Origin of the sequence: Streptomyces sp. NPDC051315, assembly GCF_044455165.1 — a bacterium.
Taxonomy (GTDB): domain Bacteria; phylum Actinomycetota; class Actinomycetes; order Streptomycetales; family Streptomycetaceae; genus Streptomyces.
The window spans coordinates 407966-451679 of record NZ_JBITEN010000002.1 but is presented as its reverse complement, the minus strand read 5'-3'; the positions used below and the strand labels follow the sequence as shown (position 1 = coordinate 451679).

7 protein-coding genes and 1 pseudogene are annotated in these 43714 nt (G+C 73.9%); 5 read left to right on the top strand and 3 right to left on the bottom strand.

Features of this window, described 5'->3' with window-relative positions; translation table 11 throughout:
- Nucleotides 1–145 precede the first annotated feature (145 nt).
- From rfbB to ACIBBD_RS05005, 3 genes are read right to left on the bottom strand one after another with little or no spacing between them, the layout of a single operon-like run.
- Nucleotides 146–1126, bottom strand: a complete 981-nt coding sequence (gene rfbB / locus ACIBBD_RS05015; protein ID WP_399418135.1) for a dTDP-glucose 4,6-dehydratase — start codon at nucleotides 1124–1126, stop codon at nucleotides 146–148.
- Nucleotides 1120–2106 carry an aldo/keto reductase gene (locus tag ACIBBD_RS05010; protein WP_399418134.1) on the bottom strand — a complete coding sequence of 329 codons (987 nt, stop codon included), beginning with the start codon at nucleotides 2104–2106 and terminating at the stop codon, nucleotides 1120–1122. The genes rfbB and ACIBBD_RS05010 overlap by 7 nt, the downstream gene beginning before the upstream one ends.
- 29 nt (nucleotides 2107–2135) lie before the next feature.
- Entirely contained in the window at nucleotides 2136–3638 is a 1503-nt protein-coding gene (locus ACIBBD_RS05005) for an NDP-hexose 2,3-dehydratase family protein (RefSeq protein ID WP_399417884.1), read from the bottom strand.
- Nucleotides 3639–3884: 246 nt separating this feature from the next.
- On the opposite strand from ACIBBD_RS05005, the gene ACIBBD_RS05000 reads away from it, so the two are divergent.
- The 5 genes and pseudogenes from ACIBBD_RS05000 to ACIBBD_RS04980 form a co-directional block, all read left to right on the top strand.
- Nucleotides 3885–5060: a DegT/DnrJ/EryC1/StrS family aminotransferase gene (locus ACIBBD_RS05000; protein ID WP_399417883.1), complete on the top strand. Its 1176-nt coding sequence runs from the start codon at nucleotides 3885–3887 to the stop codon at nucleotides 5058–5060.
- Between the two features lie 96 nt (nucleotides 5061–5156).
- Nucleotides 5157–16142 (top strand): SDR family NAD(P)-dependent oxidoreductase, encoded by a 10986-nt coding sequence (locus ACIBBD_RS04995; protein ID WP_399417882.1) that lies wholly within the window; start codon nucleotides 5157–5159, stop codon nucleotides 16140–16142.
- A gap of 6 nt (nucleotides 16143–16148) precedes the next feature.
- On the top strand, nucleotides 16149–20957 hold the full coding sequence (locus ACIBBD_RS04990) for an SDR family NAD(P)-dependent oxidoreductase (protein WP_399417881.1): 4809 nt from the start codon (nucleotides 16149–16151) through the stop codon (nucleotides 20955–20957).
- A gap of 200 nt (nucleotides 20958–21157) precedes the next feature.
- On the top strand, nucleotides 21158–31951 hold the full coding sequence (locus ACIBBD_RS04985; RefSeq protein ID WP_399417880.1) for an SDR family NAD(P)-dependent oxidoreductase: 10794 nt from the start codon (nucleotides 21158–21160) through the stop codon (nucleotides 31949–31951).
- A gap of 55 nt (nucleotides 31952–32006) precedes the next feature.
- Nucleotides 32007–43535, top strand: a pseudogene (locus ACIBBD_RS04980) (type I polyketide synthase); the annotation flags it as partial.
- Nucleotides 43536–43714 lie beyond the last annotated feature (179 nt).

Sequence of the window (43714 nt, the reverse complement as noted above, 5' to 3'; positions counted from 1 at the left end):
CGCGCCCCCCCCCGCCCCCCCCCCCCCCCCCCCCCCCCCCCCCCCCCCCCCCCCCCCCCCCCCCCCCCCCCCCGCGCGCGGCCGCCCCCCCCCCCCCCCCCCCCCCCCCCCCCCCCCCCCCCCGCCCGCCACCCGTCCGGCAGGCTCAGGCCTGCGGCAGGCTGTCGCGCAGCGGCTTCCACCAGGCCGGGTTGTCGACGTACCACCGCACCGTCGCGGCCAGGCCGTCCTCGAAGCGGGTCGCCGGGCGGAAGCCCAACGCCCGCAGCCTGCCGTCGTCCAGGGAGTACCGCCGGTCGTGGCCCTTGCGGTCCGGCACCCGCCGCACCATCTCCCAGCCCGCGTCCAGGGCCCGCAGCAGCAGTCCGGTCAGCTCCAGGTTGGTCAGTTCCGTCGCACCCGAGATGTGGTACACCTCGCCCGGCGCGCCCCGCTCGGCCACGAGCTGGATGCCCCGGCAGTGGTCGTCCACGTGGATCCAGTCCCGCACGTTCAGCCCGTCCCCGTACAGCGGCACCGGACACCGCTCCAGCAGACGGGTCACGAACAGCGGGATCACCTTCTCCGGGAACTGGTAGGGACCGTAGTTGTTGCCGCACCGGGTGACCCGCACATCCAGCCCGTGGGTGCGCGCGTACGACAGCGCCAGCACGTCCCCGCCGGCCTTGGCCGCCGCGTACGGCGAGTTGGGCGACAGCGGCGCCTCCTCCGTCCACGAACCCGTCTCGATCGAGCCGTACACCTCGTCCGTCGACACGTGCACCAGCCGCGCCCCCGCCTCCAGACACGCCGCGGCCAGCCGGTGCGTGCCCACCACGTTGGTCAGCGCGAACACGTCCGCCGCCGTGATCGACCGGTCCACATGGGTCTCGGCGGCGAAGTTGACCACCACGTCGTGACCCGGTACCAGCGACGCCAGCAGCTCGCTGTCGCAGATGTCCCCCTGCACGAAGGCGTAACCGCCCGCCACCGGCTCGAGGTTCGCCAGGTTCCCCGAGTACGCCAGCTTGTCCAGGACCGTCACCTCGGCACCCGCCCACGCCGGGAAGCCCCCGGTGAGCAGGGTCCGCACATAGTGCGAGCCGATGAACCCGGCCCCTCCCGTCACCAGCACCCGCGTCACCACGCCCACGCCTCCGGTCCGGGGCCGCCGTTGCCCAGCGGCGGGAACAGCTCCTCCAGCGCGGCCACCAGACCCTCGTCCAGCCGCAGGTCGAGCGCCCGCCGGGCGCCGTCCAACTGCGCGACGGTGCGGGGGCCGACCACCACCGAGGTCACCCCCGGCCGGTTCAGCACCCAGGCCAGCCCGACCTCCGCCGGATCCAGTCCCGCCTCCGCACACAGCTTCTCGTAGCCCGTCACCGCGTCCCGGTGCTGCTCCAGCGCCACCACGGCCCGGCCCTGCGCCGTCTTCACCGCGGTGCCGTCGGCCAGCTTGCGCAGCGCTCCGCCCAGCAGCCCGCCGTGCAGCGGCGACCAGACCAGCACCCCGACCCCGTACGCCTGCGCGGCCGGCACCAGCTCCAGTTCCACGTACCGGGTCACCAGGTTGTACACGCACTGCTCGGAGACGATGCCCAGGAAGTGCCGCCGGTTCGCCGCCTCCTGCGCCGCCGCCAGATGCCAGCCCGCGAAGTTGGACGACCCCACGTAACGGATCTTGCCCTGCTGGACCAGCACCTCCATGGCCTGCCACACCTCCTCCCAGGAGGCCGCACGGTCCACGTGGTGCATCTGGTACAGGTCGATCCAGTCCGTCCCCAGCCGCCGCAGCGAGTCCTCGCACGCGGCGATGATGTGCCGGGCCGACAGCCCCCGGTCGTTGGGCAGGTCGCTCATCGGGTTGAACACCTTCGTGCCCAGCACCACCCGCTCGCGCCGTCCGCCGCCCAGGGCGAACCACGCGCCGATCAGTTCCTCGGTGAACCCCTTGTGCCGCTGCCAGCCGTACTGGTCGGCGGTGTCGAAGAAGTTGACACCGCGCTCCAGCGCCTCGTCCATCAGCGCGAACGCCTCGTCACGCGTGGTCCGCACGCCCAGGTTGAGCGTGCCCAGGCACAGCCGGCTCACCTCCAGCGCCGTCCGCCCCAGCCGCGTGTACGCCATGGCGTCCCCGCCCCTGTCACCCGTTGCGGTCATCCTGCCGAGACCTCCTCGCCCGCGCCGGTCGTCCTGCTGCCACCGGTCAGACTGTGCAGGCAGGCGATCAGACTGCGGGCCTCGATGTTGACGTAGTGACCGTGCCGGAGCAGCCCGGCGAGCTGGTGCAGGGCCACCCAGCGGAACGTCTCGTCCTCGATGCGGTGGTCGCCGTGCCAGTCGACGATCAGATAGCGGTTGACGGCGTGGTGGAACCGTCCCCCCTCCTCCGACAGCCGGCTGTCGAAACGGACGCGCTCCGCCGGTGCGCCCACCACCTCGTCCAGGAAACGCAGATGCGGCGGCCTCGCCTCCAGCGGGTAGTTCGACGGCACGCACTGCACCGTCGGCGCCAGCTCCACCCTGTCGACCAGGCCCGGCTGCGTACGGGCGTTGACCAGGGCGTGCACCACCCCTCCCAACTCGGCGACCAGGAACGCCACCACGCCCTGCGCGACCGGCTCGATCAGCGGCTGCGTCCACCGCCGCACCTCGCGGCCCGCGGCCCGCACATCCACCCCGATCACCCGGAAGAACCGCCCGTCCTCGTGGGCCACGGACTCCTCGGTGCGCTTCCAGCCCCGCACCTCGTCCAACGGCACCCGCCGCACCGACAGCCCGCTCCCCGCCCGCAGGCCGGCCAGCCAGCTCAGGATCTCCCCGGCGGTGTGCAAGGCACCCGTCCCGTCGGCGCAGGACCGCAGCAGCGCCGCCTGCGGCCCGCCGCCGACCGGCGGCACCGCCGTCGCGTCGGCCCCGCCGAACGGCAGACAGGCGAGCACCGACCGGGAGTCCATGTTGATCACGTCGTCCTCGGCCAGCAGCCGGTGGATCTGCCCCAGCGTGAGCCACCGGAAGTTCTCCCGGACCTCGATGTCGTCCGCCACCTCCACCACGATGTTTCGGTTCCGCTTCCGGGAGAACCACGATCCCTGCTCCGACTGGAGCGAGTCCGCCAGCACACGGTGCCGGTCCGCCCGCTGGAAGAACTCCAGGTACGGCACCGCGCCGCCCCGGTGCACACGCGTGTAGTTGCTGCGGGTCGCCTGCACGGTGGGCGACAGCTGCACCCCGTTGTGGTTGCCCGGCTCGTTCTTGGCCTGCATCAGGAAGTGCAGCACCCCGCCGAACTCCTTGGCGACCAGGCCCAGGACACCGATCTCCGATTGCCGGATGACCGGCTGGTCCCAGCCCGGGACGCCACCCTCCGCGTCCTCGGCCGCCAGCCCCTCCACCGAGAAGAACCGGCCCGAATCGTGCACGAGGTTGCCCGTGCCCGGCTCGCTGCGCCACCCGGACAGCTCGGCCAGCGGAATCCTGCGCACCTCGGCGACGTCCTCGCGCACCCGCCCCGCGTACCAGTCCCAGAACTCCCGGTCGCCCGTGGCCACGCCCTCCACCGCGAGCGCCGACTCGGCTATCCGGGCGGCGGTGCGCACCGCGCTCTCACGGTCGGGCGGTCTCAACGGCGGCGCCACCGCGGGAAATACATGGGCCATGGGAGATCCCCTTCGGTCGTGCCTTTCCCATTCGCCGGGGAGCCTAATAATGGGAAGACGGCACTGGGAATGCTCCAGAACCCCGGGAAATACCGCACCCGTCCACGGTCAGCGTGTTCCGGCGAGAAATAGGGGTGCTCTCCGGCCGCCGTGTGATCGGCCACCGCGACGGCGGCACAGCATAGGGGGTGGCCCGGAAGGGGTAGGGGTTAACACCGTGCGATCCCGCTCTTTACGCTCCCCTCCGTGTCCCGACTTCCCGTATTCCGCGAACCGCTGCATGTCGGCCGCCCCAATATCGGAGACCGTGAACAACTCCGGGAAAAAATCGACGACGCGCTGAACCGCCGGTGGCTGAGCAGCGGCCCGCTGGTGCGCGAACTCGAGAAGAGGGTCGCCGCGCTGGCCGGCACCGCCCACTGCGTGGCGACCTGCAACGCGACCGTCGCCCTCCAGCTCGCGGCCCGCGCCACCGGTGTCCGGCCCGGTGCCGAGGTGATCGTCCCGGCCTTCACCTGGGTGGCCACCCCGCACGCGCTCGACTGGATCGGCCTCACGCCCGTCTTCTGCGACATCGACGAGGAGAGCGCCGGCATCGACCCGGCGCACGCCGAGAAGCTCGTCGGGCCCGCGACCGGCGCCATCCTCGGCGTGCACGCCTTCGGCCGGCCCTGCCCGATCGACGAACTGACCGACCTCGCCGACCGGCACCGGCTGCCCCTGCTGTTCGACGCCGCCCACGGCCTCGGCTCCACCCACCACGGGCGCCCGATCGGCGCCTTCGGCAGCGCCGAGGTCTTCTCCTTCCACGCCACCAAGTTCATCAACAGCTTCGAGGGCGGCGCCCTGGTCACCGACGACCCGGAGGTCGCCCGACGCGCCCGCGCCATGAGCAACTTCGGCATCGGCGACGACCGCGAGGTGGTCTCCGCCGGCACCAACGCCAAGATGAGCGAGGGCAGCGCGGCCATGGGGCTGGTCTCCCTGGAACGCATCGACACCCTGATCGACCACAACACCCGCAACCACCGGCGCTACGAGCACGGCCTCGCCGGTCTGCCCGGCGTCTCGGTGCGGCAGCAGGCGCCGGGGGAGCGCGCCAACCACCAGTACGTGGTCATCGAGGTCGACCAGGCCCGGGCCGGTGTCCACGCGGACCGCGTGCACGCCGTGCTGGAACGCCACAACGTGCTCTCCCGCCGTTACTTCCACCCCAGCTGTCACCAACTCGCCCCCTACAGCGACCGGCCCGAGGTCCACGCCCCCCTGCCGCTGCCGCGGTCCGAGGCACTGGCCGAGCGGGTCCTGGCGCTGCCGACCGGCGAAGTCATCGGCGAGGAGGAGATCGACGGCATCTGCCGCATCGTCCGCTGGGCCGTCGAGACCGGCGGTGCGGACGACGGCCCGAGCACGACGGACTGAGACGACGGGAACGCCGGCTGCCGGAGGCGGCCGTGCCACGACGGGCCGGGTCCGCGACGCCTGGCCCCTCCATGTACCGAGTAGGCAGGTGTGCGGATGTCGAACGAAGAGAAGCTTCTCGATTACCTCAAGCGGACCACGGCCGATCTCCGCGAGGCTCGTCGGCGTCTGCAGGAAACCGAACAGGCGGAGCGCGAGCCCCTCGCCGTCGTCGGCATGAGCTGCCGGCTGCCCGGCGGGGTCACCAGCCCCGACGAGCTGTGGGAACTCGTCGCCGAGGGCCGGGACGGCATCACCCCGTTCCCGCGCGAGCGCGGCTGGGACCTCGACGGCCTGTACGACCCCGATCCCGACAAGCCCGGCAAGAGCTACGTGCGGGACGGAGGATTCCTCGACCGCGCCGCCGAGTTCGACGCGGGCTTCTTCGGCATCAGCCCGCGCGAGGCCCTGGCCATGGACCCGCAACAGCGGCTGCTGCTGGAGACCGCCTGGGAGGCACTCGAAGGAGCCGGCATCGACCCGGCGACCCTGCGGGGCAGCCGCACCGGGGTCTTCGGCGGCGTCATGTACTGCGACTACGGCTCCGGTCAGGCCGCCGTCCCCAAGGACCTGGAGGCGTACCTCGCGGCGGGCAGCGTCGCCAGCATCGTCTCCGGCCGCGTCTCCTACACCCTGGGCCTGGAGGGCCCGGCCGTCTCGGTCGACACCGCCTGCTCCTCCTCCCTGGTCAGCCTGCATCTCGCGGGCCAGGCACTACGACGCGACGAGTGCTCCCTCGCCCTCGTCGGCGGCGTGACCGTGATGACCCAGCCCAACATGTTCGTGGAGTACAGCCGTCAGCGCGCCCTCTCCCCGGACGGCCGCTGCAAGGCGTTCTCGGCGGCCGCCGACGGAACGGGCTGGTCGGAGGGTGTGGGGGTGCTGGTGCTTGAGCGTCTGTCGGACGCCCAGCGCAACGGGCACCGGGTGCTCGCGGTGGTGCGGGGCTCGGCCGTCAACCAGGACGGCGCCTCCAGCGGTTTCACCGCGCCGAACGGTCCGTCGCAGCAGCGGGTGATCCGGCAGGCGCTGGCCTCCGCCGGACTGACGGCGGCGGATGTGGACGCGGTGGAGGCGCACGGTACGGGGACGGTGTTGGGTGACCCGATCGAGGCGCAGGCGTTGCTGGCCACCTATGGCCAGGAGCGGCCGGGTGATGGCGAGGGTGGGGGTGCGGGTGCGGGTGTGCCGTTGTGGCTGGGGTCGCTGAAGTCGAACATCGGGCACGCTCAGGCGGCGGCGGGTGTCGCCGGAATCATCAAGATGGTGATGGCGATGCGGCACGGGGTCCTGCCCCGGACCCTGCACGTCGACGAGCCGTCGCCGCACGTGGACTGGTCGGCGGGAGCGGTGGAGCTGCTGACGGAGGCGCGGCCGTGGGAGCGCAACGGGCGCCCGCGCCGGGCGGGGGTGTCGTCCTTCGGTATCAGTGGCACCAACGCCCACGTGATCCTTGAGGAACCGCCCGTGGGCCCGGTGGCGGAGGAGGAGCGGGAGCAGCCGCCTTCCGTTCCGTTGCCGGTGGTGCCGTGGGTGCTGTCCGGGCGCGGTGAGGCCGCGTTGCGGGCACAGGCGGAGCGGCTGGCCGTGCACGTGGCGGAGCGGGACGAGCTGTCGCCGTTGGATGTGGGGTTCTCGCTGGCCGTGACACGGTCGGTGTTCGAGCACCGGGCGGTGGTGGTGGGTTCCGACAGGGAGGAACTGCTGCGGGGGCTGGCCGCTGTGGCCTCCGGTGAGCGGTCCGGCGGGACGCCGGTGCAGGGGAAGACGGCGTTCGTCTTCTCCGGACAGGGGAGCCAGCGGGCGGGGATGGGGCGGGAGTTGTACGACACCTTCCCGGTTTTCGCCCGTGCGCTGGACGAGGCGGTCGAGGCGCTCGGTCTGCCTCTGAAAGAGGTGATGTGGGACGACGACGGACGGCTGGACCGTACGGGGTTCACGCAGCCGGCCTTGTTCGCCTACGAAGTGGCCCTGTTCCGGTTGCTGGAGTCGTGGGGTGTGCGCCCGGATGTGGTCGCCGGTCACTCGATCGGTGAGCTGGCCGCCGCCCACGTGGCCGGTGTGCTGTCGCTGACGGACGCGGCGACCCTGGTCGCGGCCCGGGCGCGGTTGATGGACGCGCTGCCGTCCGGCGGGGCCATGATCGCCGTACAGGCCACGGAGGAAGAGGTACGGCACCACCTCGCCGGCCGTGAGGAGGTGGCGGTCGCCGCCGTCAACGGCCCGCGCTCGGTGGTGATCTCGGGCGAGGAGAGCGCTGTGGCGGAGGTCGCGGCAGCGTTCGAGCGCACGACCCGTCTGAAGGTCTCCCACGCCTTCCACTCCCCGCTGATGGACCCGATGCTGGCGGAGTTCGGTGAGGTGGCGGCCGGGCTGACCTATCACGAACCCCGGATCCCCGTGGTGTCGAACGTGACCGGCCGCCTCGCCGACCCCGCCGACCTGCGCGACCCCGACTACTGGGTGCGCCACGTCCGCGACACCGTCCGCTTCCACGACGGCATCACCGCGCTGGAAGAACACGGCACACGCACCCTCATCGAGATCGGACCGCAGGCCGTGCTGGCCGGACTCGGCGCCACCGACGCAGCGGAGTTCATCGCCGCCCAACGACGCGACCGCCCCGAGACCGGTCAACTTCTCACCGCCCTCGGCGACCTGCACACCCGAGGTGCCACCGTCGACTGGCATGCGGTCTTCACCGGGCGCGGTGCCCGCACCGTCGACCTGCCCACCTACCCCTTCCAGCGTGAACGTTTCTGGCTGGATGCCGTGGCCTCCGGGGGTGACCCCTCCGGTCTGGGGCAGCGCCCCGCGCAGCACCCGTTGCTGGGTGCCGTGCTGCCGCTCCCCGGCAGCGACGGTGTGGTGCTGACCGGCCGTCTCTCCCTCACCACCCACCCCTGGCTGGCCGACCACGCGGTTCTGGGCACCACACTCCTGCCGGGGACCGCCTTCGTGGAACTCGCGCTGCACGCCGGCGACCAGATCGGCTGCCCGGTCCTGGACGAACTGACCATTCAGGCACCGCTCGTCCTCCCCGAGCACGAGGGCGTGGCCGTACAGGTCGTCGTGGAGGGACCGGACGATTCCGGCAGCCGCCGGCTGCTCATCCACTCCCGGCCGGAGTCCGCGCCGGTGGACCAGCCATGGGCGCGCAACGCCACCGGCGTGCTCGCTCCCGGCGCCCCCACCGAGGCCACGGCCCGAGCCGACCTGCGGGTCTGGCCCCCGGAAGGTGCTGTTCCGCTGCCCGCGGACGGTTTCTACGACCGTCTCACCGCACGCGGCTTCGGCTACGGACCGGTCTTCCAGGGCCTGCGCGCGGCCTGGCGGCGTGACGGAGAACTGTTCGCCGAAGTGGCCCTCCCCGACAGCGCCCTGGACGACGCGGCCGCCTTCGGTCTGCACCCGGCGCTGCTCGACGCCGCCCTGCACGTCAGCATCCTGGAGGAGCAGGAGGGCGAGGAGAGCCCGTCGATCCCGTTCTCGTGGACCGGCGTCCGGCTCCACGCCACCGGGGCCGCCCTGCTGCGGGTGCGGGTCTCCGCGGACGGCGGCTCCGTCACGGTCGCCGACGCCCAGGGGGCTCCCGTGGCTGACGTACGGAACATCACCGCCCGCCCCGTCTCGGCGGACCGGCTCGGTGGTGGCACGGGCGAGGAACGCGAGGGGCTGTACCGGGTGGAGTGGCTGCCGGTGCCCGGACCGGTCACCGGGGTGACGTCCTGGGCGTCGCTGGGACCGGACCCTCTCGGTGCCGGCCCCGACGTTCCCGCCTACCCGGACGTGGCCGCGCTCGTCGCCGCCGTCGCCGAGGGCGCTCCGCTCCCCGAGGCCGTCGTCCACTGCGTCCACCACCTCGGCGACTCGGCCGAGTCCACCCCGTACCCGCCCGACCGGATGCGCTCCTTCACCCGGCGCGTCCTGCCCGTGCTCCAGGAGTGGCAGGCCCATGACGTCCTCGCCGCCACCCGCCTGGTCGTCGTCACCAGAGGCGCGGTCGGCGCGGGCCCCGGCGCGACCGACGTCGCCGACCTGGCGCAGGCCCCCGTCTGGGGTCTGGTGCGGGCCGCCGCCGAGGAGATGCCCGGCCGCTTCGGCCTCGTCGACCTCGACCCCGCCGCGGGCGGGGAGGAACCCGACCCGGCCGTCCTGGCCGAGGCGCTCGGCAGCCACGAAGGCGAACTCGCCCTGCGCGACGGCCGTCCGCTGATGCCCCGCCTCACCGCCACCGAGCCCGGCGCGGATGCTTCGCCGGACGCCCCCTGGGACCCCGCCGGAACGGTGCTGATCACCGGCGGCACCGGCGGCCTGGGATCCCTGGTCGCCCGTCATCTGGTCACCGAGCACGGTGTGCGTCACCTGCTGCTGACCAGCCGCAGCGGCATGGCCGCGGACGGCGCGGCGGAACTCGTGGCGGAGCTGGCCGAGTCGGGCGCCGAGGTTCGTGTCGAGTCGTGTGACGTCGCCGACTCGGACGCCCTGGCCGCCCTGCTCGCCGCCATCCCCGCCGACCGCCCCCTCAGGGGCGTCGTCCACACGGCCGGCATCGCCGAGGGCGGCCTCGTCACCACCCTCACCCCGGCCTCCATGGAACGCGTCATGCGTCCCAAGGCCGACGCCGCCTGGAACCTGCACCTCCTGACCCGGGACCTGGATCTGACGGCGTTCGTCGTGTTCTCCTCGTCCGGCGGCCTCATCCTGGCGGCGGGACAGGGCGACTACGCGGCCGCCAACGTCTTCCTCGACGCCCTCGCCCAGCACCGCCGCGCGAACGGCCTGCCCGCCACCTCCCTCGCGTACGCCACCTGGGACCCGCCGGTCGGACTCACCGCGCAGCTCACCGACGTGGACCTCAACCGCATCCGCTCCCTGGGCGTCCCCGCGATCAAGACCCACCAGGCGTTCGCCCTGTTCGACCAGGCCCTCACCACCGAGCACCACCTGCTGGCCCCGCTCGTCCTCAACACGGCCGTCCTGCACACCCGGCGCCGTGGCGCCTGGATCGGCGGCGGCACCGAACTACCGCCCCTGCTGCGTCCGGCCACGCGTGCCGCGCACCGCCCGGCACGTCCGACGGCGGGTGCCCTCACGACGACGGGACCGGACACGCCCGGCGTCGGAGGTCTCGCCGGGCAGTTGGCGGGACTCCCCGAGGACCGGGCCCGCCGCACCCTGCTCGACCTGGTCCGCAGCCACGCCGCCTGGGTGCTCGGTCACTCCTCACCCGACCCGATCGATCCCGACCGGGCCTTCCTGGAGCTCGGCTACGACTCGCTGACCGCGCTGGAGCTGCGCAACCGGCTGAAGATCGTCAGCGGGGTGCCGCTGCCCACCACCGTCGTCTTCGACTATCCGAGCGCCCGGGCGCTCGCCGATCTGCTGATGGAGGAACTGATCGGCGCCCGTGCGGACACCGCGGCGACCACGGCTGCCACGGCGGCTGCGGCAGCGCAGGGGGCGACGGCCGCCACCGACGATCCGATCGTCATCGTCGGCATGGCCTGCCGTTACCCCGGCGGCGTCACCGGCCCCGAGGGCCTGTGGCGGCTGGTCGCGGAGGGCATCGACGGCATCTCCGAGTTCCCGGCCGACCGCGGCTGGGAGGTCGAACGTCTCTACGACCCCGAACTGTCCCGACCGGACACCAGCTACGTCAGGCACGGCGGCTTCCTGCACGACGCCGCCGGGTTCGACGCGGGCTTCTTCGGCATCAGCCCGCGCGAGGCCCTGGCCATGGACCCGCAGCAGCGGCTGCTGCTGGAGACCGCGTGGGAGGCCCTGGAACACGCGGGCATCCGGCCGACGGGGCTGAAGGGCAGCTCCACCGGTGTCTTCGCCGGCGTGATGTACCACGACTACCTGACCGGCCGCAGCTCCGGCAGCGTCGTGGCCGGCCGCGTCTCCTACACCCTCGGCCTGGAGGGGCCCGCGATGTCGGTGGACACCGCCTGCTCCTCGTCGCTGGTCAGCCTCCACCTGGCGGGCCAGGCGCTGCGCAACGGCGAGTGTTCCCTCGCCCTGGCGGGCGGTGTCGCGGTCATGGCGACCCCCGACAGCTTCGTGGAGTTCAGTCGTCAGCGTGGTCTTTCTCCGGACGGCCGCTGCAAGGCGTTCTCGGCTGCGGCGGACGGTACGGGCTGGTCGGAGGGTGTGGGGGTGCTGGTGCTTGAGCGTCTGTCGGACGCGCGGCGCAACGGGCACCGGGTGCTGGCGGTGGTGCGGGGCTCGGCCGTCAACCAGGACGGCGCCTCCAACGGGCTGACGGCGCCGAACGGTCCGTCGCAGCAGCGGGTGATCCGGCAGGCGCTGGCCTCCGCGGGGCTGGGCGCGGCGGATGTGGACGCGGTGGAGGCGCACGGTACGGGAACGACGCTGGGTGACCCGATCGAGGCGCAGGCGTTGCTGGCCACCTATGGCCAGGAGCGGCCGGGTGACGGCGAGGGTGAGGGTGCGGGTGCGGGCGTGCCGTTGTGGCTGGGGTCGCTGAAGTCGAACATCGGGCACGCTCAGGCGGCGGCGGGTGTCGCCGGAATCATCAAGATGGTGATGGCGATGCGGCACGGGGTCCTGCCCCGGACCCTGCACGTGGACGAACCGTCGCCGCACGTGGACTGGTCGGCGGGAGCGGTGGAGCTGCTGATGGAGGCACGGCCGTGGGAGCGCAACGGGCGCCCGCGCCGGGCCGGTGTCTCGTCCTTCGGCTTCAGCGGCACCAACGCCCACGTCATCCTCGAAGAAGCCCCGGACCCCGGGGAAACCCCCGACGCGGCACAGCCCTCGCACGACGAACAGCCACCGCTCGCTGCGCTGCCGGTGGTGCCGTGGGTGCTGTCCGGGCGCGGTGAGGCCGCGTTGCGGGCGCAGGCGGAGCGGCTGGCCGCGCACGTGGCCGAGCAGGACGAGCTGTCGCCGTTGGATGTGGGGTTCTCGCTGGCCGCGACACGGTCGGTGTTCGAGCACCGGGCCGTGGTGGTGGGCTCCGACAGGGAGGAACTGCTGCGGGGGCTGGCCGCTGTCGCCTCCGGTGAGCGGTCCGGCGGGACGCCGGTGCCGGGGAAGACGGCGTTCGTCTTCTCCGGCCAGGGCAGCCAACGGGAAGGCATGGGGCGGGAGTTCTACGACACCTTCCCGGTCTTCGCCCGCGCGTTGGACGAGGCGGTCGAGGCGCTCGGTCTGCCGTTGCGGGAGGTGATGTGGGAGGACAGCGAGGGCGACAGGCTGGATCGTACGGGGTTCACGCAGCCGGCCCTGTTCGCCTACGAAGTGGCCCTGAACCGGCTGCTGGAGTCGTGGGGAGTGTGCCCCGATGTGGTCGCCGGTCACTCGATCGGTGAGCTGGCCGCCGCCCACGTGACCGGTGTGCTGTCGCTGACGGACGCGGCGACCCTGGTCGCGGCCCGGGCGCGGTTGATGGACGCGCTGCCGTCAGGCGGCGCCATGATCGCCGTACAGGCCACGGAGGAAGAGGTACGGCACCACCTCGCCGGCCGTGACGACGTGGCGGTCGCCGCCGTCAACGGGCCCCGCTCGGTGGTGATCTCCGGAGACGAGGCCGCCGTCACCGAGCTGGCCCGGCACTTCCCGCGCACGACCCGCCTGAAGGTCTCCCACGCCTTCCACTCCCCGCTCATGGACCCCATGCTCGCCGAGTTCGGCAAGGTCGCCGCACAGCTCACCTACCACGAGCCCGTCATCCCGGTCGTGTCGAACGTGACCGGCCGCCTCGCCGACCCCGCCGACCTGCGCGACCCCGACTACTGGGTGCGTCACGTCCGCGACACCGTCCGCTTCGGCGACGGCATCACCGCGCTGGAGGAGCAGGGCGTACGGACCTTCGTGGAGGTCGGTCCGCAGGCGGTGCTCTCCGGGCTGGTCCACGACGCTCTCGCCGACACCCCCGACGCCGAGGTCACCGCGCTCCAGCGCCGCGACCGCCCGGAGACCGGCCAGCTCCTGTCCGCACTCGGTGACTTGCACACCCGGGGCGTCACCGTCGACTGGGAGGCCCTGTTCGAGGGACGCGGTGCCCGGCGGGTCGGCCTGCCCACCTATCCGTTCCAGCACCAGCGTTTCTGGATCAACTCCCTCGATGCGGCGGCGGACGTCTCCGCCGCCGGTCTCGAACCGGCGCAGCACCCGTTGCTGGGCGCCGTGGTGGCGCTGCCCGCCGGTGACGGCGTCACGCTCACCGGCCGGCTCTCCCTGGAGGCCCAGCCCTGGCTGGCCGACCACGCCGTGATGGGCGCCGTACTGCTGCCCGGCACCGCCTTCGTCGAGATGGCCGCCCGCGCGGGGGACGAGGTGGGCTGCCCGGTCGTGGAGGAGCTGACCATCGAGGTGCCGCTGGTCCTCCCGGAGCGCGGTGCGCTGATGGTCCAGGTGACGGTGGCGGAGCCCGACGACTCGGGTCGGCGGCCTGTGGAGGTGCACTCCCGTCCCGAGCACGAGATCGCGGACGCGCTCTGGACCCGGCACGCACGTGGCGTCCTCGCCGACACGGCCGACGCGCCGGCGTCCACCGGGACACCGGGTCCGGAGCCCTGGCCCCCGCAGGACGCGACGCCGCTCCCGCTCACCGGCTTCTACGACGCGCTGGCCGAACACGGGCTCCGCTACGGGCCCGCCTTCCAGGGGCTGCGCGCCGCCTGGCGGCGGGGTGAGGACCTGTTCGCCGAGGTCGTCCTGCCGGACCAGCTCATCGACGGGGGAGCGTACGGCGTGCACCCGGCGCTGCTCGACGCCGCCCTGCACGTCGACCTGACCGGTGTGACCACCGGCCGGAGCACGGCGGACGGCGGGGACGGACCGTCGATCCCCTTCTCGTGGAGCGGGGTCCGTGTCCATGCCGCCGGCGCGTCGGCGCTGCGGGTCCGTCTCACCGGTGACGGCCTGGCCGCCTTCGACTCCACGGGTGCGCCCGTCGTCTCGGTACGGTCCCTGTCGACCCGGTCCCTGCCCGCCGAACCGCACGACCGCGGCACGTCGGCGCGGTCCGGCGACGGCGCTGCCCTCTACCGGGTGGGCTGGGTCCCGGTACCGGAGCCGGAGACGGCCGGTCACGGCTCCGCCCCCACGTGGGTGACGGTGGGCGGGACGGCAGCCGGTGGTGACGGCTTCCCGGACCCGGCCGCCCTGATCGAGGCGGTCGCCGAGGGCCGGGTGCGCACGCCGGACGTCGTCCTGCTTCCCGTCACGGCGGCCGGCCGTCCCCCCGGGACCGGCGCCGGACCAGAGGACGTACCCACAGGTGTCCGCACGGCCGTGCACCACACCCTCACCGGGTTGCGGATCCTGCTCGGCGACGACCGGCTGGCCGGTTCCGTGCTCGCCGTGGTGACGCACCGCGCGGTCGGCACCCACGACGGCGACAGCGCCGGCGGACGCGGCGAGAGGGACGCCGAACGTGATCTGACCGGGCTGGTCCAGGCGGCGGTCTGGGGACTCGTACGCTCCGCGCAGGAGGAGGAACCCGGCCGGGTGGTGCTGCTCGACCAGGAGGCGCCGGACACCCCGCACGCCGTGCTGGCCGCGGCCGCGGTTCGCGGCGAACCGCAACTCGCCCTGCGCGAGGGCGGACTGCGCGTGCCGAGACTGGGACGCGTCGAGGCGGCCGACGACGGGATCACCGATGCCGTGAGCGGCACCGACGGCTGGAATCCCGACGGCACCGTACTCATCACCGGAGGCACGGGCGATCTCGGACGACTCGTCGCCCGTCACCTGGTCACCGGCCACCGGATGCGCAACCTGCTGCTGGTCGGCCGCCGTGGCGCCGACGCCCCCGGCTGCGCCGAACTGGTGGCGGACCTCACCGCTCTCGGCGCCCGGGTCCGGGTCGAGGCCTGCGACACCGGCGACCGCGACGCGCTCGCCGGGCTGCTGGCCACCGTCCCCGCCGACCGGCCCCTGACCGCCGTCGTCCACGCGGCCGGTGTCCTGGACAACGCCCTGATCGGCGCCCTGAGCAGGGAGCAGACCGAAGCCGTCCTGCGGCCCAAGGCGGACACGGCGTGGTACCTGCACGAGCTGACCCGTGACCACGACCTCGGCGGCTTCGTGCTGTTCTCCTCGGCCGCCGGTGTGCTCGGCGCGGCGGGGCAGGGCAACTACGCGGCCGCCAACGCCTTCCTGGACGCCCTGGCCCACCACCGCCGCGGCCTCGGTCTTCCCGGCCGGTCCCTGGCCTGGGGCCCCTGGCACGGCGGTGTGGGCATGACGCGCGGCATGGGCGACGCGGACCGCTCCCGGATGCGCCGCGGCGGAGTCCGTTCCCTGACCGCCGAGGACGGACTGCGGCTCTTCACCGCCGCCCTGGCCGTCGACGAGCCCCTCCTGCTCCCGGTGCGGCTGGACCCGGCCGCGCTGCGGGCCGCCGGACCGGACGTGCAGGCCATCCTGCGCGGGTTGGTGCCCGGCCACGCCCGCCGGCGCACCCGTACCGGCAGCGGTGGTGCCGGCAGCGGTGGTGCCGGTTCGGCGGGCGGGCGCGCGCTGGCCGAGCGCCTCGCGGGGCTGCCCGCCGGCGAACGGGCCCACGTGGTGGGCGAACTGGTGCGCGCGCACGTCGGAGCCGTCCTCGGCCACACCGGAGCGGACGCCATCGACCCCGAGACGACCTTCCAGCACCTCGGCTTCGACTCGCTGGCGGGCATTGAACTCCGCAACCAGCTCAAGGCCGCCACCGGACTCCACCTGTCCGCCGCCGTGGTCTTCGACCACCCCACCCCGGCCGCCCTGGCCCGTCACCTGACCGGGGAACTCGCCGTGGACGAGGCGGCGGCCTCCCGCTCGGTGCTGGCCGACGTCGACCGACTGGAGGCCGCCCTGGCCGACCTGGCCGCACTGTCGCCGGCCGACGGTGACTCCACCCGGATCACCGGCCGCCTGGAGGCCCTCCTCCGCACCTGGCACGACCGTGTCGGCGACCGCGACCGCCTCGGCGACCGTCCGCAGCCGGGCGACCGGCTCGACGACGACCTGGCGGCGGCCACGGACGAGGAACTCTTCCGGGTCCTCGACAGCGAGTTCGGGCTCTGACGCACTGTGGCACCTGACGAAACGGTGGGACCGATGTCCAACGAGATGTCGAACGACGACAAGCTGCGCGACTACCTCCGACGCGCCACGGCGGACCTGCGCGAGACCCGACGCCGCCTGCGCGAGGCCGAGGAACTCCAGCACGAGCCGATCGCCGTCGTCGGCATGGGCTGCCGGATGCCCGGAGGCGTCCGCACCCCCGACGACCTGTGGGAGCTGATCGCCGACGGCCGCGACGCCATGGCCCCGTTCCCCGCCGACCGGGGCTGGAACCTGGACGGGCTCCACGACCCCGACCCGGACGCCCCCGGCACCAGCCGGGCCCACGCCGGGGGATTCCTCGACGACATCGCCCACTTCGACGCCCAACTGTTCGGCATCAACCCGCGCGAGGCCCTGGCCATGGACCCCCAGCAGCGGCTGCTGCTGGAACTCACCTGGGAGTCCCTGGAAGGCGCGGGCATCGACCCGCTCTCCCTGCGCGACACCCGCACCGGCGTCTTCGCGGGCGCCATGTACCACGACTACAGCACCCGCCCGATCAGGGTCCCGGAGGACGTCGAGGGCTACCTGATGATCGGCAACTCGGCCGCGGTGCTGTCGGGCCGGGTCGCCTACGCCTTCGGACTGCGGGGCCCCGCCGTCACCATCGACACCACCTGCTCCTCCTCCCTGGTCACCATCCACCTGGCGTGCGCCGCGCTCCGCCGGGGCGAGTGCACCCTCGCGCTCGCCGGCGGCGCCACGGTCATGTGCACCCCGGACGTCTTCGTGGAGTTCAGCCGGCAGCGCGCGCTCTCCGCCGACGGCCGCTGCAAGGCGTTCTCCGCCGCGGCCGACGGCACCGGCTGGTCCGAGGGTGTCGGCCTGGTCCTGCTGGAACGCCTCTCCGACGCCCGCCGCAACGGCCACGAGGTACTGGCCGTCATCCGCGGCTCCGCGGTCAACCAGGACGGCGCCTCCAACGGCCTGACCGCCCCCAACGGACCGGCCCAGCGCCGCGTTATCGAGGACGCGCTGCACGACGCCCGGGTCGGCCCGGACGAGGTCGACGCCGTGGAGGCCCACGGCACCGGCACCGTCCTCGGCGATCCCATCGAGGCCGACGCCCTCCTCGCCACCTACGGACGCGACCGGCCGCAGGACCGTCCGCCGCTGTGGCTGGGCTCGGTCAAGTCGAACATCGGGCATACGCAGGCGGCGGCCGGCGTCGCGGGCGTGATCAAGATGGTGATGGCGATGCGGCACGGGGTGCTGCCCCGGACGCTGCACGTCGACGAGCCGTCGCCCCATGTGGACTGGTCGGCGGGCGCGGTGGAACTCCTCACCGAGGCCCGACCCTGGGAACGCGCCGGCCACCCGCGTCGCGCCGGCGTGTCGTCGTTCGGCATCAGCGGGACCAACGCCCACGTCATCCTCGAAGAGGCGCCGCCCGCCGCTGCCGAAGGGGACGCGGGGGAGGAGCGGGATTCCGGTGAGGTGCCCGGACGGTCCGGGCCCCGAGCGGTGCCGTGGGTGCTGTCCGGCCGCACCGACGCCGCCCTGCGCGCCCAGGCCGCCCGGCTCGCCGAGCACCTGGACCGCCACCCGCGCCTCCACCCCGCGGACATCGGTTACACGCTCACCACCCGCGCCGCGATGGACCGCCGGGCGGTGGTCGTGGGGTCCGGCCGGGAGGAACTGCTGCGGGAGCTCGCCGCCGTGGCCTCCGGCGAACAGCCGGGCACCTCACCGCTCACCGGCCGTACGGCCGTGCTGTTCTCGGGGCAGGGGAGCCAGCGGGCGGGGATGGGGCGGGAGTTGTACGACACCTTCCCGGTTTTCGCCCGCGCGCTGGACGAGGTGGTCGACGCGCTCGGCCTCCCGTTGCGGGAGGTGATGTGGGGGGACCACGGACGGCTGGACCGCACCGGCTTCACGCAGCCGGCCCTGTTCGCCTACGAAGTGGCCCTGTACCGGCTGCTGGAGTCGTGGGGTGTGCGCCCCGATGTGGTCGCCGGTCACTCGATCGGTGAGCTGGCCGCCGCGCATGTGGCGGGTGTGCTGTCGCTGACGGACGCGGCGACCCTGGTCGCGGCCCGGGCGCGGTTGATGGACGCGCTGCCGTCCGGCGGGGCCATGATCGCGGTACAGGCCACGGAGGAGGAGGTACGGCAGCACCTCGCCGGCCGTGACGACGTGGCGGTCGCCGCCGTCAACGGGCCCCGCTCGGTGGTGATCTCCGGAGACGAGGCCGCCGTCACCGAGCTGGCCGGACACTTCCCGCGCACGACCCGCCTGAAGGTTTCCCACGCCTTCCACTCCCCGCTCATGGACCCCATGCTCGCCGAGTTCGGCAAGGTCGCCGCACAGCTCACCTACCACGAGCCCGTCATCCCCGTCGTGTCGAACGTGACCGGCCGCCTCGCCGACCCCGCCGACCTGCGCGACCCCGACTACTGGGTGCGCCACGTCCGCGGCACCGTCCGCTTCCACGACGGACTGCGCGGCCTCGCCGCCCGGGGCGTACGCCGCTTCCTGGAGGTCGGGCCGGCCCCCGTGCTGACCGCTCTCGCGTCCGACGGCAGCGAGGCGGACGGCGCCGTGCACGTGGCCACCGCCCGGGGGCAGGAATCCGAGCCGGCGTCCCTGCTGCGTGCGCTCGGGCAGCTCCACACCAGCGGCCTCCCCCTCGACTGGCAGGCCGTGTTCGCCTCCACCGGCCCGGTCAGCCGCGTCCCCCTGCCCACCTACGCCTTCCAGCGCAAGCGCTACTGGCTCGACGCCACGCAGGGCGCAGGGATGTCCGCGGCCGACCCGGACCGCCTCCGCTACCGGATCGCCTGGCATCCGGTCGCCCCCGCGCCGGGAGAACCCGAACTCGCGGGCACCTGGCTCCTCGTGGTGCCCGCCACGCACCAGGACCATCCCCTCGTGCCCGCCCTCGCCGACGCCGTCACCCGACGCGGCGGCCACCCGTCCGTGCTCGTCAGCGACACCACCGACACCACCGACACCACCGGGGCCACTGACACCGGCTTCGAGGTGCCGACGGGACGTCTCGGCACACCTGCCGGAGTGCTCTCCCTGCTCGCCCTGGACGACGGCCCGCACGCCCGCCACGCGGGACTCTCCCGGGGCGCCGTGGCCACCCACGCGCTGGTCAGGGCGGTTCGCCGGGCGGCCGAACCCGCCGTTCTCTGGTGTCTCACCAGCGGCGCCGTCGCCGTCGACGCCACGGAGGACGTCCGGTGCGACCAGGCCCAGCTGTGGGGGACCGGCACCGTCCTCGCCCTCGACCACCCGGACACCTGGGGCGGGCTCGTCGACGTCCCCGCCGACGACACCGTCCCGGCCGCCGAACTGGCCCACCGGATCACCGGCCTGCTGGCCGATCCGGGCGGCGAGGACCAGGTCGCCGTACGGTCCGGCGGCACATACGGCCGGCGCATGGTCCGGGCCCCTCGACCCGGGGCCGGCGGACGGGCGTGGCAGCCCCGAGGCACGGTCCTGGTCACCGGCGGGACCGGTGCCCTCGGCGCCCACACCGCCCGATGGCTCGTCGGCCGTGGCGCCCGCCACCTCCTCCTGACGAGCCGACGCGGCCCGGAGGCCCCCGGTGCCGCCGAACTGGTCGCCGAACTCACCGCCCAGGGCGCCCACGCCACCGTCGTGGCCTGCGACATCGCCGACCGTGACGCGGTCGCCGCCCTCCTGGACGGCGTACCCGAGGAGCAGCCGCTGACCGCCGTGGTGCACGCCGCCGGTGTCCTGCACGAACCCGTCGACCTGACGGACCTGACGCCGGACGCCTTCGCCGACATCAGCCGCTCCAAGACCGAGGGCGCTCGCCACCTCGAGGAACTCCTCGCCGACCGGCCGCTGGACGCCTTCGTCCTCTTCACCTCGGGGGCCGCCGTCTGGGGCAGCGCCGGACAGGCCGCCTACGCCGCCGGCAACGCCCACCTGGACGCCCTCGCCCACCGGCGCCGCGCCCGCGGCCTGGCCGCCACCGCCCTCGCCTGGGGGCCCTGGCGCGGCGGCATGGTCGACGCCGACGCCGAGGCCGCCCTGCGCCGCGCCGGCGTCCCCCCGATGGACCCCGAGCCCGCGCTGGAGGTGCTCCGGCAGGCCCTGGACGACGGGGAGACCCATCTCGTCGTGGGGGACTTCGACTGGCCCCGCTTCACCGCCACCTACGGTTTCGCCCGCCCCCGGCCGCTGCTGCGCGCCCTCCCCGAGGCCACCGGCGCGCCGGGGGACCGTACCGGTGAGTCCGGGCCGGGGGACGGGGCGCGGCGCGAGGCGTTGTTCGCCGCACGCCTGGCCGCGCTGTCCGAAGGCGACCAGGAGCGCGCCCTGCTGGAGCTGGTCAGCGATCACGCCGCCCGCGTCCTCGGCTACGACCGCGACGACGTCGAACCCGGCCGCGCCTTCAAGGACATCGGGTTCGACTCCATGACCGCCGTCGACTACCGCCACCGCCTCTCCGCCGCGCTCGGCCTGGACCTGCCGGCCACCCTGGTCTTCGACCACGCCACGCCGACCGCCCTCGCCCGCCATCTGCGGACCGCGCTCCTCGGTGCCGGCGCCGACCCGCTCGCCGCGGTCCTGGCCGACCTGGACCGGCTGGAAGCGGTCGTGCCCGACCTCCCCCGGGAGGACATCGAGCGCAACCGGCTCGCCGCCCGCCTCCAGGCCCTCGCCTCCCGCCTCACCGAGACCACCGGCCCGGCCGAGGACGCCACCGGCGTCACCGACGTCACCAGCCGTCTCGAGGAGGCCAGCGCCGACGACGTCCTCGCCTTCATCGACAAGGAACTCGGCGTGAGCTAGCCCGGCCCCGTAGGGGCCGACGGCGGGCACGGCCGGTCTTCGGGCCCGGCGCGGCGGATGTCGATGCCGGGCCCTAGCCCCTGTCGTCACATTCCCGTCTGCCCACCTAGGGGCGACTAGGGGTAGGCGGGCCCGGCGGCGCACTGGATTCTTAGCCATTGATCACGGATCGTCATCATTCGCGCAGTGGGGTGACCTTGGTGCAGGACGAGAAAAAGGTTCTCGACTACCTCAAGAAGGTGAGCGCCGAGCTGCATCAGACGCGTCAGCGGCTGCGGCAGGTCGAGAGCCGGGACCAGGAGCCCATCGCCATCATCGCGATGAGCTGCCGCTATCCCGGCGGGGTGCGTTCACCGGAGGATCTGTGGCAGCTCGTCGCCGCGGGCCGCGACGCCATCGGTCCCTTCCCCGACGACCGCGGCTGGGACCTGGACGCCCTGCGCCACCCGGACCCGGACCGCCCCGGCACCTCGTACGTCCGTGAAGGCGGCTTCGTCGACGACATCGCGGGCTTCGACCCCGGCTTCTTCGGCATCAGCCCGCGCGAGGCCCTGGCCATGGACCCGCAGCAGCGACTGGTCCTGGAGGTGGCCTGGGAGGCGTTCGAACGCGCCGGCATCGACCCCGACTCGCTGCGCGGCGCCCCCGTGGGCGTCTTCACCGGCTCGGGTGGCCACGACTACGGCGAACTCGTCGCCACCCGGCCCGAGGTGGCCGAGGCCTACATGATGACCGGCAGCGCCGGCGCCGTCATCACCGGCCGGGTCTCCTACACCCTGGGCCTGGAAGGGCCGGCGGTGACCGTGGACACCGCCTGCTCCTCCTCCCTCGTGGCCATGCACCTCGCCTGTCACGCCCTGCGCCGGCAGGAGTGCTCGCTCGCCCTGGCCGGCGGTGTCGCCCTCCTCGTCAAACCCGAACCGTTCGTCGCCTTCAGCCGGCAGGGCGGCCTGGCCGCCGACGGCCGATGCAAACCGTTCTCCGACAGCGCCGACGGCACCGGCTGGTCCGAGGGCGTCGGCGTCCTGATGCTCGAACGGCTCTCCGACGCCCAGCGCAACGGGCGTCGCATCCTCGCCGTCATCCGCGGCTCGGCCGTCAACCAGGACGGCGCTTCCAACGGCCTCACCGCCCCCAACGGCCCCGCACAGCGCGACGTCATCCGCCAGGCCCTGGTCGACGCCCGCCTCACCCCGGGCGACATCGACATGGTGGAGGGCCACGGGACCGGGACGACACTCGGTGACCCGATCGAGGCCCAGGCCGTCATCGCCACCTACGGACAGGGACGCCCGGCGGACCGGCCCCTCTGGCTGGGGTCCCTCAAGTCCAACCTGGGCCACACCCAGGCGGCGGCCGGGGTCGCGGGCGTGATCAAGACGGTCATGGCGATGCGGCACGGGGTGCTGCCCAAGACCCTGCACATCACCGAGCCGACCTCGCACGTGGACTGGTCGGCGGGCGCGGTCGAACTGCTCACCGACGCCCGCCCCTGGGAGTCCGACGGACGACCCCGCCGGGCGGGTGTCTCCTCCTTCGGCGCGAGCGGCACCAACGCTCATCTGATCATCGAGGAGGCGCCGGCCCCGCAGACCGACCCGGAGGGGGCGTCGCTGCCGGGAGCCGACCGGCTGGGAGCGTCCCCGCCGGGGGCCGGCCGGGAGGCGGCGTCCCTTCCGGGGGCGGAGGGGACGACGGAAGGCACTCGGGCACCGGCCCTCCTGCCGCCGTTCCTGGTCTCCGGCAAGGTCCCCGAGGCCTTGCGCGACCAGGCCCGCGCGCTGTCGGAGCTGCTCGCCGAACAGCCCGAGCTCGACCTCACCGACCTCGCCTACTCGCTGGCCACCACCCGCGCCTCCTTCGAGCACCGCGCGGCCCTCGTCACCCCCGACCGTGACGCCCTCACCCGCGCCCTCACCGCCCTCTCCACAGGCGACACCACCTCCGGCCTCCTCACGGACACCCCACGACCCGGCAAGTCGGCCGTGCTGTTCTCGGGGCAGGGCAGCCAGCGGGCGGGCATGGGGCGGGAGTTGTACGACACCTTCCCGGTCTTCGCCCGCGCGCTGGACGAGGCGGTCGACGCGCTCGGCCTCCCGTTGCGGGAGGTGATGTGGGGGGACGACGGACGGCTGGACCGCACCGGCTTCACGCAGCCGGCCCTGTTCGCCTACGAAGTGGCCCTCTACCGGCTGCTGGAGTCGTGGGGAGTGCGCCCCGATGTGGTCGCCGGTCATTCGATCGGTGAGCTGGCCGCCGCGCATGTGGCGGGTGTGCTGTCGCTGACGGACGCGGCGACCCTGGTCGCGGCCCGGGCGCGGTTGATGGACGCGCTGCCGTCAGGCGGCGCCATGATCGCCGTACAGGCCACGGAGGAGGAGGTACGGCAGCACCTCGCCGGCCGTGAGGAGGTGGCGGTCGCCGCCGTCAACGGCCCTCGCTCGGTGGTGATCTCGGGCGAGGAGAGCGCTGTGACGGAGGTCGCGGCAGCGTTCGACCGCACAACCCGCCTGAAGGTCTCCCACGCCTTCCACTCCCCGCTCATGGACCCGATGCTCGCCGAGTTCGGCAAGGTCGCCGCACAGCTCACCTACCACGAGCCCGTCATCCCGGTCGTGTCGAACGTGACCGGCCGCCTCGCCGACCCCGCCGACCTGCGCGACCCCGACTACTGGGTGCGCCACGTCCGCGACACCGTCCGCTTCCGCGACGGCATCACCGCGCTGGAGGAGCAGGGCGTACGGACCTTCCTCGAGATCGGACCGCAGGCGGTGCTGTCGGGACTGGGCGTCAGCGACGACGCGGTGTTCGTCGCCGCCCAACGCCGCGACCGGCCCGAGACCAGCGAACTCCTCACCGCCCTCGGCCGCCTGCACACGCTCGGCCTGAAGATCGACTGGGAGGCGTTCTTCGCCGGGCGCGGTGCCCGCACTGTCGACCTGCCGACGTACGCCTTCCAGCGCAAGCGCTACTGGGTGAACCCGGCGGTGCCTGCCGGTGACCCCGCGTCCATCGGCCAGCGGACGATCCGCCATCCCCTCCTCAGTGCCGTCGTTCCGCTCGCCGACTCCGACGGCGTCGTCCTCACGGGCCGCCTCTCGCTCCGCACGCACCCCTGGCTGGCCGACCACGCCGTCATGGGCACGGTGCTGCTGCCCGGCACCGGGTTCGTCGAACTGGCCGTGCGCGCCGGTGACGAGGTGGGATGCCCGGTCGTCGAGGAACTGACCATCGAGGCCCCGCTTATCTTCTCCCAGCGGGCCGGGATCATGCTCCAGGTCGTGGTGGGCCCTCCGGACGGTTCGGGCGCCCGTTCCGTGGCCGTCTACTCCCGCGACGAGGAGGACACCGCGGCCGAGGCGGGCCCCTGGCTCCGCCATGCCTCGGGTCTCCTGGCCGCCGCCGAGCCCTCCGCCGCCCGGGACGACGACCTGGCGGTCTGGCCCCCGGAGAACGCCGCGCCGCTCGATGTCGACGGCCTGTACGAGAGACTGGTGGAACAGGGCTTCGCCTACGGTCCCGTCTTCCAGGGACTGCGGGCCGCCTGGCGGCGTGGCCGGGACCTCTACGCGGAGATCGCCCTGCCCGTCGGCTCCTCCTCCGACGCCGCGGCCTTCGGCGTGCACCCCGCACTGCTGGACGCCGCGCTGCAGACCCGCTTCCTCGACGACGGCGGCCCGGACGGCAAGGGCATGGGGGAGACCTCCATCCCCTTCGCCTGGAATCGGGTGACCCTGCACACGGCCGGGGCCACCGCCGTCCGCGTCCGGGTCTCCCCGCACGGCGACGGCCTGCGGATGACGGTCGCCGACCCGGCCGGCGCGCCCGTCGTCACCGTGGACTCGCTGGTCGCCCGGCCCGTCTCGCCCGAACAGCTCCAGGCGTTCCGGGGCACCGAGGAGTCCCTCTACCGCGTCGGCTGGGTGCCCGCACCGCCGGTCGCGGGCGTCGCCGACGCCACCGACGACTTCACCGTGCTGCACTGCCCCGTACCCGAGCCGGGCACCCAGCCGCCCGCCCGCGTCCGTACGGCGACCCACCACGTCCTGGCCGCCCTCCAGCGGTGGCAGGGGCCGGGCCGTCTCGTCGTGGTCACCCGGGGCGCGGTCACCGTCCCCGGCGCGTCCGAGGTCGACGCCGGACACCCGGCGGCCCCCGACCTGGCCGGGGCGGCCGTGTGGGGCCTGGTGCGTTCCGCGCAGGCCGAGAGCCCGGGCCGGTTCGTCCTCGTCGACCTCGACGACCAGCCGGCCTCGGAGGCCGCGCTGGCCGCCGCCGTGTCCACGGGCGAACCCGAGGTGGCGATCCGCGCAGGAGCGATGAGCGTTCCCCGGCTGGAGGCGCTGCCGGCCCACCCCGAGCACGCCGACCCCCGGAACGCGTCCCCTTGGGACCCCGCCGGCACGGTGCTCATCACGGGGGGCACCGGGGGACTGGGGTCGCTGGCCGCCCGTCATCTGGTCGCCGAGCACGGTGTGCGTCACCTGCTGCTGACCAGCCGCAGCGGCCTGGCCGCGGACGGCGCGGCCGAACTCGTCGCGGAGCTGGCCGAGTCGGGCGCCGAGGTCCGTGTCGAGGCGTGCGACGTCGCCGACCGGGACGCGCTCGCCGGACTCCTCGCCGGCATCGGCCCGGACCGTCCGCTCACCGCCGTCGTCCACACCGCCGGCGTCGCCGACAACGGCGTCGTCGGCGCGCTCACCCCCGGCCAAATCGACTACGTACTGCGTCCGAAGGCCGACGCGGCCTGGCACCTGCACGAGCTGACCCGCGACCTGCCGCTGACCGCGTTCGTCCTGTTCTCCTCGTCGTCCTGCGTGGTCGACGGCCCCGGCCAGGGCAACTACGCCGCGGCCAACCTCTTCCTCAACGCCCTCGCCGAACACCGCGCCGCCGCCGGCCTGCCCGCCCACTCCATCGCCTGGGGGCTGTGGGGCGGCGACCAGGGCATGATCCGGCGGCTCAAGCGCGCCGACGTCCTGCGCGTCAACCGCTGGGGCATGACCGAACTCACCCCGGACGAGGGGCTCCGTCTGTTCGACGCCGCCCTCACCACGGACACCCCGGCGCCCGTGGCCGTCCACCTCGACAAGGCCGCCATCCAGCACCGCGCCGACGGCATCCCCGCCATGTTCCGGAGCCTGGTCCGCGCCACGCCCGCTCCTCGGCCCAGCTCCACCCGGCCCTCCGCCTCCGTCGGTCCGGCGTCCGGCGACACCGCGCTCGCCCACCGGCTGGCCGGACTGCCCGGCGCCGAACGCGAACGTGCCGTACTGGACCTGGTCCGGGCCGAGGTCGCCGCCGTACTCGGCCACGAGTCCGCCGGCCGGATCGAACCCGAGCGCGCCTTCCGGGAGATGGGCTTCGACTCCCTGACCGCCGTCGAGCTGCGCAACCGTCTGCAGACCACGACCGGCCTGCGCATCCCGGCCACCGCCGTCTTCGACTACCCCAGCTCGCGGGCCCTGGCGGACTTCCTGCTCGCCGAGGTGTCGGGCACCGGCCTCGACGCGTCCGCCCCGTCGACGCCCGTGCCCGCAGCCACCGACACCGACGACGACCTCGTCGCCATCGTCGGCATGGCCTGCCGCTACCCCGGCGGTGTCACCGACCCGGAGGGCCTCTGGCAGCTCGTCGCCGACGGCGTCGACGGCATCACCGCCGACCCGCCCACCGACCGCGGCTGGCCCCTGGAACGGCTCTACGACCCCGAGCTGAACCGCCCCGAGACCACCTACGTGCTGGACGGCGGATTCCTGTACGACGCGGCCGAGTTCGACCCCGACTTCTTCGGCATCAGCCCGCGCGAGGCGCACCGGCTGGACCCCCAGCTCCGCGTCCTGCTGGAAGCCTCCTGGGAGGCGATCGAACGGGCCGGCATCGCCCCCGGAACCCTCAAGGGCAGCCCCACCGGCGTGTACGCCGGCCTCATGCACCACGACTACGTCACCAGCGCCATCCAGGGGAGCACCATCTCGGGCCGTGTCTCCTACACCCTCGGCCTGGAGGGGCCGTCGGTGACCGTCGACACGGCATGCTCCTCCTCCCTCGTCGCCCTGCACTTCGCGGCCCAGGGACTGCGCCGGGGGGAATGCTCGCTGGCCCTGGCGGGCGGCGTGTCCGTGATGGCGACCCCGGACATGTTCACCGAGTTCAGCCGGCAGGGAGCGCTCTCCCGCGACGGCCGCTGCAAGGCGTTCTCGGCCGCGGCGGACGGCACGAGCTGGGGCGAGGGCGTCGGTGTCCTCGTCCTGGAGCGCCTCTCCGACGCGCGGCGCAACGGGCACCGGGTCCTGGCCGTCGTCCGCGGCTCGGCGGTGAACCAGGACGGCGCCTCCAACGGCTTCACCGCACCCAACGGGCCCTCCCAGCAACGCGTCATCCGCAAGGCACTCGGCACCGCCGGCCTCGGCCCCGCGGACATCGACGCGGTGGAGGCCCACGGCACCGGAACCTCGCTCGGCGACCCGATCGAGGCGCAGGCCCTGCTGGCCACCTACGGCCAGGGGCGCCCCGAAGACCGACCGCTGTGGCTGGGCTCGCTGAAGTCCAACCTGGGCCACACCCAGGCCGCGTCCGGCGTCGCCAGCGTCATCAAGATGGTGATGGCGATGCGGCACGGGGTGCTGCCCCGGACCCTGCACGTGGACGAGCCGTCGCCGCACGTGGACTGGTCGGCGGGAGCGGTGGAACTCCTCACCGAGGCCCGCCCGTGGGAACCCGACGGTCACCCCCGCCGCGCCGGCGTCTCCTCCTTCGGCCTCAGCGGCACCAACGCCCACGTCATCCTCGAAGAAGCCCCGGACCCCGGGGAAACCCCCGACGCGGCACAGCCCTCGCACGACGAACAGCCACCGCTCGCTGCGCTGCCGGTGGTGCCGTGGGTGCTGTCCGGGCGCGGTGAGGCCGCGTTGCGGGCGCAGGCGGAGCGGCTGGCCGCGCACGTGGCCGAGCAGGCCGAGCTGTCGCCGTTGGATGTGGGGTTCTCGCTGGCCGCGACACGATCGGTGTTCGAGCACCGGGCCGTGGTGGTGGGCTCCGACAGGGAGGAACTGCTGCGGGGGCTGGCCGCTGTCGCCTCCGGTGAGCGGTCCGGCGGGACGCCGGTGCCGGGGAAGACGGCGTTCGTCTTCTCCGGCCAGGGCAGCCAGCGGGCGGGGATGGGGCGGGAGTTGTACGACACCTTCCCGGTTTTCGCTCGCGCGCTGGACGAGGCGGTCGACGCGCTCGGTCTGCCGTTGCGGGAGGTGATGTGGGAGGACAGCGAGGGCGACAGGCTGGACCGCACCGGCTTCACGCAGCCGGCCCTGTTCGCCTACGGAGTGGCCCTTTTCCGGTTGTTGGAGTCGTGGGGTGTGCGCCCGGATGTGGTCGCCGGTCATTCGATCGGTGAGCTGGCCGCCGCGCATGTGGCGGGTGTGCTGTCGCTGACGGACGCGGCGACCCTGGTCGCGGCCCGGGCGCGGTTGATGGACGCGCTGCCGTCCGGCGGGGCCATGATCGCGGTACAGGCCACGGAGGAGGAGGTACGGCACCACCTCGCCGGCCGTGAGGAAGTGGCGGTCGCCGCCGTCAACGGGCCCCGCTCGGTGGTGATCTCGGGCGAGGAGAGCGCTGTGGTGGAGGTCGCGGCAGCGTTCGACCGCACGACCCGTATGAAGGTCTCCCACGCCTTCCACTCCTCGTTGATGGACCCGATGCTGGCGGAGTTCGGTGCGGTGGCGGCCGGGCTGACCCATCACGAACCCCGGATCCCCGTGGTGTCGAACGTGACCGGGCGTCTGGCCGACCCCGCCGATCTGTGCGACCCGGGGTACTGGGTGCGCCACGTCCGCGACACCGTCCGCTTCCACGACGGGACCACCGCCCTGCGTCAGGACGGTGTGACCACCTTCGTCGAGGTCGGACCGCAGGCCGTGCTGGCCGGGACGGGTTCCGCCGAGGAGGCGGTGTTCATCGCGCTCCAGCGCCGCGACCACGCCGAGACCGCCCAACTCATCTCAGCAGTGGGCCAGTTGCACACCCGGGGCGTCACCGTCGACTGGCAGGCGGTCTTCGGCGGACGTGGTGCACGCACCGTCGACCTGCCCACCTACCCCTTCCAGCGCAAGCGCTACTGGATGGACTCCGACGGTGGTGCCCCGGATGTGGAGCGGGCCGGTCTGGAGGTCGCCGGGCACCCGCTGCTGGGCGCGGTGGTCGGTCTGCCCGCCACCGGCGGGCTGGCGCTCACCGGGAGGCTGTCCCGCGAGACGCAGCCGTGGCTGGCCGACCACGAGGTCCTCGGCACCGTACTGCTGCCCGGTACGGCCTTCGTCGAGATGGCGGTTCGGGCCGGTGACGAGGTGGGGTGCGGCCTGCTGGAGGAACTGACGCTCCACGCGCCGCTCCTTCTGCCGGAGCGCGGGGGTGTGGCTCTCCAGGTCACCGTCGACGGCCCGGACGGTGCCGACCGCCGGTCCTTCCAGGTGCACTCCCGCCCCGAGGGGCCGCACGCCGACGGCGCGTGGACGCTGCACGCCGAAGGTGTGCTCGCCGTCGACACCGAGGAGGCCGAGGCGGCGGGGAGGGAGGTGTGGCCGCCGGAAGGCGCCGAGCCCGTCCCGCTGGACGGGTTCTACGACCGGCTCGCCGAGCACGGCTTCGGCTACGGTCCGGTCTTCCAGGCCGTCCGCGCGGTCTGGCGGCGTGGCGACGACCTCTTCGGCGAGGTGGCGCTGCCCGAGCAGGCGGTGGCCAACGCGGGGGAGTTCGGGCTGCATCCGGCCCTGCTGGACGCCGTCCTGCACACCAAGTTCTTCCTGACCGGCGAGGGCGCCGGTCCCGGTGACACCGGGCCGTCGATCCCCTTCGCCTGGAACGGAGTCCGGCTGCACGCCGCCGGAGCCTCCCACCTGAGGGTCGAGGTCACCCTTGCGGAAGCCGACGCGGGAGCCGTACGGATCGTCGCCGCGGACGGTGCGGGCGCTCCCGTCATGACCGTGGACTCACTGGTCACGCGCACGGTGTCCGCCGACCGGCTCGCTCCCGGGAACGGGGCCGGCCCCGCCGCCGTGCACCCGTCCCTGTTCCGGGTCGCCTGGACGCCCCTGCCCGGCGCGGCGGACGGCGACGCCCCGACTCCGCCCATGGAGATCCACGAGGTGGTCACCGACCCCGCCGCTCCCGTGCCGGAGCGGGTGCGTTCGGTCACGCACGCCGTGCTCGCGGCTCTTCAGGCCCGGGTGGCCGACGAGGAGAGCGAGCGGGCCGGGGAGCCGGCTCCGCTGGTCGTGACGACCATCGGCGCCGTCTCCACCGCCGCCGACGACCCGGTCACCGATCCGGCCGGTGCCGCGGTCTGGGGCATGGTGCGCTCGGCGCAGGCGGAGAACCCGGGCCGGTTCGTGCTGGCCGACCTGGACGACGACCCCGTCTCGCAGACGGCCCTGGCCGCCGCCGTGGCCACCGGGGAGCCCCAACTGGCCATCCGCGCCGGCCGGATCAGCGTGCCGCGGCTGGCCCGGGTGACACCCGAGGAGGCCGCGCCGCGTCCCGAATCACCACAGCCGGAGCCGCAGTCGCAGCCGGGGCCGGAGCTGCAGTCGCAGTCGCAGCCGCAGTCGCAGCCGTGGCAGGTCGGTGTGGGAACGGTCCTGGTCACCGGTGGCACCGGGGGACTGGGGTCGCTGGTCGCCCGTCATCTGGTCGCCGAGCACGGTGTGCGTCACCTGCTGCTGACCAGCCGCAGCGGCCTGGCCGCGGACGGCGCGGCCGAACTCGTCGCGGAGCTGGCCGAGTCGGGCGCCGAGGTCCGTGTCGAGGCGTGCGACGTCGCCGACCGGGACGCGCTCGCCGGACTCCTCGCCGGCATCGACGCGGACCATCCGCTCACCGCCGTCGTCCACACCGCCGGTGTCTCCGCCAACGGAGTGATCGGCGCGCTCACCCCCGAACAGGTCGACCACGTCCTCAGGCCCAAGGCGGACGCGGCCTGGCACCTGCACGAGCTGACCCGCGACCTGCCGCTGACCGCGTTCGTCCTCTACTCCTCGTCGTCGAGCGTCGTGGACGGCCCCGGCCAGGGCAACTACGCGGCCGCGAACCTGTTCCTCAGCGCGCTGGCCGAACACCGTGCCGCCGCCGGTCTGCCAGCCCACGCCCTGGCGTGGGGACTGTGGGACGAGCAGCGCGGCATGATCCAGGGCCTGACCGCCACCGACGTCGAACGCACCCGCCGGTGGGGCATGACCGAACTCGCGCCCGCCGACGGCCTCGAGCTGTTCGACCTGGCCACCCGCACCGGCCTGCCCGCCCTGGTACCGGTGCACCTGGACCCCGCGGTGATCCGCGACCGGGTCGGCGGAGTGCCCCCCATGCTGCACGATCTGGCCGCGACGGCACCGGGCCGCCGTACCGCCGTCCGCGCGCGGGCCGGCAGCGGTGGCGCGCGCGCCGAAGGGCCGGGCCTGGCCGAACGGCTGGCCGGCCGCACGGACGCCGAACGCGCGCGCACCGTGCTCGACCTGGTCCGCACCCACACCGCCGCGGTTCTCGGCCACAGTTCCGCCGAGGCCGTCGACCCGGACCGCACGTTCCAGGAGATGGGCTTCGACTCCCTCGGCGGCGTGGAACTCCGCAACCGCCTCAAGGCCGCCACCGGCCTTCAGGTCCGGGCCACCGCCGTGTTCGACCACCCCACCTCCCGCGCCCTCGCGGACGCCCTGCTCGCCGAACTCGCCCCCGCCGACGAGGGAACCGGCACCGACACCACCACCGAGGAACACGTCCGCAAGGCACTCCAGGACATCCCGCTCAAGCGGCTGCGCGACACGGGCCTGCTCGACACGCTGCTGGAACTCGCCGGGCTGGAGATCCCCGACTCCGCAGCCGCACTCGACGGGGAGGCGGGCGACCCCTTCGACGACATCGACGCCCTGGACACCGAGGACCTGATCAGCATGGCGCTGGACGGCGCCGCGGCCGACTTCGGCGACGACAGCCAGGAGGACTGACGTGACGACGACCGGCAACGAACAGAAGATCGTCGCGGCGCTGCGCTCGTCGGTCAAGGAGACGGAACGACTGCGGGAACAGGTCCGCAGACTCACCGCCGCCGCCCGGGAGCCGATCGCCATCGTCGGCATCGGCTGCCGCTACCCCGGTGGCGTCACCGGTCCCGACGACCTGTGGCGGCTCGTCGCCGACGGCCGCGACGGCGTCTCCGGCTTCCCCGAGGACCGTGGCTGGGACACCGCCCGGCTCTACGACCCGCGGCTGAGCCGCCCGGACACCAGCTACGTCCGTGAGGGCGGCTTCCTCCACGACGCCGCCGCCTTCGACCCGGAGTTCTTCGGCATCAGCCCCCGTGAGGCGCAGGCCATGGACCCGCAGCAGCGGCTGCTGCTGGAGACCTCCTGGGAGGCCCTCGAACGGGCCGGCATCCCGCCCACCGCCCTCAAGGGCACACCGACCGGTGTGTTCGCCGGCGTGATGTACCACGACTACGCCATGAGCGGCATCTCCGGCAGCATCGTCTCCGGCCGCGTCTCCTACACCCTGGGCCTGGAAGGCCCCTCGGTGACCGTCGACACCGCCTGCTCCTCGTCCCTCGTCACTCTCCACCTGGCGGCCCAGGCACTGCGGCAGAAGGAGTGCACCCTGGCCCTGGCCGGGGGTGTCGCAGTGATGTCCACCCCCGACATGTTCGTGGAGTTCAGCCGCCAGGGCGCGCTCTCCCGCTCCGGCCGCTGCCGCTCCTTCGCCGCCGCCGCGGACGGCACCGGCTGGTCGGAGGGAGTCGGCGTCCTCGTCCTGGAACGCCTCGCCGACGCCCGCCGCAACGGCCACGAGGTACTCGCCGTACTGCGCGGCTCGGCCGTCAACCAGGACGGTGCCAGCAACGGCCTCTCCGCGCCCAACGGTCCCGCCCAGGAACGCGTCATCCGGCAGGCCCTCGCCAACGCCAGGGTGCCCGCCGACCAGATCGACGCCGTGGAGGCGCACGGGACGGGGACGACGCTGGGCGACCCGATCGAGGCGCAGGCGCTGCTGGCCACCTACGGCCGGGACCGCCCGCGGGACCGCCCGTTGTGGCTGGGTTCGCTCAAGTCCAACCTGGGTCACACCCAGGCGGCGGCCGGCGTCGCCGGAATCATCAAGATGGTGATGGCGATGCGGCACGGGGTCCTGCCCCGGACCCTGCACGTCGACGAGCCGTCGCCGCACGTGGACTGGTCGGCGGGCGCGGTGGAACTCCTCACCGAGGCCCGCCCGTGGGAGCGCGCCGGTCACCCCCGCCGCGCCGGGGTCTCCTCCTTCGGCATGAGCGGCACCAACGCGCACGTCATCCTCGAGGAGGCGCCCACCGACACCTCCGCCGCTGTCCCCACCCAGGACGCGACCGCCGCTCCCTCACTCCCGGCCGTGCCGTGGGTGGTGTCCGGGCGCGGTGAGGCGGCCCTGCGGGCGCAAGCGGAACGGGTGGCCGCGCATGTGCGGGGCAGGGACGAGCTGTCGGAGCTGGATGTCGCCTACTCCCTCGCCACGGCCCGTGCCGCGTTGGATCACCGGGCGGTGGTGGTGGGGTCCGGCCGGGAGGAACTGCTGCGGGGTCTGGCCGCCGTGGCGTCCGGCGAGCAGCCTGGTGTGACGCCGGTTCGGGGGAGGACGGCGTTCGTCTTCTCCGGGCAGGGGAGCCAGCGGGCGGGGATGGGGCGGGAGTTGTACGACACCTTCCCGGGTTTCGCCCGTGCGCTGGACGAGGCGGTCGAGGCGCTCGGTCTGCCTCTGAAAGAGGTGATGTGGGAGGACAGCGAGGGCGACAGGCTGGATCGTACGGGGTTCACGCAGCCGGCCCTGTTCGCCTACGAAGTGGCCCTTTTCCGGTTGTTGGAGTCGTGGGGTGTGCGCCCGGATGTGGTCGCCGGTCATTCGATCGGTGAGCTGGCCGCCGCGCACGTGGCGGGTGTGCTGTCGCTGACGGACGCGGCGACCCTGGTCGCGGCCCGGGCGCGGTTGATGGACGCGCTGCCGTCAGGCGGGGCCATGATCGCCGTACAGGCCACGGAGGAGGAGGTACGGCACCACCTCGCCGGCCGTGAGGAAGTGGCGGTCGCCGCCGTCAACGGCCCTCGCTCGGTGGTGATCTCGGGCGAGGAGAGCGCTGTGGTGGAGGTCGCGGCAGCGTTCGAGCGCACCACCCGTCTGAAGGTCTCGCACGCTTTCCACTCCCCGTTGATGGACCCGATGCTGGCGGAGTTCGGTGGGGTGGCGGCCGGGCTGACGTATCACGAGCCGCGGCTGCCGGTGGTGTCGAACGTGACCGGGCGTCTGGCCGACCCCGCCGATCTGTGCGACCCGGAGTACTGGGTGCGCCACGTCCGCGACACCGTCCGCTTCCACGACGGGACCACCGCCCTGCGTCAGGACGGTGTGACCACCTTCGTCGAGATCGGACCGCAGGCCGTGCTGGCCGGGCTGATCCGCGACGCCCTCGCCGACAGCTCCCACGCCGACGTCACCGCCCTCCAGCGCCGCGACCGCCCCGAGGCACATCAACTCCTTGGTGCCATAGGCCAGTTGCACACCCGAGGTGTCGCCGTCGACTGGCAGGCGTTCTTCGGCGGACGTGGTGCCCGCACCATCGACCTGCCCACCTACCCCTTCCAGCACCAGCACTACTGGCTGGAAGCGCCCGACGTCACCTCCGACGTGTCCGCCGTGGGGCTGGACCCGGCAGGGCACCCCCTGGTGGGCGCCGCCGTGCGTCCGGCCGACTCCGAGCAGGTGATCCTCACCGGACGTCTCTCACTCCGCGCTCACCCCTGGCTGGCCGACCACGCCGTGGCGGGCACCGTCCTCTTCCCCGGCACCGGCTTCGTCGAGCTGGCCATCCGCGCGGGCGACGAGACCGGCTTCCCCGTCCTGGAGGATCTCACCCTCGAGGAACCGCTCGTGCTTCCCGAGGACGGCGGTGTGGTCCTCCAGGTCATCGCCCGCGCCGAACGAGAACCGGCGGCGGGAGGGGAGGCACCCTCCGAGGGACGGGTGCTGGAGGTCTACTCCCGCCCCGACGACCCCGCCGCCGAGCCGCTCTGGACACGCCACGCCTCCGGGGTGCTGCGCCCTGCCGCCGTCGGTGCCCCCGAGGGCGGCCGTGAACTCGCCCAGTGGCCGCCCGCAGGGGCGGAGCCGCTGCCGCTGGACGACGCCTATCAGCTCCTCGCCGACCAGGGGCTGGACTACGGGCCCGCGTTCCAGGGGCTGCGGGCGGCCTGGCGGCGTGACGGCGACCTGTTCGCCGAGGCCGTCCTGCCCGACCATGCCGCCGACCGCGCCGGGGAGTTCGGCCTCCATCCGGCCCTCCTCGACGCCGCCCTGCACGCCCTGGCCCTCGACGGCGCCGATCGGAGCGAGGGCGGGGCCGACGCCGGTCCGCGCCTGCCGTTCGCGTGGAGCGGCGTCACCCTGCACGCCACGGGCGCCTCCACCGTACGGGTACGCCTGCGGCCCACCGGACCCTCGACCGTCTCCCTGGAGATCGCCGACGCCGAGGGCGAGCCCGTGGCCACCGTGGACTCCCTGGCCGCCCGCCCGGTCACCCCCGGGGCACAGCCGTCCACCACCCCGCGGCAGGACGGCCTCTTCCGACTGGACTGGATTCCCGTCCAGCTCCCGGAAGCCCGGCTCGCCACCGGGCCCGGCATTCCCTCGCCATCCGCCGCCGAGCCACGCACCGCGTCCGCGACCGGGCCCGGCATTTCCACGGCATCCGCCGCCGAGCCACGCACCGCGTCGGCCACGGAGTCCGCCACGGAGTCCGTCGCTGAGAGCGAGACGGCGTTCGGCGCCGAACCCGTCACCGTCCGTTCCGCGGCCGACCTCGCCGCGGCGGGGGAGGCGACGGACGTGATCGTGCTGGACTGCGCCGCCGAGGACGCCGGGCGCCCGGACGCCGACGCCGTCCGCAGGGTCACCCACCGGGCCCTGGAAACCCTGCAGGCCTGGCTGGCCGGCGACCGTTTCCGGACCACCACCCTGGTCGTCGCCACCCGTGGCGCCATGGCCCGCCACGGCGAGGAACACGTCAGCGACCCGGCCGGGGCCGCCGTCTGGGGGCTGGTCCGCTCCGCGCAGATCGAGAACCCCGGCCGTATCGTCCTGGCCGACCTGGACGCTCACCCCGACTCCGCCGCCCTGCTCCGCACCCTCACCGCCCCGTCCGAGCCCGAACTGCTGATCCGCGCCGGGACCCCCTACGGCGCCCGGCTCACCCGGTTCCGGCCGGACCACCGAGCACCCGGCGCCGGAACCGCTGCCGGCCGGCGGGGCGAGCCACCGGTCTTCGATCCCGACGGGACGGTGCTCATCACCGGCGCCACCGGCGCTCTCGGCGCCCTCGTCGCCCAGCACCTCGTCACCGCACACGGGGTCCGGCACCTGCTGCTCGTCAGCCGCCGCGGCATGGCCGCCCCCGGCGCCGACGACCTGCACGACCGTCTCACCGGACTCGGCGCCCACGTCCGTGTCACCGCCTGCGACACGGCCGACCCCGACGCCCTCGCCGAACTGCTGGCGGACATCCCGGACGAGCACCCGCTGCGCGGCGTCGTCCACGCCGCCGGCGTCCTGGACGACGGTGTGATCGCGTCCCTGGACGCCACCCGCCTCGACCGTGTGCTCCGCCCCAAGGCGGACGCCGCCTGGCACCTGCACCGGCTCACCAGCGGACTGTCGCTCACCGCCTTCGTGCTGTTCTCCTCGGTCGCCGGCACCTTCGGCGCCCCCGGCCAGGCCAACTACGCCGCCGCCAACGCCTACTTGGACGCCCTCGCCCACCACCGCCGTTCCGTCCTCGGACTGCCCGCCCAGTCACTCGCCTGGGGCCCGTGGGCCGTGGAGCGGGGGCCGGAGGCGGGCATGGCAGGAGGCCTCGCCGACCTCGACCGCTCCCGTCTCACCCGCTCAGGCCTGCTGCCGCTCACCGCGGACGACGGCCTCGCCCTGTTCGACCTGGCCACCGAGACCCCCGCCACGACGCTGCTGGCGACACGGCTCGACCTGAACGCCGTCCGCGCGCAGACCGGACCGGACGACACGCTCCCCGCCCTCTTCCACGGCCTGGCCGACGCCACCGCCACCCGCCGCCGCTCCGCGGCCGGGCGCGCACGCCGCACCGGAGGACTCGCCGAACGCCTGGGCCGCCTGCGCGCGGACGAACGCCCCGCCGCTGTCACCGAGTTGATCCGCGCCCAGGCCGCCACCGTCCTCGGCTACGCCTCCGGCGCGCAGGTGGACACCGGCCGCCCCTTCCAGGACCTCGGCTTCGACTCCCTCACCGCGGTGGAGTTCCGCAACGGCCTGGCCTCGGCCACGGGCCTGCGGCTCCCGGCGACGCTCGTCTTCGACTACCCCGACATCGCCACACTGGCCCGGCACCTGCTGGACCAGTTCACCGACCTCACCACGCCACGGACCGCCCCGGCCGGTGCCCCCGGCCGACGGCCCAGCGGGGCGGACGACGAACCGCTCGCCATCGTCGGCATGGCCTGCCGCTACCCCGGCGGCGTCACCGGCCCCGACGACCTGTGGCGGCTGGTCGCCGAAGGCCGGGACGGCGTCACCGGCTTCCCCACCGACCGCCACTGGGACACCCCACGGCTCTACGACCCGGAGAGCTCCCGGCCGCACACCACGTACGTCAAGGAAGGCGGCTTCCTGCACGGCGCCGCCGAGTTCGACCCGGACTTCTTCGGCATCAGCCCGCGGGAGGCCGAGGAGATGGACCCGCAGCAGCGGCAACTCCTCGAAACCTCCTGGGAGGCCCTGGAACGGGCAGGCATCCGGCCCGCCTCCCTGCGCGGCACCGCCACCGGTGTCTTCGCCGGCGTGATGTACCACGACTACCCGACCGGCGCGAGTGCCGGCAGCATCGTCTCCGGCCGCGTCTCCTACACCCTCGGCCTGGAGGGCCCGGCCGTCTCGGTCGACACCGCCTGCTCCTCCTCCCTCGTCGCCCTCCACCTCGCGGGCCAGGCACTACGACGCGACGAGTGCTCCCTCGCCCTCGTCGGCGGCGTGACCGTCATGGCGACCCCCGACACGTTCGTGGAGTTCAGTCGTCAGCGTGGTCTTTCTCCGGACGGCCGCTGCAAGGCGTTCTCGGCTGCGGCGGACGGTACGGGCTGGTCGGAGGGTGTGGGGGTGCTGGTGCTTGAGCGTCTGTCGGACGCGCGGCGCAACGGGCACCGGGTGCTGGCGGTGGTGCGGGGTTCGGCGGTGAACCAGGACGGCGCCTCCAACGGGCTGACGGCGCCGAACGGTCCGTCGCAGCAGCGGGTGATCCGGCAGGCGCTGGCCTCCGCGGGGCTGGGCGCGGCGGATGTGGACGCGGTGGAGGCGCACGGTACGGGGACGGTGTTGGGTGACCCGATCGAGGCGCAGGCGTTGCTGGCCACCTATGGCCAGGAGCGGCCGGGTGACGGCGAGGGTGCGGGTGTGCCGTTGTGGCTGGGGTCGCTGAAGTCGAACATCGGGCATACGCAGGCGGCGGCCGGCGTCGCGGGCGTGATCAAGATGGTGATGGCGATGAGGCACGGGGTCCTGCCCCGGACCCTGCACGTGGACGAGCCGTCGCCGCACGTGGACTGGTCGGCGGGAGCGGTGGAACTCCTCACCGAAGCCCGGCCGTGGGAGCGCAACGGGCGCCCGCGCCGGGCGGGGGTGTCGTCCTTCGGTATCAGTGGCACGAACGCCCACGTGATCCTTGAGGAACCGCCCGTGAGCCCGGTGGCGGAGAAGCAGGCATCGGTGGGCGAAGAGCCCCCGCTGCCGGCGGTGCCGTGGGTACTGTCCGGGCGCGGTGAGGCCGCGTTGCGGGCACAGGCGGAGCGGCTGGCCGCGCACGTGGCCGAGCAGGCCGAGCTGTCCGTACTGGATATGGCCTACTCACTCGCCACGACACGATCGGTGTTCGAACACCGGGCCGTGGTGGTGGGCTCCGACAGGGAGGAACTGCTGCGGGGGCTGGCCGCTGTCGCCTCCGGTGAGCGGTCCGGCGGGACGCCGGTACCGGGGAAGACGGCGTTCGTCTTCTCCGGCCAGGGCAGCCAGCGGGCGGGCATGGGGCGGGAGTTGTACGACACCTTCCCGGTCTTCGCTCGCGCGTTGGACGAGGCGGTCGACGCGCTCGGTCTGCCCCTGCGGGAGGTGATGTGGGAGGACAGCGAGGGCGACAGGCTGGACCGTACGGGGTTCACGCAGCCGGCCCTGTTCGCCTACGAAGTGGCCCTTTTCCGGCTGCTGGAGTCGTGGGGTGTGCGCCCGGATGTGGTCGCCGGTCATTCGATCGGTGAGCTGGCCGCCGCGCATGTGGCGGGTGTGCTGTCGCTGACGGACGCGGCGACCCTGGTCGCGGCCCGGGCGCGGTTGATGGACGCGCTGCCGTCCGGCGGGGCCATGATCGCGGTACAGGCCACGGAGGAGGAGGTACGGCAGCACCTCGCCGGCCGTGAGGAAGTGGCGGTCGCCGCCGTCAACGGCCCTCGCTCGGTGGTGATCTCGGGCGAGGAGAGCGCTGTGGTGGAGGTCGCGGCAGCGTTCGACCGCACGACCCGTCTGAAGGTCTCCCACGCCTTCCACTCCTCGTTGATGGACCCGATGCTGGCGGAGTTCGGTGAAGTGGCGGCCGGGCTGACCCATCACGAACCCCGGATCCCCGTGGTGTCGAACGTGACCGGCCGCCTGGCCGACCCCGCCGATCTGTGCGACCCCGACTACTGGGTGCGTCACGTCCGCGACACCGTCCGCTTCCACGACGGCATCACCGCGCTGGAGGAGCAGGGCGTACGGACCTTCCTCGAGATCGGACCGCAGGCCGTGCTGGCCGGACTCGGCGCCACCGACGCAGCGGAGTTCATCGCCGCCCAACGACGCGACCGCCCCGAGACCGGTCAACTTCTCACCGCCCTCGGCCGCCTGCACACGCTCGGCCTGAAGATCGACTGGGAGGCGTTCTTCGCCGGGCGCGGTGCCCGCACCGTCGACCTGCCCACCTACCCCTTCCAGCACAAGCGCTACTGGCTCGACGCCACCCCACCCACCGGCAACCCCGCCGACCTGGGACAGACACCCACCACACACCCCCTCCTCCAAGCCGCCCTCACCCTCCCCACAACCGGCCAACTCGCCCTCACCGGACGCCTCAGCACCCACACCCACCCCTGGCTCACCCACCACACCGTCCACGACACCACCCTCCTGCCCGGCACCGCACTCGTCGAACTCGCCCTCCACGCCGGCCACCACACCCACACCCCCCTCCTCGAAGAACTCACCCTCCACACCCCCCTCACCCTCCCCCACCACACCGCCCTCGCCCTCCACGTCACCGTCAACACCCCCGACGACACCGGCCGCCGCACGGTGCAGGTGTTCTCCAGGCCCGAGGACGGTGACTCGGTCCCGGACGGGCAGGAGTGGTGCCTGCACGCCGAGGGTGTGCTCGCCCCCGAGACGACGGCTGGGCCGGTGACCGGGGGACTGGGCGGGGTGTGGCCGCCCGAGGGTGCCACGCCCGTGCCGCTGGACGCGTTCTACACCGATCTCGCTGCGCAGGGCCTGGAGTACGGCCCCGCCTTCCAGGGTCTGCGGGCGGCCTGGCGGGACGCCGACGCCCTTTACGGGGAAGTCGTCCTGCCCGACGATGCGTCGGGGGACGCCACCGCGTACGGCGTGCATCCGGCTCTGCTGGACGCCGCTCTGCACACCAGCTTCCTCGAACGGGGCGAGGACACCGGGCCGTCCATCCCGTTCGCCTGGAACGGAGTGCGCCTGCACGCGACGGGCGCCTCCGTGCTCCGCGTCCGTATCACCAGTACCGGCACCAGCAACAGCCCCGGCCCCGGCACTGGTTCCGCGCTGCGTCTGGATGCCGTGGACATCGCGGGCGCCCCCGTGATCACCGTGGAGTCGCTGGTCGCCCGGACCGTCTCGGCCGAGCAACTGAGCGGCCCGTCCACCGTCGCCCACCGTTCCCTCTTCGACGTGGGGTGGCTGTCGGTGTCCTCCGTGCCCGTCGGCGAGGCGAACCCGGGCGTGGTCCGATGGGCGTCGTTCGGCGCGGACGATCTGGGGCTGGGCCATCCGGACCTGTCGACCGTGCTCGACACGGGGGAGTGGCCGCCCGCCGTCGCCGTCCTCGGCTGCGTCACCGACACCGACGAGCCGATGCCGGACCGGGTCCGTGCGGCCACGGGCGCGGTTCTGGCGGCACTCCAGGCGTGGGCGGCCGACGAGCGGCTCGAAGGCTCCCGTCTGCTGGTCGTCACCCGGGGCGCCGTCGCGGCGCGGCCGGGAGAGGACACCGGCGGGAATCTGCCCGGAACGGCCGTGTGGGGCCTGGTACGGTCCGCCCAGGCCGAGAACCCCGACCGCCATCTGCTGGTCGACCTCGACGACGACCCCCGCTCGCTCGCCGCCCTTCCGGCCGCCGTCGCCACCGGTGAGCCGCAACTCGCGATCCGGGGCGGCGAGATCCTGGTGCCACGGCTGACCCGCGCCGTCCGCGGCGAGGCCGACGACGACGCCACCGCCTCCTCTCCCTGGGACGCCACCGGCACGGTGCTCGTCACCGGTGGCACCGGCGGCCTGGGCAGTCTCGTCGCCCGCCACCTCGTCACCGAGCACGGCGTCCGTCACCTGCTCCTCACCAGCCGCCGGGGCGCGGCAGCCGAGGGCGCCGCCGAACTGGCCGCCGAACTGGCAGAGTCGGGCGCCGAGGTCCGTGTCGAGGCCTGCGACGTCGGTGACCGGGACGCGCTCGCGGAACTGCTCGCCGGTATCGATCCGGACCACCCGCTCACCGGTGTCGTGCACGCCGCGGGCGTCGCCGCGAACGCCGTCATCGGCGCGCTGACCCCCGAGTACCTGGATCACGTCCTCGGACCGAAGGCGGACGCGGCCTGGCACCTGCACGAGCTGACCCGCGACCTGCCGCTGACCGCGTTCGTCCTGTTCTCCTCGTCCTCCTGCGTGGTCGACGGCCCCGGCCAGGGCAGTTACGCGGCGGCCAACCTCTTCCTCGGCGGCCTCGCCGAGCACCGCGCCGCCGCCGGGCTGCCCGCGCACGCCCTGGCCTGGGGCCTGTGGGGCGAGGGGCACGGAATGGTCCGCAGCCTCAAGACCGTGGACGTCGAACGCATCCGCCGCTGGGGCATGACCGAACTGACGGCGGCCGAGGGGCTGGAGCTCTTCGACACCGCCGTACGACGCCGGGTGCCGGCCCAACTGGCCGCTCACCTGGATCCCGCCGTGATCCGGGAGCGCGCCGACGGGGTACCGCCGCTCCTGCGCGGTCTGGTCCGGACGGCTGTCCCCGCCCGCCGAGGCGCCGCCCGCGCCACGGCGGCCGGTGCCGCCGAGGGGCCGTCGCTCGCCCTGCGCCTCGCCGGTCTGACCGGCGAGGACCGCGAGAACGCGGTGGTCGACCTGGTCCGCACCCATGTGGCGGCGGTGCTCGGCCACCACGGACCCGAAGCCGTCGCACCGGACCGTCCGTTCCTGGAGATGGGGTTCGACTCCCTCGGGGCCGTCGAACTCCGCAACCGCCTCAAGGGAGCCGTGGGCATCCCGATGCCCGCCACCATCGTCTTCGACCACCCCAGCGCCCGGGCCCTGGCCGACTGGATCCTCACGGAGACGGGGGCCGGGACGGACGGCGGGACGGGCAGCGGTGAGCGGGACCGTGCCGGGGCGACGACCGACCCGGCGGGGGAATCACTCAGCGCGCTCTTCCGCCAGGCCATCGACCGCGACCTCCTCGACCAGGGCGTCGCCATCCTCGACCTGGCCGCCGGCCTCCGCCCGACCTACGCCACCCCGGACGAGTTGCCCGAGCTGCCCCCCGCGGTCCGGCTGACGACCGGGCGGCGGCGACCCGGCCTGTTCTGCTTCCCCTCACCGGCGGCCATGGGCGGTGCCCACCAGTTCCTGCGGCTGGCAGCAGCCATGCGCGGCGAGCGGGACGTGTCCGCCGTCCCCCTTCCCGGCTTCGCCGACAGCGAGAGCCTGCCGGGCGCCTTCGCCACCGTCGTGGAAGGCTGCGCCCGCCAGATCCGGGCGGCAGCCGGAGACGAGCCGTACGTCTTGCTCGGCTACTCGGCGGGCGGGATCTTCGCGCACGCCACCGCCCGCCGTCTGGAGCAGACCGGTACCGGCCCGCGGGCCGTCGTCCTGCTGGACACCTACCATCCCAAGACCGAGGGACTGGTCGGGCTGATCGCCCAGATGTTCGCCGGACTCTTCGAGAAGGAGGCCCTGTTCGGTCCGTTCACCAACGCCCGTCTGACGGCCATGGCCTGGTACGGGCGGCTGATGGAGGACTGCGACCTGGACGGCATCGACGCGCCGATCCTCTTCGCCCGGCCCCGGAACTGGGCGGGCGACGCGGACACGGCGACGGCCACCGACGCCTGGCGCACCTCTTGGGACACCGCGCACACCGTCGTCGACGTCGAGGGCGACCACCTGACGATGGTCGAGTCCGAGGCACACCGCACGGCCGAGGTCATCAACGACTGGCTGGCCTCCTTGGAGTGACGGGCGGCGGGCCGACCGCGGCGGACTGCCCGCGGCCGGGGGGGGGGGGGGGGGGGGGGGGGGGGGGGGGGGGGGGGGGGCGCGGGGGGGGGGGGGGGCCGGGGGTCGGGGGGGGGGGGGGGGGGCGGCTCGTGGAACATCCCGGCTCCTTGCGTGGCTCGGGTCCATGGCGGCGGACC

Bases quoted from the DNA above. Each gene is read 5' to 3' on its own strand.
- ACIBBD_RS05010 (WP_399418134.1), bottom strand. From the start codon at position 2,106: ATGGCGTACACGCGGCTGGGGCGGACGGCGCTGGAGGTGAGCCGGCTG.
- ACIBBD_RS05005 (WP_399417884.1), bottom strand. From the start codon at position 3,638: ATGGCCCATGTATTTCCCGCGGTGGCGCCGCCGTTGAGACCGCCCGAC.
- ACIBBD_RS04995 (WP_399417882.1), top strand. From the start codon at position 5,157: ATGTCGAACGAAGAGAAGCTTCTCGATTACCTCAAGCGGACCACGGCC.